54 protein-coding genes and 5 tRNA genes (1 of these 59 running past the window's edge) are annotated in these 57,671 nt (G+C 44.6%); 18 read left to right on the forward strand and 41 right to left on the reverse strand.

Going from position 1 to position 57,671, the window contains the following annotated elements:
* The first annotated feature begins 574 nt into the window (after positions 1–574).
* Together LX24_RS05385 and LX24_RS05390 are read left to right on the forward strand one after the other, a co-directional pair.
* Positions 575–648: transfer RNA gene (locus tag LX24_RS05385), tRNA-Gly, on the forward strand.
* A 7-nt stretch (positions 649–655) separates the two neighbouring features.
* Positions 656–732: transfer RNA gene (locus LX24_RS05390), tRNA-Arg, on the forward strand.
* Between the two features lie 173 nt (positions 733–905).
* On the opposite strand, the gene LX24_RS05395 is transcribed toward LX24_RS05390, so the two are convergent.
* The 5 genes from LX24_RS05395 to LX24_RS05415 all read right to left on the reverse strand — a co-directional run bounded on the left by LX24_RS05395 (position 906) and on the right by LX24_RS05415 (position 6,225).
* Positions 906–1,382 (reverse strand): metallophosphoesterase, encoded by a 477-nt coding sequence (locus LX24_RS05395; protein WP_166511127.1) that lies wholly within the window; start codon positions 1,380–1,382, stop codon positions 906–908.
* A gap of 94 nt (positions 1,383–1,476) precedes the next feature.
* Complete coding sequence (locus LX24_RS05400) at positions 1,477–2,133, reverse strand: XTP/dITP diphosphatase (RefSeq protein WP_166511128.1); 657 nt, start codon at positions 2,131–2,133, stop codon at positions 1,477–1,479.
* Between the two features lie 111 nt (positions 2,134–2,244).
* Positions 2,245–2,988, reverse strand: coding sequence for a ribonuclease PH (gene rph, locus LX24_RS05405; protein WP_166511129.1), 744 nt, complete (start codon positions 2,986–2,988; stop codon positions 2,245–2,247).
* 80 nt (positions 2,989–3,068) lie between these two features.
* Positions 3,069–3,896: an MBL fold metallo-hydrolase gene (locus tag LX24_RS05410; RefSeq protein WP_166511130.1), complete on the reverse strand. Its 828-nt coding sequence runs from the start codon at positions 3,894–3,896 to the stop codon at positions 3,069–3,071.
* A 298-nt stretch (positions 3,897–4,194) separates the two neighbouring features.
* Positions 4,195–6,225: an SH3 domain-containing protein gene (locus LX24_RS05415; protein ID WP_166511131.1), complete on the reverse strand. Its 2,031-nt coding sequence runs from the start codon at positions 6,223–6,225 to the stop codon at positions 4,195–4,197.
* Positions 6,226–6,525: 300 nt separating this feature from the next.
* Here LX24_RS05415 and LX24_RS05420 point away from each other — a divergent pair, with 300 nt between their 5' ends.
* A complete protein-coding gene (locus LX24_RS05420; protein WP_166511132.1) occupies positions 6,526–7,641 on the forward strand; it encodes a Gfo/Idh/MocA family protein in 1,116 nt (371 codons plus the stop codon).
* Between the two features lie 55 nt (positions 7,642–7,696).
* Here the strand turns inward: LX24_RS05420 and LX24_RS05425 are convergent, their stop codons facing one another.
* Positions 7,697–8,389, reverse strand: coding sequence for a GerMN domain-containing protein (locus tag LX24_RS05425; RefSeq protein ID WP_166511133.1), 693 nt, complete (start codon positions 8,387–8,389; stop codon positions 7,697–7,699).
* Between the two features lie 248 nt (positions 8,390–8,637).
* Here LX24_RS05425 and LX24_RS05430 point away from each other — a divergent pair, with 248 nt between their 5' ends.
* The gene (locus LX24_RS05430) at positions 8,638–9,642 is read left to right on the forward strand and encodes a L,D-transpeptidase family protein (RefSeq protein ID WP_243131627.1); all 1,005 of its coding nucleotides are present in this window, start codon (positions 8,638–8,640) and stop codon (positions 9,640–9,642) included.
* Positions 9,643–9,648: 6 nt separating this feature from the next.
* On the opposite strand, the gene LX24_RS05435 is transcribed toward LX24_RS05430, so the two are convergent.
* The 7 genes from LX24_RS05435 to LX24_RS05465 form a co-directional block, all read right to left on the reverse strand.
* Positions 9,649–11,010: an APC family permease gene (locus tag LX24_RS05435; RefSeq protein WP_166511134.1), complete on the reverse strand. Its 1,362-nt coding sequence runs from the start codon at positions 11,008–11,010 to the stop codon at positions 9,649–9,651.
* Position 11,011: 1 nt separating this feature from the next.
* Entirely contained in the window at positions 11,012–11,371 is a 360-nt protein-coding gene (locus LX24_RS05440; protein WP_166511135.1) for an SCP2 sterol-binding domain-containing protein, read from the reverse strand.
* A 34-nt stretch (positions 11,372–11,405) separates the two neighbouring features.
* A complete protein-coding gene (locus LX24_RS05445) occupies positions 11,406–12,323 on the reverse strand; it encodes a quinate 5-dehydrogenase (protein WP_166511136.1) in 918 nt (305 codons plus the stop codon).
* Positions 12,324–12,525: 202 nt separating this feature from the next.
* A complete protein-coding gene (locus LX24_RS05450; protein ID WP_166511137.1) occupies positions 12,526–12,744 on the reverse strand; it encodes a hypothetical protein in 219 nt (72 codons plus the stop codon).
* 77 nt (positions 12,745–12,821) lie between these two features.
* The gene (locus LX24_RS05455; RefSeq protein ID WP_166511138.1) at positions 12,822–13,217 is read right to left on the reverse strand and encodes a hypothetical protein; all 396 of its coding nucleotides are present in this window, start codon (positions 13,215–13,217) and stop codon (positions 12,822–12,824) included.
* 196 nt (positions 13,218–13,413) lie between these two features.
* A complete protein-coding gene (locus tag LX24_RS05460) occupies positions 13,414–14,028 on the reverse strand; it encodes a GNAT family N-acetyltransferase (RefSeq protein WP_243131628.1) in 615 nt (204 codons plus the stop codon).
* A gap of 1 nt (position 14,029) precedes the next feature.
* Positions 14,030–14,785 carry a CpaE/TadZ family protein gene (locus tag LX24_RS05465; RefSeq protein ID WP_166511139.1) on the reverse strand — a complete coding sequence of 252 codons (756 nt, stop codon included), beginning with the start codon at positions 14,783–14,785 and terminating at the stop codon, positions 14,030–14,032.
* Positions 14,786–15,048: 263 nt separating this feature from the next.
* Between LX24_RS05465 and hcp the strand changes: the two genes are divergently transcribed.
* The 6 genes from hcp (at position 15,049) to LX24_RS05495 (ending at position 19,609) form a co-directional block, all read left to right on the forward strand.
* The gene (gene hcp / locus LX24_RS05470) at positions 15,049–16,332 is read left to right on the forward strand and encodes a hydroxylamine reductase (protein ID WP_166511140.1); all 1,284 of its coding nucleotides are present in this window, start codon (positions 15,049–15,051) and stop codon (positions 16,330–16,332) included.
* Between the two features lie 301 nt (positions 16,333–16,633).
* Positions 16,634–17,065, forward strand: coding sequence for a spore coat associated protein CotJA (locus LX24_RS05475; protein WP_243131629.1), 432 nt, complete (start codon positions 16,634–16,636; stop codon positions 17,063–17,065).
* Between the two features lie 38 nt (positions 17,066–17,103).
* Positions 17,104–17,367, forward strand: coding sequence for a spore coat protein CotJB (locus LX24_RS05480; RefSeq protein ID WP_166511141.1), 264 nt, complete (start codon positions 17,104–17,106; stop codon positions 17,365–17,367).
* 21 nt (positions 17,368–17,388) lie between these two features.
* Positions 17,389–17,961 (forward strand): manganese catalase family protein, encoded by a 573-nt coding sequence (locus tag LX24_RS05485; protein WP_166511142.1) that lies wholly within the window; start codon positions 17,389–17,391, stop codon positions 17,959–17,961.
* Between the two features lie 369 nt (positions 17,962–18,330).
* Positions 18,331–18,756, forward strand: coding sequence for an EamA family transporter (locus LX24_RS05490; protein WP_166511143.1), 426 nt, complete (start codon positions 18,331–18,333; stop codon positions 18,754–18,756).
* A 250-nt stretch (positions 18,757–19,006) separates the two neighbouring features.
* Entirely contained in the window at positions 19,007–19,609 is a 603-nt protein-coding gene (locus LX24_RS05495) for a class I SAM-dependent methyltransferase (protein ID WP_166511279.1), read from the forward strand.
* A gap of 230 nt (positions 19,610–19,839) precedes the next feature.
* Here LX24_RS05495 and LX24_RS05500 read toward each other — a convergent pair.
* The 4 genes from LX24_RS05500 to LX24_RS05515 all read right to left on the reverse strand — a co-directional run bounded on the left by LX24_RS05500 (position 19,840) and on the right by LX24_RS05515 (position 22,964).
* Positions 19,840–19,914, reverse strand: a tRNA-Gly gene (locus LX24_RS05500).
* Between the two features lie 23 nt (positions 19,915–19,937).
* Positions 19,938–20,014 (reverse strand) — tRNA-Asp (locus LX24_RS05505).
* 257 nt (positions 20,015–20,271) lie between these two features.
* On the reverse strand, positions 20,272–22,533 hold the full coding sequence (locus tag LX24_RS05510; protein ID WP_166511144.1) for a heavy metal translocating P-type ATPase: 2,262 nt from the start codon (positions 22,531–22,533) through the stop codon (positions 20,272–20,274).
* A gap of 68 nt (positions 22,534–22,601) precedes the next feature.
* Complete coding sequence (locus LX24_RS05515; protein WP_166511145.1) at positions 22,602–22,964, reverse strand: ArsR/SmtB family transcription factor; 363 nt, start codon at positions 22,962–22,964, stop codon at positions 22,602–22,604.
* A 285-nt stretch (positions 22,965–23,249) separates the two neighbouring features.
* Here LX24_RS05515 and ybaK point away from each other — a divergent pair, with 285 nt between their 5' ends.
* The gene (gene ybaK, locus LX24_RS05520; RefSeq protein ID WP_166511146.1) at positions 23,250–23,732 is read left to right on the forward strand and encodes a Cys-tRNA(Pro) deacylase; all 483 of its coding nucleotides are present in this window, start codon (positions 23,250–23,252) and stop codon (positions 23,730–23,732) included.
* Between the two features lie 3 nt (positions 23,733–23,735).
* Here ybaK and LX24_RS05525 read toward each other — a convergent pair whose 3' ends face one another.
* The 5 genes from LX24_RS05525 to LX24_RS05545 form a co-directional block, all read right to left on the reverse strand.
* Positions 23,736–25,274 carry a HAMP domain-containing sensor histidine kinase gene (locus LX24_RS05525; RefSeq protein ID WP_166511147.1) on the reverse strand — a complete coding sequence of 513 codons (1,539 nt, stop codon included), beginning with the start codon at positions 25,272–25,274 and terminating at the stop codon, positions 23,736–23,738.
* 6 nt (positions 25,275–25,280) lie between these two features.
* Positions 25,281–25,958, reverse strand: a complete 678-nt coding sequence (locus LX24_RS05530; protein ID WP_207706537.1) for a response regulator transcription factor — start codon at positions 25,956–25,958, stop codon at positions 25,281–25,283.
* Positions 25,959–25,979: 21 nt separating this feature from the next.
* Entirely contained in the window at positions 25,980–27,128 is a 1,149-nt protein-coding gene (locus LX24_RS05535) for a trypsin-like peptidase domain-containing protein (RefSeq protein WP_166511149.1), read from the reverse strand.
* Between the two features lie 239 nt (positions 27,129–27,367).
* Complete coding sequence (locus tag LX24_RS05540) at positions 27,368–27,871, reverse strand: rubrerythrin family protein (protein ID WP_166511150.1); 504 nt, start codon at positions 27,869–27,871, stop codon at positions 27,368–27,370.
* A 31-nt stretch (positions 27,872–27,902) separates the two neighbouring features.
* Positions 27,903–28,322, reverse strand: coding sequence for a Fur family transcriptional regulator (locus LX24_RS05545; RefSeq protein ID WP_166511151.1), 420 nt, complete (start codon positions 28,320–28,322; stop codon positions 27,903–27,905).
* Positions 28,323–28,778: 456 nt separating this feature from the next.
* On the opposite strand from LX24_RS05545, the gene LX24_RS05550 reads away from it, so the two are divergent.
* Positions 28,779–29,564, forward strand: a complete 786-nt coding sequence (locus tag LX24_RS05550; protein WP_166511152.1) for an enoyl-CoA hydratase — start codon at positions 28,779–28,781, stop codon at positions 29,562–29,564.
* A gap of 76 nt (positions 29,565–29,640) precedes the next feature.
* On the opposite strand, the gene LX24_RS05555 is transcribed toward LX24_RS05550, so the two are convergent.
* From LX24_RS05555 to LX24_RS05595, 9 genes are all read right to left on the reverse strand, one after another.
* Entirely contained in the window at positions 29,641–30,057 is a 417-nt protein-coding gene (locus LX24_RS05555; RefSeq protein WP_166511153.1) for a Zn-ribbon domain-containing OB-fold protein, read from the reverse strand.
* A gap of 9 nt (positions 30,058–30,066) precedes the next feature.
* Positions 30,067–31,077, reverse strand: a complete 1,011-nt coding sequence (locus LX24_RS05560; RefSeq protein ID WP_243131630.1) for a hydroxymethylglutaryl-CoA synthase — start codon at positions 31,075–31,077, stop codon at positions 30,067–30,069.
* A complete protein-coding gene (locus LX24_RS05565; protein ID WP_166511154.1) occupies positions 31,077–32,255 on the reverse strand; it encodes a thiolase domain-containing protein in 1,179 nt (392 codons plus the stop codon). Before LX24_RS05565 ends, LX24_RS05560 begins: the two co-directional genes overlap by 1 nt.
* Before the next feature lie 35 nt (positions 32,256–32,290).
* A complete protein-coding gene (locus tag LX24_RS05570) occupies positions 32,291–33,445 on the reverse strand; it encodes an acyl-CoA dehydrogenase family protein (protein WP_166511155.1) in 1,155 nt (384 codons plus the stop codon).
* A 39-nt stretch (positions 33,446–33,484) separates the two neighbouring features.
* Complete coding sequence (locus LX24_RS05575; protein ID WP_166511156.1) at positions 33,485–34,264, reverse strand: enoyl-CoA hydratase-related protein; 780 nt, start codon at positions 34,262–34,264, stop codon at positions 33,485–33,487.
* A 15-nt stretch (positions 34,265–34,279) separates the two neighbouring features.
* Positions 34,280–35,473, reverse strand: coding sequence for a thiolase family protein (locus LX24_RS05580; RefSeq protein WP_243131631.1), 1,194 nt, complete (start codon positions 35,471–35,473; stop codon positions 34,280–34,282).
* 56 nt (positions 35,474–35,529) lie between these two features.
* Positions 35,530–36,399 carry a 3-hydroxyacyl-CoA dehydrogenase family protein gene (locus LX24_RS05585; protein WP_166511158.1) on the reverse strand — a complete coding sequence of 290 codons (870 nt, stop codon included), beginning with the start codon at positions 36,397–36,399 and terminating at the stop codon, positions 35,530–35,532.
* A gap of 51 nt (positions 36,400–36,450) precedes the next feature.
* Positions 36,451–38,289, reverse strand: coding sequence for an acyl-CoA dehydrogenase (locus tag LX24_RS05590; protein ID WP_166511159.1), 1,839 nt, complete (start codon positions 38,287–38,289; stop codon positions 36,451–36,453).
* A 275-nt stretch (positions 38,290–38,564) separates the two neighbouring features.
* Positions 38,565–40,205, reverse strand: coding sequence for a long-chain-fatty-acid--CoA ligase (locus LX24_RS05595; RefSeq protein ID WP_166511160.1), 1,641 nt, complete (start codon positions 40,203–40,205; stop codon positions 38,565–38,567).
* 331 nt (positions 40,206–40,536) lie between these two features.
* Here LX24_RS05595 and LX24_RS05600 point away from each other — a divergent pair, with 331 nt between their 5' ends.
* The 5 genes from LX24_RS05600 (at position 40,537) to LX24_RS05620 (ending at position 46,547) form a co-directional block, all read left to right on the forward strand.
* Positions 40,537–41,388, forward strand: a complete 852-nt coding sequence (locus LX24_RS05600; RefSeq protein ID WP_166511161.1) for a methyl-accepting chemotaxis protein — start codon at positions 40,537–40,539, stop codon at positions 41,386–41,388.
* A gap of 318 nt (positions 41,389–41,706) precedes the next feature.
* A complete protein-coding gene (locus LX24_RS05605; protein ID WP_166511162.1) occupies positions 41,707–42,579 on the forward strand; it encodes a 3-hydroxyacyl-CoA dehydrogenase family protein in 873 nt (290 codons plus the stop codon).
* A gap of 27 nt (positions 42,580–42,606) precedes the next feature.
* Positions 42,607–43,377 (forward strand): enoyl-CoA hydratase-related protein, encoded by a 771-nt coding sequence (locus LX24_RS05610; protein WP_166511163.1) that lies wholly within the window; start codon positions 42,607–42,609, stop codon positions 43,375–43,377.
* Between the two features lie 38 nt (positions 43,378–43,415).
* The gene (locus LX24_RS05615) at positions 43,416–45,239 is read left to right on the forward strand and encodes an acyl-CoA dehydrogenase family protein (RefSeq protein ID WP_166511164.1); all 1,824 of its coding nucleotides are present in this window, start codon (positions 43,416–43,418) and stop codon (positions 45,237–45,239) included.
* A 129-nt stretch (positions 45,240–45,368) separates the two neighbouring features.
* Positions 45,369–46,547, forward strand: a complete 1,179-nt coding sequence (locus LX24_RS05620; RefSeq protein WP_166511165.1) for a thiolase family protein — start codon at positions 45,369–45,371, stop codon at positions 46,545–46,547.
* 98 nt (positions 46,548–46,645) lie between these two features.
* On the opposite strand, the gene LX24_RS05625 is transcribed toward LX24_RS05620, so the two are convergent.
* The 5 genes from LX24_RS05625 to LX24_RS05645 all read right to left on the reverse strand — a co-directional run bounded on the left by LX24_RS05625 (position 46,646) and on the right by LX24_RS05645 (position 51,965).
* The gene (locus LX24_RS05625; protein WP_166511166.1) at positions 46,646–47,941 is read right to left on the reverse strand and encodes a DUF362 domain-containing protein; all 1,296 of its coding nucleotides are present in this window, start codon (positions 47,939–47,941) and stop codon (positions 46,646–46,648) included.
* Positions 47,942–47,971: 30 nt separating this feature from the next.
* Positions 47,972–48,391, reverse strand: a complete 420-nt coding sequence (locus LX24_RS05630) for a MaoC/PaaZ C-terminal domain-containing protein (protein ID WP_207706538.1) — start codon at positions 48,389–48,391, stop codon at positions 47,972–47,974.
* 1 nt (position 48,392) lies between these two features.
* On the reverse strand, positions 48,393–48,839 hold the full coding sequence (locus LX24_RS05635; RefSeq protein WP_166511167.1) for an FAS1-like dehydratase domain-containing protein: 447 nt from the start codon (positions 48,837–48,839) through the stop codon (positions 48,393–48,395).
* 327 nt (positions 48,840–49,166) lie between these two features.
* Positions 49,167–51,101, reverse strand: a complete 1,935-nt coding sequence (locus tag LX24_RS05640; protein ID WP_166511168.1) for a sigma 54-interacting transcriptional regulator — start codon at positions 51,099–51,101, stop codon at positions 49,167–49,169.
* A 327-nt stretch (positions 51,102–51,428) separates the two neighbouring features.
* Positions 51,429–51,965, reverse strand: coding sequence for a hypothetical protein (locus LX24_RS05645; protein WP_166511169.1), 537 nt, complete (start codon positions 51,963–51,965; stop codon positions 51,429–51,431).
* Positions 51,966–52,502: 537 nt separating this feature from the next.
* On the opposite strand from LX24_RS05645, the gene LX24_RS05650 reads away from it, so the two are divergent.
* The gene (locus LX24_RS05650; protein ID WP_166511170.1) at positions 52,503–54,116 is read left to right on the forward strand and encodes a thiamine pyrophosphate-binding protein; all 1,614 of its coding nucleotides are present in this window, start codon (positions 52,503–52,505) and stop codon (positions 54,114–54,116) included.
* A 104-nt stretch (positions 54,117–54,220) separates the two neighbouring features.
* On the opposite strand, the gene LX24_RS05655 is transcribed toward LX24_RS05650, so the two are convergent.
* The 5 genes from LX24_RS05655 to LX24_RS05675 form a co-directional block, all read right to left on the reverse strand.
* Positions 54,221–55,084 (reverse strand): AraC family transcriptional regulator, encoded by an 864-nt coding sequence (locus LX24_RS05655; RefSeq protein ID WP_166511171.1) that lies wholly within the window; start codon positions 55,082–55,084, stop codon positions 54,221–54,223.
* Positions 55,085–55,368: 284 nt separating this feature from the next.
* Positions 55,369–55,443: transfer RNA gene (locus tag LX24_RS05660), tRNA-Arg, on the reverse strand.
* Positions 55,444–55,631: 188 nt separating this feature from the next.
* Positions 55,632–56,465, reverse strand: coding sequence for an ABC transporter permease (locus tag LX24_RS05665; RefSeq protein ID WP_166511172.1), 834 nt, complete (start codon positions 56,463–56,465; stop codon positions 55,632–55,634).
* Positions 56,449–57,375 carry an ABC transporter ATP-binding protein gene (locus LX24_RS05670; RefSeq protein ID WP_341473554.1) on the reverse strand — a complete coding sequence of 309 codons (927 nt, stop codon included), beginning with the start codon at positions 57,373–57,375 and terminating at the stop codon, positions 56,449–56,451. The genes LX24_RS05665 and LX24_RS05670 overlap by 17 nt, the downstream gene beginning before the upstream one ends.
* 13 nt (positions 57,376–57,388) lie before the next feature.
* Positions 57,389–57,671, reverse strand: partial view of a zf-HC2 domain-containing protein gene (locus LX24_RS05675; RefSeq protein WP_166511173.1) — the 3' portion only. Its footprint extends 863 nt past the window's final position; 283 of the gene's 1,146 nt are visible here — the last part of the coding sequence; the start codon falls outside the window, past its right edge; the stop codon is at positions 57,389–57,391.

The following is a 57,671-nucleotide window of genomic DNA, read 5'->3' on the forward strand; positions in this document are numbered from 1 at the left end:
GTTTAGCAAATTTTAGCGGTATTAAAATAGAGGCAATCTGTTCTAATGTGCAAATAAGCGCCTGCTTCATGCGGAAATAATGCGCTTATTTACACCAATTACCCAAAAATGTAAATCCTTATCGCTAAAAGGTAATCCCAGTTGCCTGCTTAGTGCCCAAATCAAATCATGTAAGTCGTTTACTTTGTTAGCTAACTGACCAAGAAATTCAACCATAATTAATACCAACCTCTTTTTATAATTTTGTAAAAAAATACTTTTTCAATATAATTATGAAAAAACTAACATCCAGGCAGAAAAACCTACCTGACAGGTAATTTATAGTCAGTTAATTACATGAAATAATTACTATATTACCATAAATGTATCTTGCTGGATATCTAGAGTTCAGGTCATGCTTGATGATGGGGATTGACAATACAAGTGTATGTCTTAAATACTAAAGCACGCCAGGTAAGTTTAAAAAAACCTTGCTTTTTATAAAATTTTTACTTTGACTCTATGAGAATTTTTCTGTATAATAATATTGTTCGCTTCGGAAAAGTGATTAATCTAAATATCCTTTCGTTACCGGGCGGGTGTAGCTCAATGGTAGAGCCCTGGCCTTCCAAGCCAGTCGCGTGGGTTCGATTCCCATCACCCGCTCCAATTTTATCTCCCGGTAGCTCAGCTGGATAGAGCAACGGACTTCTAATCCGTGGGTCGGGGGTTCGAATCCCTCCCGGGAGGCCAAAAAGCCAGTATACGCAAAGGTTTGCGGGTGCTGGCTTTTTCTAAGTATCACCTAACGGGAGCAAAGTGACAGTAAAGTGACATGTGAATATTTGGATGTTAACAAAGCCAGGGTAATAAATAACCCTGGCTTTCGGCATTTACCCCGCCAATATGCGGGGCTTTATTACTAACTATGACATCGAGATAATCTGTCCTTTTACCCCGTTATCACTAATATCCAGTATGCCAAAACCGGCTTTTATGCCGTTCGGGGGCCGTGATGTGCTGCCGGGGTTAAATAACAGCAGGTTATTTTCCCAGGTATTGATCGGTACATGGGTATGACCGAATACCACCAATTGAGCACCTAACTCCTGGGCACGGTAATGCAACATTTGTAGGGTGCTTTTGACCCGGTAAAGGTGGCCGTGGGTTATAAAAATTTTAACTCCATTTAGGGTAATTAGTAGTTCTTCCGGCCCCTGGCCTGGCATATCGCAATTACCCGGTACCGCATAAACCGGTACTTTGATGATAGAACCTATATGTAATGCATCACTATATAAATCACCGGCGTGAATTAAAGCATCTATCTGTCCCATTCTAATGATTGCTTGTCTGGTCGCCTGTAATGAACCGTGTGTGTCACTTATAACACCAATGCGCATAACCACAACCTCCTTTTTGGTTAACCAAACCGCACCAACATTTGACCTGCTGTTTTACATCAAGTTTGGATGGTGTGGTTAACGGTTTATATATTTACCCTTGTGCCGCAGCAGCCAAAATTGCTTTAACCTTTTGCAGTGCGCGGCCCCGGTGGCTAATGGCATTTTTGGTGCTACTGTCCAACTCGGCAAATGTCCTGTTATACTCCGGCACTAAAAACAACGGATCATACCCGAACCCATTCTCTCCCCGGGGTGTCTCAATAATAACCCCTTCACAGGTACCTTGAGTGGTGGCCACTTGGCCGTCGGGGGTAGCCAGGGCCACTACACAGCAAAAGCGTGCTGTGCGTTTTTGTCGCGGCACGCCGTCCAGCAGTTGTAGGAGTTTAAGGTTATTGGCTGTATCATCATGTTCCTGTCCCGCAAAACGGGCCGAGTGTACTCCGGGAGCCCCGTCCAGGTAATCCACCACTAACCCGGAATCGTCGGCCAAGGTAATTCTTCCTACGGCAACGGCCACCTCTCTGGCTTTTTTTACTGCATTGGCCTCGAATGTATCGCCGTCCTCTACTACTTCAGGTACATTAGGGTGGCAAGCCAATGATACTACAGCAAAACCCGTTCCCGTCAGCAGTTGCTGTAATTCCCGCACTTTCCCCTCGTTACGGGTAGCTAAGACTATAGGATCGGACTTAAACTTTCTTATACTAACAATAATATCATGGTAGTCTGAAGTGTATATACTCATGTTATAATCTCCCTCAATGCTTTATCTTATGGAAGCAAGGCATAATGTCCTCCAACTCGGCTTTATAGGAGGTCTCTTTAGATATATTGAATAGCCGGCTTTCTATTATGTTTATGTACCTATTGTATCGGCTATTGCGCCTAGAATTTTCTTTTGATATTCCACCAATTGCTTGATTCCTTGCTCTGCCAAATCTAGAAGTTGACTGGTTTCTTCTCTGCTAAAGGCGGCTTCTTCCCCGGTGCCCTGGATTTCCACAAACTGGCCATTGCCAGTCATTACAATATTCATATCTACCTCGGCGGCAGAATCTTCGCTATAGCAGAGATCCAGCATCAGCTCACCGTTGACTCTACCTACACTGGTGGCAGCCACAAAATCCCGTAGCGGTATTTTTTCCAGTTGGCCTTTTTGTACCAAATAGTACAGGGCATCCGCCAGAGCCACAAATGCGCCGGTAATGGATGCCGTGCGGGTGCCCCCGTCGGCCTGTATTACATCACAGTCCACGGTGATCATATGTTCGCCAAGCGCTTCAAGGTCGGTAACTGACCGTAGCGCCCGGCCGATTAAACGTTGTATTTCCAGGCTCCGCCCGTTTTGTTTACCCCTAACGGCATCTCTGATCATGCGCTGGCTTGTGCTTCTGGGCAGCATGCCATATTCGGCGGTAACCCATCCTCCTTTACCCTCCAGTTTGCGCCAACTGGGCAGGCGCTCCTCCACCGTAGCAGTGCAAATTACTTTAGTGTCACCAACCTCAATTAAAACTGATCCTTCGGCGTACTTATTATAGTTGCGGGTGATTTTCACTGGTCTCAGGGTGTTATTTTTTCTACCGTCTATTCTATGCATATAAATTTGCTTAAACCTCCCTGTGATGGTGTTGAAAATAAAGAGACGGAAGATAAATATAAATATAAATCTTAGTTTGGCTAGTAACACTTAAAAACTGCATCCTGTTTGGCGGCTAATACCGGTCCATCAAAGGACTCCCGGGCTTCGGTCAACAATTCATCGATATCGTATTCCGGCCAAAAATGTGTAAGCACTAGCTTTTTTACCCCGGTTTGCCGGGCTAACTCTCCGGCCTGCCGGGCTGTCATGTGTTCACCGGCCAGAAATTCTGAGTCTTTATCCATTCCGCTGGCCTCGCAAAGTAAAAGACCTGCGTTGCGGGCCGCATTTATTATGCTACTTGTGGGGGCGGTGTCACCGGAATAAAAGACTGACTTTTCCCCATGCCGGATCAACACTGCATAGCCGGGCATTCCGTGCATTGTTGATACGAAATGCAAGGTAATTTTATTAAGCCGGGCTACCCTGGCCGAAATGCTGAATAAATCACAGGTAGAAGGTGGCGGCCCGGGTATGTTATCGATTTTTGCTCCGGGTAATTCCACGGATGGCAGTTCTGCAATATTTACCACACTGAAAGCATCGGTATAACCGGCAAGCTGCCGGTATATTTCCACTGGTTCCGGTGGAACAAAAAGTTTGATGGAGCTATTCATACGACCATCACGCCTGGCCCCTGAAATGGCGTGACGCAGGCAGTGTATGTCAGCGTAATGGTCAGGGTGGTAATGGGTGACCACTAATCCGGTCAACTGACGGTAATCAATATGTTTTGCCAACCGGGCAAAGCTACCATGACCGGAATCCAACATCAGTGCAACTGATCCTGCTTGCAGCAAATAACCCGAGCAGGCCTCTTCCGGGCGGGGATAGGGTGCCCAGCACCCCAGTACGGTTAATTGCATACAGTCCTCCGAATGTTCCTAATAATTGTCATCATTAGTGGTTTGCAATAAAAAAACCGGATATACGCATTGGGCTAGCCAAAATTGTTCAAATCCTGAAAACCGGGGTACAGCGCATAAATAAAAATGTACTTTAATCACCACCATATTGTACCACTTTTTTATTAAAAACGCGTCTTTTTGATTAATAAACTTTTAACCGCAAATAACATTAATAAGATAACATTTGAAAATAAGAAAGAAGCCGCTGCTTGCTTTTGCAAACAACGGCTATTATTGATATATTTTATATATTTTATTAATTATTTGGTGCAAAATAGTTGTTTAGTGCTATGGCCAGAGCCTCGGCTACTTTGGCCCGTACTATTTCCTGCCGTAACATTTGTTCCTCCTCGGGGTTGGACACAAAGGCTACTTCCGCCAGCGCTGCCGGTACGGGAGAAGTACGCAATACTACAAAGTTCGATTGCAGTACACCCAAACTACGCCTGCCCAAGGCCCGAAGCAATTCCGATTGAACAGCTCCGGCCAGGCGCCGGTTGTCCGCTTGATCCACCCCTGGGGGAAAGTCTCCGGTATCTCTTCGGTAATAAGTGCTGGTACCATTTTTATCCCTGCTGACATTGGCATTGATATGTATGCTTAAAAACACATCGGCACCTTCACGCTGAGCTATGGCAGTGCGCTGATATAAATCAACAGACCGATCATCGCTTCTGGTCAGTACCACCCGGGCTCCGTTTTCATTCAGTAATTGCGCTAGCTTTAAAGCAATGTCCAAGGTTACATCCTTTTCCTGCAGTCCAGTGGGCCCGATGGCACCAGGATCGCTTCCGCCGTGCCCCGGATCTATGGCAATGACGCGTCCCTGCAAAAATTCCCCTACTTTCGGTACGTAAATATCCAGGTCCAGTTGTCTGCGATCTTCGGAAAGCTTGTCCACACTAACCACTGCTTGGTTTAAATCAAATACAACCCGTACTACCGGTGGGTCTTCCGCGAACAATCCGATACGCATTTGGTTTACCGCTTTGGTATTAACCAGTGACTTGTCAGGTAAATCACCAATATTGGTATTTTTCAAATCAATAACCAGCCGTTGGGGATTGGCCAGCAAAAACATATCGTAGTTCAGTTCTCCGGCAGCCTTGATGGACACAAGGGTGTGATCATTTTTTTGGTTGATTTCAATTCTTTTTAGGTTAACCGGCGCGCCCGGATTATTAGCATCACTTTGGTCGGTATCCTCGGTTTCCACAGGTGGATCTCCCGGCGATGGAGAAGCCTCGGCCTGTTCTATATCAACCAGCCAACCGGCGATCCAGCCAACCACGCCTCCCTCCAAACTGACTTTATACCAGTCACCGGTACGATCCAAAACTCCTAAACGCTGACCACGGCTCACTTGGCCCACTACATTGTGCTGGATGCCCGGGCCACCTCGTACATTAATGTTCACATTGCTATTGTTAATAACCAGCTGCACGTTACTGTTATTGCCTGTACCGGTACCACCAGCATCAATACTGTTACCATTGCCATTGTCTGCATCCTTTATGGATACATCACCATTGCCGTCCTGTGTAGGGATAACAGGCGAGGACTTTGGAACTTCACTTACGGAAGCTAGCCAACCCGCAATCCACCCGGATTTGCCGTCAGTCAAGTTTATTTTTAACCACTGGCCGTTAACTTCATCGACGGTATATTTAGAACCTTTATTTACCTTGGCTACAATATCATTTGAAGTACCCGGTCCTGATCGAACATTAACAATATCGCCGGTTACCGTGGCCTGCTTTACTTTGGCTATTCCAGTTTGGTTTTCAGAGGGACCGCTTGTCTGGTTATTGCTCTGTCCCTTTGCCGGCGTTTGTTGAGATGCCGCTTGCTGTTCAGCGGATTGTTGCACTTGTACCAACCAACCGGCAATCCACCCTGTGCCGCCGTCAGGTAATTGTACTTTTAACCAATCGCCGGAAACTTTCAGTACCGGCAATTTAGTACCTGTATTAACCCGGTTTAAAACCTTGTGGCTTGTCCCGGGACCATTTCGGACATTTACTGAATTAGATTTAACCACGGCATAGCCTGTGGGTGTGTCAGCTTCCGTTTTAGCCTGCACCAGCCAACCGGCAATCCAGCCCTCCAAGCCGCCCACCTTGATCTTGTACCAGTCACCGCGCTTATCAATGGCTGTGAATTGTTCTCCCTTATGAACACTGCTTATAATATTTGTACTGGTGTCCGGACCGCCGCGTACATTGACGGTGCTGCCGGTCACCGTCAGTTTGGTGGCCGCAGAAGCCCCTGATAATAATAAAAACATTCCTGCCGTAAACAGGCATGACAAAACTAAACCCTTTTTAACTTTTTGTTTCCAGTTCCATCGTTTTCCCATGATATATTTCCTCATTTCCCAAAGATTCTCTGACATGCCTATTATTCTACAAAAAATTCAAAATACCTGTCTGATATGTTATTGGTAAAAAATATTAGAAAAAGCATAATTAGATAAATTAATGACGTTTTTAAATAACAAAATGTTCCCTTTTCAGTGGGGAAAATGGATAGTTTGTCTAATTCGGCTCATAATAAAAAATAATCTTTGAAACTGGAGGAATATACTATGGATAAGCTGAAAGTGGGGATTATTGGCACTGGCCTGGCTTTTTCGCGATTACATTATCCAGCTTACCAGGAGCTGTCCGATAAATATGAAATTGTGGCTCTTTGCGACCCCGAGCCTGATAAGACCCGCCCATGGGCAGAGCGACTGGGATTAAGCGGCGGTAGTGTTTATACCGACTATCGCCCCATGCTTTGGAGGGGCGACATCAATGTATTTGATATTATGGTGCCCATTGAACATAATTTTCGGGTTACCGAGGATGTAGCCCGGGCGATAGCCCGCCAGCCCGGCCGGGCCATCATTTGCGAAAAACCACTGGCCGCTAATTACGAACAGGCCAGAGCCCATGCGGAACTGCCCAGTCGCTACGGTGTACCCATTATGATTGCGGAGAACTACCGGTATAGTGAGGAAATTAACATTATCCGGGATTTGGTTAGACAGAAAAAAGTAGGTGAAATTGTTTATTTTATATATAACCGTGTGGTATGTTTTCCGGAGGAAATGCTAAAGAATCAATTTGCCCGGGAGGAGTGGCGCCAACATCCGGTATTTGCCGGGGGGGTAATCATGGACAGCGGAGTGCATGATGTTGCTGCTTTGCGCCATATATTCGGAGGTATTGATAAGCTGCATGCTTTTGGGGTGCCCCAGCGCGATGATTTCGCACCCTATGCGGTGGTTACTGTGAATATGTATTTTAAAAACGGTATAATAGGGAATTTCAGCTTTTACAGCGCGGGCAAGGAAATGCAGCGCCCCCTCATCGGCTTGCGCATATTTGGCACAGCCGGGATGATTTACCTTGAGGAAAGTGACTGTGGAACCATTAATGTAGCGTATAATGACGGCCGGGCGGAGCAAATCCATTACAGGCCGGGGCGTGGTTATTATAATGAATTGCTAAATCTTTACAATGCCATGAAAGGCCTGGAAACCATTTCCGTCACTCCGGAAATAGAATACGGGGACGCCAAGACGATTCTGGATATTCTGCGTTCCATTAAAAACGGAGGGGTTGTAGCAGTGGACAATACAGGTGACTATATTCCCCACTACCGCTCGTTTCAACAACCGGCTCAGTTTGAATATCATCAACTGAAATGGCACTAAAGCTATTGAATTATAAATGCGCCTTTGAATTATGCGGCGATCACCTATCAATATTTTATTGTACCGGGGTGCCGGCCCTGATGATTTCATCGTCTCTTGTTATGGGAACACTGACATCCAGGTGCCCGGCAATGGAATCAACCACTTGACCCTCGACTAATATTTGTACCCGGTTAATGCTGCTAAATTGGGTTAAGGTATTTACTATTGAATACACTGTGGCGTTTTCCGCCCCTGACCCTCCGCTGTGCTTGGCAACAAGTTCCCGGCTGAAATTTACTATACAGAGTCCATCTTTGATATTGATGTCCAGCAGGCGAGTACCGTCGGGTATTGTGGCCGCCAAGGATTGGCTTTGTGGCCCACGGCATAATTCATAAATAGCCTGCCGGGCAATACCAGGTATCTTTTTAACAGTTCGTTGCTCGGCCTGTAAATAACCATTATTATTGGCAAAATACAACACTATGGTGGTATTTGCCTCCTGGGTCAGCGCAGCAGGTGCAGCATGGTTTCCCGTAGTGGATGCGGGTGTTGCGCTACTTCCGGTGCCCTGACTGTCAGTAGCCGGCATGTGGTCTGAATCTGCTGTGGCTAAATTATCGCCTGAAGGGTCCTGTAATTCTTGTCCTTGCACCTGCTTTTCGTTATCATCTTGGATATTGTTCGCTTGACCGGCACAGCCTGACGAATACATGACCACCATGATCAGTGCCATGTAAATGAAAAATTTAATTGCCGCCTTCATCTTAAACCGTCCCCCTCCCAAAAGAGTTTGTCCATTTAATCTTATGGACCGAAATGCCGGTTTATGACAAAAATACATTGGAATATGTTTGGTATGGCAGGGGGAAAATAAATTCAAGTTTGACTTGTAAATCAAATAGGAAGCAAGAGATAGGACATATAAGTTAAGGCTTGAAATCGTCCATTAGCTTCTGCAGGTTGAAGCGGGAGCAGTGGAACCGTCCCCCTGCTTCCGTCTTGGAGGAGAAAATGGCAAGTATGATCAACATTGATTATTTTGCTTCTATGGGCAGGTTTAGCGTTATAAGTTTAATAATTATTATTATTGGGGCACTGATTATAGCCATAGCTTTGGGCACCGGTCAGGCCTGGGCTGCTTTGGGTACAGCGCCCGGTTGCCCTTATTACTCCCCGGAGCTGGAAATGCAGCGCGTTTTAAGGGCTATGGAACCGGTTCCCGCTGGTAGGGATGTGGCTCTATTGCAACAACGTTTAAAGGAATTGCAATATTATCGGGGACCCATTGACGGTGAGTATAAAGCAGCTACAGTGGAAGCAGTGAAAAAATTTCAATTGTCACGGGGGCTAGATCCCGATGGTGTGGTGGAGGAATTTGTCTGGCGGGAGTTGGATGAAGCACAGTCCGTAATAGGGACACAAAGTAAGACACCGCCACCCCCCGGTGAAGTAAGTATAGTTGTGGATACTTACCGGCGCAAGTTGACAGTGATGTCAGACGGTGAACCATATAAACAATACCCAGTGGCAACGGGTAAGTATGAAACCCCTACGCCCATAGGTAAGTTTAAAGTTTTGCGCAAGGCTATGAATTGGGGTACGGGGTTTGGCACCCGCTGGATCGGGCTGACGGTGCCCTGGGGTGTATATGGTATCCATGGCACCAATAAGCCTCACGCCATTGGCAGCTATGCCAGCCACGGCTGTATCCGGATGAACAATCATAACGTGGAGGAAATATACCCCTGGGTAAAGCCAGGTACTATGGTGACTATAATAGGAAACCCATTCAAGTATCAACCTAGCCAATACCGGACTATGCGCCGGGATGAGCGGGGCAGCGACGTTATGGAGGTGCAACTGCGTTTACAGAAACTGGGCTTTTATACCGGTCCCATCGATGGTATATGGGGTGGTGGTATGGAAAAGGCAGTGCTTGATTTTCGCCAAAGCCGTGGATTGTCCAAAGATAATTCGGTCAATGCCGAGGTATATCATCTATTAGGTCTGCAATAAGCGACACTAATCCCCATTTTGGTCTGTTTTGCGGACCGCGGGGCGCCTGCGCTTGCGGATGGTTGCTTTTTGGGCTTGGTACCTGCGCTTAAGCTCGGGGACCACTACGTTTACATACCAGGTGCAAAACAACAGGCCCAATCCGATATATAACAATACCAGGGGCGAGATGGCAAATATAGCCATAGCCAGGCCGGTGAACACTACAACACATGTACCTGGTATAATATAGCCGGCTGGAATACGATAGGGGCGGTCAGCGGCCGGGTTCTTTTTGCGCAGCATAATTACCGCCATCGCCGCCAGAACATAGATAACACACTCCATAGCTGCGGCCATGTTCACCAGTATCAAGTAACGATGCGTTACCAGAACTACAACGGAAATAGTCAGGCCAATGACGAATATAGTGAGTATAGCCACCCAAGGTGTTACAAAGCGTATACTTACCTTGCTGAATACCTTCGGTAGCGCATGCTCCCGGGCCGTGGCATAAATAAATCGGGATACGCTAATTAAACCGGCGTTAAAAGTGGTAATGGAAGCCGTTAGAGTGAGAGCCACCATCCAGGCCACCCCGGCATCACCCAATATACTGCGGGCAAAAATTAATTGGGGTATAGGCGAACCGTCAAGCACATCACGGGGTACCACTGCGGTCATGGCCACAGTAAAAAGGGAGTAAATAACGCTTAATAAACCTATGGCCAGGAGCATTCCCCTGGAAATCAACCTGTGGTGGGTAACTTCCTCGGCTAATGGAGTTACCCACTCAAACCCTATAAACAAAAAAACACCCACTGCCACAGCGTTAACCAGCCCGACCACGCCGCCTGTAGCCAGGGGGGTGTCGAGATGAAAATCTACTTTTACCAGGGCGATAAATGCCAATGCCACCAAAGATAGTATCAAGCCATAAGTAAGTATATCCTGAAAGCCTCCGGCGATTTTAATGCCGACCACATTTAGTGTGGTGACAACGGAAAACATGGCCAGTATCCAAACCAATGCGGGCACGGCCGGCCAGATTTCGCTTAATACCTGAGCCAGCACGTAACTTTCGGCTCCAATTACTCCCATAATGACTACCATATAAAGCATGGACACGGTAAGTGCCAGCCGGTCATTAAAAGCCTTGCTGAAATAAAGGCGGATACCTGCCGCTGAAGGGGTCATGCCATTTAATTCACTAAAACAAAGAGCCGCTGTCATACACAGCAGCCCACCGGTGAGGATAGCCAACCAAGCGGCATTGCCTGCCAGAAAGCTGGCCACTTGCACCGCCGCCACAAAAGTAGAGCTGGACAGCGTAAGGCCGGCGCTGGTGGCCACTATGGTACGCAGGGTAAGTACTTTTTTTAGCTGCAAATCACTCACCCCAGATCATTAATGAAATAAAATCCAGGCGTACAATATCATCCTCACTGCCCTTAATGACCAGGGTGCCGTTCATGTAAGGTTCAGTTGGAGTGATATCACCATAAAACAAATCGGCCAAAGTTTCGCTGTCCGATGTTACGACCAGATCGGCGTTTTGATTTTTCGGCCCGCCCTCGGTGATTGACAGCTCACCGTTTTGCAAAGTAAGGGTATGTTGAGACTTAATATCACTGGCTTCAATTAAAATGACCCGGTTCCAATCTTTGTTCATAATTTTAAGTTTTTTGTTTTTTTGGTACCCTTCGTTAAATGCCTGCAAACTGGCTGTAATTTCAGCGTGTGTAGCCATAATAACCTCCATAGCGTAAATAGGTTCAGGTTAATTAATTTGCCATTTCGATAATTCGGGGTTTAAAGTTCAATTTATTAATAATATCGCGGTATTCATCAGGGGTGATTTCTTCCCAAGATTTACCCAAAAGGGCCACCAGTACACCCTCGATTACATTAGTGCCGAAGGAACGGCCCTCGAACACTGGGGTAGTGGTCACCAAACAACTGGCACCGCTTTGCCGCAAAAGGTCAATATCTGCAGCGGTGGTGGTGTTGGTAATGATAATCTGCCCGTTAAGCTTGTCCGGTAAATAACGCTTGATAAAATGGAAATCGCCCGCGATTATCTCGGCATCATGGTAGTACTGTGCAAATTTCTGGGCTTTCTCTTCATCTCGTGATTCCTGTTTTTTACCGGTGGGATAAAGCATGTGAAAAGGTAATTTGGTCATTTCAGGCAGCAGCCTGGCGGCGGTTTCCTCCAGTTCCTGCACAGTTTTAATGGGATATGGAATACCCGCGGCAAAAATTAAATCACCAAAGGTAACATCACATTGAGCTTCTGCAAAGGCTTCAGCCATTCCGAACCGGTCTACTGCGCTGACCATGAGTACCCGGGTACCCTTTTTTATAAAGTTAGTGTTTTGTAGCAAATACGTAACAACTTCTCGCTCCAAAGTATTTTTCAAGCCGCTGCCGTCTACTACCGGGGTGATTTTTACGGCCTCCATTAGTTTTAAACCGTCTTTAAAGGCATATCTTTTATTGCCGGCGTAGACATATATATCAATTCCGCCCAGGCCGATGGCATCCACTTGTCCATCCAGTTGCTGCAATTTAGCCATAGCTTGCTCAAAGTTGCCGTCCATGCCCAAGCGGCTGATCTCAAACTGTTCGCCCAGCAATTCCACCTGCACCTGGTGATCCCGCCTGGATGAACCCAGGCTGACACTGACCACGCGTTTCAAACCCCAAGACCTCCAATCATCACTTTAATGTTTATTTTCCTTAGTTACCTTTATTTTTCTTTTAGTACCTTACCATTGTAACCAAAAAAATGAAAAAAAACAAGTTAAGCTGTTTTTGCTGACATATAATGCGCTATAAACAAGATACCCCCGGTTAGAGTAAATAACCGGGGGGGTTAATAATTTATACAAAGTTTTTATCTTACATGGAGTTATTGCCGAGAATATCGTTAGCATTTACCTGCTGAGCGTCCTCGAGCACATCCAGGGCATCATCAAGGGTGTTGATGTATCCGGATTCCAGCACATTTAACCACCTGGGCGTAAGTATGGGAACTTCTTGGTCACCGCGTATTTGGTTCACGGTTTGGGAAAAGTTATTTTGTTCAATCCAGGACAAATTATTTTGGTTATCCGACATTTCTACTAAACCCCCGTTTTGTATGTTGTTCGATTGGCAGCAAAATGTTCGGTAATATACAAAGCGTTCATTATTGTTTATATTTTGCCCCCGTTACTTTTAATTATTTCCTCTGCTTGCCCGGCGTAATCACCGGTGGTTACAACGGTAACCATAAAAACGCTCCCCCCCGCTACACCGTAATCGTGGTTGCCGTATCCACTAACTGAAGGGTCGGCGCCCAATAGTACTCTGGTATCGTTATCCACAAAACTATCGGTGCCGGCGGAATAAAGGGTGAGCCCGGTAATGGTTTCCGCCCGCCCCATCAGGGCATTATTTATTTCTTTATCATTGGTTGCACCGAACCGGCTTACCCGGTCCACCTGTACATTATTGTAGCCACTTTCCCTTAACTCTTTTGCCGCCAACTCGGCTGCGTCGCTATTAGGGAAATAAGCCAATAGCGCCCGTTCACTAGGTGCTAGTTGCATACTTGGCCCTCCTTTATTTAATCAACTTTGTTATCGAAATTAAGCATAGTTTTTGTGCACCGGGGGCCAGTAATTCTTTTTATTAGATATTTTCTAACGGTAAAAAGCGGCAACAAGTAATGTCAAAAAAAACGCTGCGTATCGCAGCTGCCATTGTGATTTTCTTTATTCAATTTATAAAAAAGCTTAACGCTTATTAAAGCATTATTTTGCTAAATGCCAGTTGTTCAAAAAGCATTAGATCATCACTTGTAACCTTCGAACCATAGCGGGCCATCAATACATTAGCCGGGTGTTCTAAAATATCGGGGTCGTCAGTCGGTTTGGCAACAAAGCCGACTTTTCCGAACAATCGATCTAGCATTTTCCGGTATTCCCAAATATCCAACTGGTTGCCTTGAATGTCCCAGTGCCGAAAATATTCGGTGGTTATCACAATGTTTTTTTCCATTAATCCGCTTCCGAAAGCAAATTTCAGCAATTCAGAAGCCACCCTTTGTTGTCTAAAACTATTGGCCACTTCAATGCCGCCCAGTTCCAGCACTGCGGGGTGTTTACGCCATCGGCTGTACTCATCGGGATAGTGGAAGGTGACATAGCCGATTATTGTTTGGTTAATACGAGTGATAAATACCATGCCCTCGGGTGAATCCGCAATAAAACCAAGGGCAATTTTTTGTTTTTCGGGCTGTCGAAAATTGTTTAATTCGTGGTGCATGGAATAACCAGTTAACTGTTCCTTAGCCAGTTTTTCAAACACCAGTGTGCCAAACATTGTTTCAACAGCTAAGGGTAAAACTATTTTAGACAAGTTAATCTTCACTCCATATTTTTTGGGCTATATTACCTATTTCCTCCGTAAAACGATTGCTGCGATCCATGGTAAAAATTCTGGCGTGACCTTTTTTCCCTGATAAATCCGGGTAATTTGGAAGTACTCCGTAAAGGGATATCCCCAGTGCACGGCTTATTTCCAGAGGATCCTCTTCCGCATAGGTGGGATAACGGTTCAGCACCAACCCGAACTGATCCGGATTGAATCCTTCATCCTGCAGCAGGCGTATAAAAGCCTCTGCATTGGGCAAAGAAAAACCAAAAGGTTCGGCCACCAAAAGTACCTTATTCATTCTGAGCAGTGCGTTAAACGTATAATCACGTACTTTTCCATTGGTATCAAATACCAGCACATCATAAGGTGTTGCCAGCAGACTGCGCATTATGACATCTATACCGTATAACAACAATGGGGAACTGTCTAAATTGTCCGCCGTGTTACTGGCCAGCACTGATAAACCATCAAATTTTTGTACATATGGCTCTATTTCATCCCGGGTATAATTAATGTTCCAGAAAGGTAAACTATCAAGCTTTTTGAATATATCCGTCAGCCATGTACCAATGTTCGGTGAACTGTTAAGGCCCAACTTTTCGGTAAGCTGTCCCTTTGTCAGATCTAAATCCACCAGCATTGTGCTGCGGCCCTGCAGATGAAAAAAACCGGCCAATTCTTTAGCTACGGAGGTTTTACCCGTACTGGCGGTACAACCATAAACTGCCACCGCTTTCATACTACCCCTCCCTTACACTAAAATTCACCGGATACCTACCTTTTTCCTTTAAAAATAACCTGGTTTTAAAAATATTTATTAATACTGTAGGGACAAGTTTTATTGGTCGTTGCGATTAAGTTGCGATTAAATTAATTGCTCTTGTGATAAATTTAAATTCCCGGGTGTGATCTAGCTCATATTGGAGGGCAGCGAAATTAGGTAAATTATTAATAGCAAACAACAGCAACGAAAAAAATTAAATCCAAGGGAGGAATATTTATATGTTTTGTTACCAATGTGAACAAACGGCAGGTGGAACCGGTTGCACCAAAGTGGGGGTTTGCGGTAAGAATGAGGATATCGCCAGTTTACAGGACGCCCTGATAATCGGGCTAAAAGGTGTGGCCGCTTATGCATACCACGCCAGGGAACTGGGCCTGCGCGATGAAAAGGTGGATGCCTTTATGCATAAAGCGCTGTTTACCACTCTTACCAACGTCAACTTTGATCTGGATGACCACGTAGCAAAAGTGCTTGAATTGGGAGAAATAAATCTGATGGCCATGGAAATGCTGGATAAGGCCAATGTGGGGCGATTTGGTTCCCCGGAACCCACCCAGGTGTTCACCGGCTTTAAACCCGGCCCGGCCGTTTTAATCACCGGCCATGACTTGTTAGATATGTATGAACTACTGGTGCAGGCGGAAGCGGCCGGGGTTAACGTATACACCCACGGCGAAATGCTGCCGGGACATGCTTATCCGGAACTGAAAAAGTTCAAAAATCTAGTAGGGCATTATGGCACCGCATGGCAAAATCAAAAGAAAGAATTTGAGGAGTTTCCGGGTGCTATTCTGGGCACCACCAACTGTGTGTTGCTGCCCAAGGAGTCCTACAAGGACCGCATGTTCACCTGCGGTGTTGCTAAACTGCCGGGAGTTACCCATATTGAAAACCGGGATTTCACTGCAGTAATTGAAAAGGCCAAATCCCTGGGTGCGCTGCCGGAAAAAGAAGGTGGCACACTGACAACCGGCTTCCACCACAATTTTGTGCTGTCCATTGCCGACAAAGTAGTGGAGGCTGTCAAAGCCGGTAAAATTCGCCACGTTTTCCTGGTGGGCGGCTGTGAAGGTGCCAAGGCTTCCCGTAGCTACTATACCGAATTGGTGAAACAAATACCCCAGGACTGCATAATAATTACCTTGGGTTGTGGCAAGTATCGTTTCAATTATCTGGATCTGGGTGACATTGACGGCATTCCGCGCCTGCTGGATATGGGTCAGTGCAACAATGCTTACTCGGCTATCCAGGTGGCGGTGGCGCTGGCCAAGGTATTTAACTGCGGTGTCAATGACCTGCCTCTGAGTCTGGTGCTGTCCTGGTTCGAGCAAAAAGCGGTATCCATATTGTTTACCCTGCTGCACCTGGGTATCAAGAATATCCGCATCGGCCCGTCGGCCCCGGCATTTTTGACACCTAATGTACTGGCCGTTATTCAGGAGAACTACAACCTTCAACTCATCACCACACCGGAGAACGATTTGGAAAAAATGCTTGCGTAAGAGTGTAAGTTAATTAAATAGTTAGTAACCTCAGAAAGTAAAATGGCCCAAAGGGGCTTATGTAAGAATCTCTAAATGAGGTGACTTTACAGGTGCAATATAATAAAAACATTTTGCGTCAGTAAGGGATGGCAGCTTGCCATTCCTTACTTTTTTTGTGCTTATTTTAGTATAATGATTGTTTTAATAATTTAAGTTAGTTAACTGTTTTAAATATTAGTATGTAACACATATGGCGGCTCCGGCATAATTTGGTTTTAAAGTACATTGCTTCCGAAAAAGTTACTTGGAGGTATACGCGTTGAAAAACAGAGAAGAAAAAAAACCGGATCAAGTAAAAACCGGGGCTAAAGAAAAAATCGATGCGGTAACATCAACTGGATTGGGCCCGAGCCCCGGGGGGCCTGGCGCTGCTGTCCCGCATGAACCGCTGCAGTCTGTTGACCCGATGTATGCACCCTTTGACCCTGTTCAGACCGGTGGCTTACCGCCTTATTCCGGCCAACCGGGCTTTAGTTCAGGTTATCATCCAGGTTATCCTCCTCACCCCGGTTACCCGGGTCACCCTGGTTGTCCTGATTGCCCGGGTAAGCCCGGTGCCCCAAGTTGCCCGGACATGGAACTGGCCAGGGCTTACTTTTGCATTCAAAGGTGGGGGAAAGTTAACACCCCTGCCCGGGCATTGGAAACGGGCACATTGTTTCCTGAATTATATAGACCCTATCCCCGCTAATAGAATTTAAAACATTTAAGTGGTGGAGGTGAATTATTATGGAGCAACGCAATCAGGTGAAGATGCTGTTGCAAATACAACAATTATCATTTGTAGCTACCGAACTGAATCTGTTTTTAGATACTCATCCCGATGACCAACAGGCGCTGGCCATGTTTAATCAAGTGCATAAAGATTTATTGCAAGCCGTACGTAACTATGAGCAAGTCTACGGTCCCTTGCTTAGCTTTGGGTATTCTCCGAACGTGCAAAATTACTGGAAATGGGTGGATAGCCCGTGGCCCTGGGAAATTAAGTATTAAATATAGAAAGGATATGTGAATATGTGGGTGTATGAAAAGAAATTACAAATACCCGTCCGGGTGAGTGCCCCTGATCCCCGGATGGCTAAATATATCATAACTCAATATGGCGGGCCGGAAGGGGAACTTTCCGCTTCCCTGCGCTACCTGAACATGCGCTACACCATGCCCACCGCCATGGCCAAGGGGGTACTTACCGACATAGGCACTGAAGAGCTGGCACATATGGAGATAGTTGCCACGCTGGTATATAAGCTCATTGAAGGTGCTCCCATCGAAGCCATAAAAGCTGCTGATTTAGGCAGTCATTACGCGGATCACGGGCGTGCTCTATACTGGGAAAATGCCGCCGGGGTCCCCTGGGTGGCTGCATATGTTTCCGCTACCGGTGACCCGGTGGCAGATTTGCATGAAAACCTGGCCGCCGAACAAAAGGCCAGGGCCGTGTATGAAAACCTGCTTCATTTAACCGACGACCCGCAGGTAAAAGACGTACTGCGCTGGTTGCGGGAGCGGGAAGTTGTACACTTCCAGCGTTTTGGCGAAACATTGATGCACGTTGAGGATTATATGAAGAAAAAGAAGGTTTTTTAACAAAGCAGTGGTTCGGTTCTCCTGCTTTTTCATACTTGATAAACTTTAGCGTACAGGGGTTGGTAGAGGAACCAGCCCCTAATTCTTTTTAAAACTTGCGCCTATTCTCCGTAATCAAACCCTCTATCACCTGCTCCTAATACTGCAACCGTAATATTTGTTACTTTCATAATAAGTCCTCTTCCATAGCGATTATTATATTTTTGATTTTAATCCAGTGATATTGGTCAGTCCGTTTTTATATGAATGTTCTGTCAGTAATTGGCTCTAATTTATTACTATATTTAAATTATAGAATAAATAGTCAAATATAATATATAGTGTTAAAATATATATAATTCAATGGATACTAATTCGAGGTAGCGAATCATGTTTATGTATGTCTTTTCAATTGTGCTTATAGTAACCTCAAATGTTATTTATAATGTATGTCAAAAATCCACGCCGGCAAATGCCAATCCGTTTTCAGCGTTGTTTGTTACATACTTGACTGCAACTTTTTTTACCATCTTATTGTTTATATTTAACAAAACTGATAAGTCATTTTATGAATCCTTTTCCAACTTAAACTGGACAAGTATTGCCCTTGGCGTTTCGATAGTTGGTCTGGAATTTGGATATTTAATGGCGTATAGAGCAGGTTGGCAAATAAGCCTGGGTTCGTTAGTTGCAAATATAGCTCTTGCCCTGGCCCTTATTCCAATAGGGGTATTTTTTTATAAAGAGGGCTTTGATATTAACAAAATCATAGGAGCTGCATTTTGTGTTATTGGACTAATACTTATTAATAAGTAGGGCTGTAGATTTGTTACCAAAAGTTGGATTGGTTTTTCGGGATACTAAAAGAAAATGGATATCGAAAGCATAGTTTTGTCGGCACAAAAATGTTAAATTTTATTATTTTGATTGAGCTAAGTGCGTTGTATTAAACTTGAATTAATATATAATATTGGTTAAAGGCGGTAATAAAGCTTTTAGGTCAATTATATAAAGATGCTGAATAGTCAAGATTGGGAATTATATTGGCAGGAGGTAAAATAAAATGATGATAGAGGAGCGTTACAAGAAAAGATATAAGGTTGGCGATACTCCTTGGGATATAGGCAAACCTGATTTTAACCTGATACAAACTGTAACTACGGCGGCCATAGGGCCTTGTAAAGCACTGGATATTGGTTGCGGAACTGGCTATAACTCTATATGGCTGGCCCAAAACAACTTTGATGTAGTAGGTGTTGACACTTCAGATATTGCAATACAGGTGGCCACAAAGGAAGCATCAAAAGCTAATGTTAAATGTACATTTATTGAAATTGACTTTTTTACTAACAGAATTGAAGGGATGCCATTTGGTTTTGCTTTCGATCGGGGCTGTTTCCATTCATTTCAATCCGATGAAGAAAGGAAGAAATTTGCGGAAAATGTAGCTAACCATTTAGACAAAGATGGACTGTGGTTAAGTCTTATAGGTAATGCTGATGAACGTCGTAATGTCCCTGGTCCACCACAGCGCACTGCCAGAGATATTGTTAATGCAGTAGAGCCGTATTTTGAAATACTGTCTCTTGTTTCCGGTCAATTTGGATCGAATCACCCAAAACCGCCCAGGGCCTGGGTTTGCTTAATGAGAAAAAGGTTTATTGCATAGATCCGACCGGCAACGGTTGTTGCCGGTTGGGTATAACACGTGTTTTCAAATTTGCAGATTTGTTTACTAAAAATAAATGTTGCCGTGACACAAAATACCCCCCCACGTATACTCAAATACACGTGGGGGGTATATGGTACTAGCTGATATTAGTTGCCTGGGTTTCAATTAGGGTGCCCTAATAAAAATACAATAAATAAGGTGTCCTGAACAAATTATAAAAAATAAAATGGAGCGGAAGACGGGATTCGAACCCGCGACCCTCGCCTTGGCAAGGCGATGCTCTACCACTGAGCTACTTCCGCATGTTAACTATTTATTAATTTATTGGCGGAGCTGACGGGAATCGAACCCGCGATCTTCGGCGTGACAGGCCGACATGTTAGACCGCTACACCACAGCTCCGCAATCGTTATTTAAGATACACCGCATCAGCGACAATTGACATTATACCTGCTTGTCTGTAATTTGTCAAGATTTCTTGAAAAAATTTTAACAAACAATTGGTATATTTATTAATATTGAAATTAGTATATAATTTGTAGGTGAGGTGGCATTCCAATAGTATTTCCTTAATATTACAAGTTTTGAGAAAGGATTGAAAAACCTGCTGCCCCAATGTATTTAAAGGGGAACAGGTTTTCCTAGTTTATACTGTTTTTTTACACCGCCATCTTATCTTCTCGCACTCGCATCAGACGCATGCCATTGGCAATTACGAGCATGGCTGCGCCGGTATCGGCGAAAACCGCCATCCACAGGTTGGTAAAACCCAAGAATGTGCCCGCTATAAACAATGCTTTCACCATCAGGGCAAAGGTGATATTCTGCTTAATTATCCCCAGGGTCCGGCGACCCAGTTTGATGGTGTAAGACAGATTGCTTAGATCATCTGCCATAAGGGCGATATCCGCCGTTTCCAGCGCAGTGTCGGTGCCCACACCACCCATGGCAATGCCAATATCGGCAGCGGCCAGTGCCGGGGTGTCGTTAACCCCGTCTCCCACCATAGCCACCCTGCCGTAACGAGACTGAAGTTCCTTGATGGTGGATAGTTTCTCCTGGGGCAGCAATTCCGCCTTGTACTCTAATCCACCCAGGTATTCAGCAATGGCGCTGGCGGTAGCAGTATTATCTCCGGTAAGCATGACCAGTTTTTTAATTCCGGTTGAACGTAAACCCTGCAGCGCAATCATGCTATCAGGGCGGACCCGGTCGGCAACAGCAATAATACCTATCAGTTGATCGGCAGTGCCCACCAGCATGGCTGTTTTACCCTGTCTTTGCAATGTGGCCAGTCGTTCCTGCACACCGGTTAAATCGGTTCCCAAAGACATGAATAATCTCGTATTACCAATATAATATTTTGTTCCATTAATCAAGGCTATGGCCCCCTGACCGGGAATAGATTGAAACTGTTCGCTTTGGTAGGCCTTTATTCTCTCTCTTTTAGCATAGCCAAGAATGGCTCGTGCTACGGGATGTTGGGAACGGTGTTCCACTGCTACGGCTATACCCAGCAAAAACTGTTTCTGATGGCCTGGCAATGCGATTACATCGGTAACCTCGGGGCAGCCCTTGGTAAGGGTACCTGTTTTATCAAAGGCCACGGCCTTTAAACCCCCCGCTCCTTCCAGATAAGCACCACCCTTAATTAGTACTCCCCGCCGTGCAGCGCTGCCGATGGCCGATATAATGGCCACCGGGGTGGATATTACCAGAGCGCAGGGGCAAGCGATCACAAGCATAATCAGTGCCCTTTCCAGCCACGGCAAGAAAGGCTGCCCCAGGAAAAGGGTGGGAATGGTAGCAATGGCCACCGCTGTAGCGATTACGGAAGGTGTGTAATATTTGGCGAATATATCCACAAATTGTTGAGAAGGGGCGCGTTGGGCCTGGGCTTCCTCCACCAGGTCGATTATCTTAGCCAGGGTAGTATCCTGTATCTTTTTGGTAACCTGTATTTCCAGTGTTCCCTCTTGATTAATGGTACCGGCATAAACATCCGCTCCGGGGGCCTTTTCCACAGGTAGCGATTCTCCGGTAATGGGAGCCTGGTTAACCTGGGAATTGCCCTTGATAACAGTCCCATCCATCGCAATGCGTTCCCCGGGCTTGACAATAATAATATCGCCCACAGCGATTTGTTCCACGGACAGCATGATTTCTCTTCCGTTACGCAAAACAAGCGCCTCCCGGGGAGAAAGTTTCATCAAATCACGTATGGATGACCGTGTTTTAGCCATGCTGTACGCCTGCAAAGTATTACCCAGGGAAAAGAGGAATACCACTGTAGCACCCTCAAACCACTCTCCTATAGCAACTGCCCCTATAACAGCCACACTCATCAGCACGTTCATGTCCATGCTTAACGCTTTGATAGAGTAAAAGGCGTTTTTAATTACAAAGTATCCGCCCGACAACATTGCTGCCAACAGTAACCCCGCGATCAGGCGGTCCGCCAGGTTAAATAGCGAGGCCGCCATTCCCCCGGCTAAAAACAAGCCGGATAACAATGTCAATAATAGTTTGGGATCATACCGGAGTTGTTGGTTAGTGGCCATTACTGCGTCATCAACAACGGGCTCCGCTGTGTAACCTGCCTCCTTGATGGCACGTATTATTTTCGGCACACTGGCGGTGTGGCGCACGTTTATTTTGGAAGCACCAAAATTAATCTCGGCCTCCTCTACCCCTGGCAAACCGGCAACTCTTTTTTCCAGTTTAGCGGCACAGTCGGCACAGTCCAAACCATAAAGAACAAAGACAGTCTTTTGTACATCATTTATATTTGACTTTGGATCATGTTTTGGCATATCATCCGGCTTGATCACTTTCATTGCTTGCTGCAATCCTTCCGGTGTCAGTTCTTCCATGATAGAGTCTTTTATACAACTGCAATTATGTCCGGGACATTGTGTCATATCTTAAACCTCCAGTTGCGTTAAAGGTATTTTATGTCATCTTGGCTGCATTTATTGGTATTGTGCTTTTACGCCGGGTAGTGATTGTGGTGTTTTAGCGCTACGTCGATAATAGTTTTCACGCATGAATCAGTTAAGTAATAAAACATCATTTTGCCCTGTTTTCTGCTCCTGGCCAGACCCATATTTTTGAGCAGCCGTAAGTGGTGGGAAGCAGCAGCTACACTGGAATCAATTATCTGGGCGATATCACAAACGCATAGTTCTTCCCGGGCTAAAGCATAGACTATTTTTATCCTGGTTTCATCAGCCAGCGCTTTAAATATTTGACTTAGCCCCTCAATGTTTGAAACTTCCTGCTTCATGCGGTGCACTTTTTCCTCGTCGTAACAAAATATGTCGCAAACCTGGTTTTGTTCTCCTTTGCCCATAATGTTTATCACCTCTGAAAATATAACTCATTAAAATAATTGTTTTAATATTATAATAAAGTAGCCGGTTGGGTTTGTAAAGGCAAAAATACAGCTACCGCTTGCCCAATTTAATAGAAAGAAGCACATTGTCAAATATATAGTATACTAAGGATAAGAATTATTTAACAACGCCAAACCCTAAACCTGGCTAGCCGGTCAAGATTGTTATAAAGACTTGCCCTTAATATGGTTTGAACCGAGGTTGACAAAGATATTAAGAAGAAAATAAGGAAGGATTATAAGATGGCTAAAAATAAAGTTTCCATGACACCCGCTATGCGCTTACTGCTTAAGGAAAAGGTAGAGTTCGAGGATTTCACTTATGCCTATGAAGACAAGGGCGGGACAGCCGTTTCTTCCCGAGAGTTAGGTGTTGATGAACATTACATAATTAAAACACTGGTTATGGAAGATGAGCATAAAAAACCACTGATTGTTTTAATGCACGGAGACCGGCAGGTTTCCACAAAAAAACTGGCCCGGCTGATTGGTGTTAAAAGTATATCACCCTGCTCGCCTGAAACAGCCAACAAACACACGGGGTACCTGGTAGGAGGGACTTCCCCGTTTGCCACTCGCCGGGCCATGCCTGTGTATATGGAACAAACCATTGCGGAACTGTCCAGGATTTATATCAACGGAGGGAAACGTGGTTATGTGGTTAGCCTTGATCCCCGGGAAGTAATGCGCATTTTAAAGCCAACCCTTGTGCAAGTAGGTATATAGGCTTTAATCACCAGGATGGGAAGACCGTTCATCCTTTTCGCCAAAATAAAGGGGCAGCAGCACAGTAAAAACACTACCTCCTTCCGGTCTGTTGGCGGCACTGATATGACCACCGTGCCAGTCAACGATCCAGCGGGCAATGGATAATCCCAACCCGGAACCTTCCTGTCCCCGGGTGCTTTCCCCGCGGAAAAAACGGTCGAAAATGCGGTTCTCTTCACCCGGTGCAAGGCCCGGTCCCTGGTCTGTAACAGCTATCTCCACCCAACCTTGTTGGATGTTGGAGGTAGCGAACTGTTCCGGGTGCCGCCGGGTGTGGTCGGAGTACCCGGACTTGATCCCGCTACCTAGTACTACCGGACCCTGCGGCAGTAAATTAACCGTTAGCCCCACTGTACTGCCGGGAGGCGAATATTTGAAGGCATTATCAAGTAAAATAAACATTAATTGACTGAAGTGGTCGCGGTTTGCCAATAGCCATGCTCCGGACGGGTATTGTTCTTCAAATACAAACTCTCTGTCACCGGCCAAAAAACGGGCTTTCCTAACCACTCCCTGCAGCAGTTCCATCAGACCGGCCGGTTCTTTTTCCGGCATAAAACCTGCATCGGCCCGGGCCAGTATCAACAGATCTTCCACCAGCCGGCTCAAGCGGCGGGCTTCATCGGTAATATCATTTAATGCTTCCGATACCAGGACCGGATCGGCATCCTGCATCTTGAGCAGCAGCTCGGCATTGCCACGGATAGTGGTCAGCGGAGTGCGCAGTTCGTGAGAGGCGTCCGAGACAAACCGGCGCTGCAGATCATAACTTTGTTGCAGGCGGTGGTACATGCTTTCCAATCGTTCAAACATGGCGTTCAGTGTCGCCACTAGACGACCCAGTTCGTCCGCCGGGCCGGCGTACTCGATGCGCCTGCCCAAGTCACTGTTACTCTCTATGGAAGCGGCAATGCCAGTAATTTTATCCAGTGGCCTTAAGGCTGTTCGAGCCAACAACCACCCCAGTAGTGCAGCCAGCAATATTGATGCCGTACCAACCAGAGCAATAAAAAAGCGCAACTGGTTCAGCAGTGCGTGTACTGTGGAAAGCGCTCTTCCAACCTGCAACAGTCCCACTAACTGCCCATCAATTACCAGCGGCACATTATACACTCGTATTTGCTGACCACCGGCCTGTACTGTTTCATAAAAACCCTCTCCCTGCAATGCGTTTTGCAGCGTATATTCACCCAGGGGCAGGTATTGTCCCCCCAGATTACCGGAGCGGGATACCACTCGCCCCCGGGTATCCACTATTTGCAGATAGGTATCAGGCGCTGCAAAAACATCTACATCGGGCAGCACCACTTCACGCAGTGAAAAGGGATTACCGGTAACTCTAATTGATTTGACAAGGGAAGCAGCTTTGGCGAAAATGCTCTCATCCACTTCTTTATATAAAGTATGTGAAGTGGCTAAAAGTAGTACCGTGGTTAATATGAAAAGGGCCAGCCCGAGAACCCCGGTATACAGTAGAGTGAGCTTGGTACGCAAATGCATCTGTAATCACTGCTCCCTTAAAGTATAACCCACACCCCGCACGGTATGAAGCAACTTGGGTGCTTGCGGTTGCTCCAGTTTTTGACGCAGGTTACCAATATAGACCTCCAACACATTGGATTCGCCGGAAAAATCATATCCCCAGATCTGTTCCATGATCTGGTCCCGTGTTAGTACCTGGCGGGGATGTTGCATAAAAAGTTTAAGTAGCTCAAACTCCCTGGTGGTCAGGGAAATCACCGTGTCACCCCGCCGGGCTTCCCTTTTCTCCAAATCCAAAGTTAAATCGGCAAAGCTAAGCACAAGCTCATTACCATGGCCTAGCCGGCGTACCCTGCGAAACAATGCCCGGACCCGGGCCAGCAACTCTTCCAATGCAAAGGGTTTCACCAGGTAATCATCGGCACCCACGTCCAACCCCCTCACACGGTCCGCCACTTCGTCCCGGGCGGTAAGCATTAAAATTGGCACATCGCTTTGCATCCGCAGTTTTCTGCATACCTCCCAGCCATCCAACCTGGGCATCATAATGTCCAGTATAACCAGGTCGGGTTTATATTGCTCGGCTTTATGCAGTCCTTCCTCGCCGTTATATGCAATAAATGTTTCATGTCCTTCAAAGGTAAGTACCCTTTGCATCATGCTGGTAATTTTTTTGTCATCATCTATAACCAGTATTTTCAAAACACCCACTCCTGTGCCATTTTACTTTTCCGCCAGGGTAACGGTAATGTTATGCCGGGAACCGTTTCTTTCCACAAGCAAAGTAACTTTATCTCCCACTTTGCATTTTTCAATAAATTTGGTTATGTCAGCAGCGTCAGTAATTTTTTGCTGGTTTATAGCTAAAACAACATCACCTTGTTTAAGTCCAGCTTTATCAGCCGGGGATCCGGCCACCACCCCGGACAGCAAGGCGCCCTGGGTGCTTTGCAATCCTAACCGTTCCGCCAGTTCAGCGTTTAAAGTCTGGATATACACCCCCATCCAGGGGCGGGAAACCTTACCATTTTCAATTAATGTGTTCAGCACTGATTTTACTGTATTGGCCGGGATGGCAAAACCAATCCCCTGGGCACTGGCGTTTACCGCAGTGTTAATGCCTATTACCTTTCCTTCCAGATTTAAAAGTGGCCCTCCGCTGTTGCCCGGGTTGATGGAGGCGTCGGTTTGCAGCAGATTTTTGTACTGCCTGCCCTCTACCTGCACTGGCCTGCCTTTGGCGCTGATGACACCTGCGGTAACGGTGTGATCTAGCCCGTATGGATTACCGATGGCGATAACCCATTCGCCTACCCGGGTATTGTCATCGTTACCCAGTTCCAAATAAGGAAGTTTACTATTCGCATTTATTTTGAGCACTGCCAAATCAAGTTGGGCATCTTCACCGACCAATTTCGCTGTTAGCGGTTTATCCCGACCGGAGAGATAAACGTTAATTTCAGTAGCCCCGCTGACCACATGCTCATTGGTTAGTATATAACCATCGTTACTGATAATAAAACCTGAGCCCATTCCCTGGCGAACATCCGGTTCCATTCTGTAAGGCCCTGGTGTGCCAAAAAATTCACGGAAGAAAGGATCGTTAAAAAAAGGATCAATCCTGGTATTGCTTTTTCTTACGGTTTCAATTTTTACTACCGCCGGGCTGGTTTTAGCCACTGTGTTTGCTATTATGTTTGTGCCCACCGGTGCCGCGGTGTTTATAGAATTTGTCGTGCCCGTAGCGGCCAGTGCAGAATTAAAACTATCCCTGGGTAAAGAAAAAAATAATCCTCCCAGCAGGGCAACCTCTAACACCAGAGCTGACAGAATGCCGATAACAGTAATCCGCAAAGATTTTTCTTTGATCATGATTTTCGCCCCCTCAAGTTGTTTTTGCTATTTTAATAATGACAGCCCTATATTAAATACACCTGAAGGGAAGATTAAAAATTTTTAATTTAAACATAGTTGCTACTTTATAAAAGCACCATAGCCATTGGACAATATCCTTTTCTATTGTATCAGTGAACCTTTATTTTATCTACAAAAAACAAAAACTGCCGGCGTTGGTATACCAGCAGTTTTGGTTTACTTATACAATTTATAACTTAATATGCTTTAAAGGATTTGGCCGGAGCATTACAGATGGGGCACCGCTCGGGTGGGTGATCTTCAGCAACATAGCCACATACCGGGCAGAGATGGAACGAGGCGGCTTGCATGTCTCCCTTTTCCTCCAATTCCTTAATAGCCTTTTGATAAAGTTGGGCATGCGCCTTTTCGGCCTCATTGGCTAAATGAAAGATTTTGGCGGCTGCAGTTTGCTCCTCTTGTTTAGCTGTTTCAATAAAATCGGGGTACATATTGCTATATTCATAGGTCTCACCTTCAATAGCCGCTTTTAGGTTATCCGATGTGGAACCGACTTTACCGGCTGTTTCCAGTTGCTTCAAAGCATGGATGGTTTCCGCCTCAGCTATGGCCCGAAATAGCCTGGCAATTTTTTCTTTGCCTTCTTTTTCCGCTTTTTGGGCAAAGGCTAGATACTTGCGGTTAGCCTGGGATTCCCCGGCAAAGGCCGCCATTAAATTATCCTGGGTTTTTGTAGACATTGGTATCCTCCTTATTTATTTTTATTACGTCTTACAATTCATTGTCATCGTTTTTGTTACTGCCGCATTGATCACATTCCCCGTAAAGATGTAAAGAAAAACTGTTAATCTTAAACGTGGCCACCTGTTTTGGAACAGGTAAATCCTCCATTGCCAGGGGTAGGTCATAGACCTTTTGGCACCGTTGGCAAAGAAAGTGGCAGTGTGGACGTGGATTGGGATCAAAGCGGCGCCGTTGCGGATCAATATTTATTTCCTGGATTTCGCCTGCCCTGGCCAATGCCTCCAGGGTATTATATACTGTTGCCGGAGATAGTGATGGATATTCCGGCTTTAGCTCTTTATATATTTCCTCTGCTGAAGGGTGACTGGTATTACCGTCCAGTAACTGCATAATTGCCATGCGCTGTGGTGTGGCCCTGAGACCAAGTTTCTTTAGTTTATTAATCATGGTTATCCCTCAATCATTAAAAGTTATTTGAACATTCAAGCTCTTCAATAAAAGGGTGCCGGTTCCGCTTAAGTATTCAGCATGCAGTGCTTTATTATACATATTATTTTATAATAAATTTAATATAATCTTTATTGTTTGTCAATAATTTAGCTATAAATTATTCTTATATTAGCAACACGCTAGTAAAAATTAAATCGTATTCGTTGCCACTGACAGAATAGATTACCAGTGCACCTAACAAAATTGTTCAATATAAAATAGCGCGGTGAAAGTGACTCAAAATTATTAATTAAAATTTAAAATATTCAAAAAAATTAAATTTAGATAGCAGGATTTTACCCCCCGGTGTTTAATCAAATATTAAAAAGTTCACAGGAGGTGAATAACTGCTTTGCCGGCATTGCCTGTTTGTCAGGCAATATTAGATAATGTTCGGCAGAACAGTCAAATATTATGCCATATCAGTATCTCCTTTTTGAGCAAAAGGGTAAAATAGGTTATATAAGTCTCAATCGTCCTGAAAAGCGTAACGCTCTCTCCAAAGGGTTATTGGAGGAGCTTACTGATTTGTTAACTGATATAGGGAACGAAAAAGCGGTGGATAAAAGAGTTAACGCAGTCATCGTCAAGGGCATTGGCAAAATTTTTTCTGCCGGGCATGATTTAAAGGAAGTTTACGAAAGCGATCCCCAGGAATTGTTGCAGCTTTTTCAAACTTGCTACAAAACCATGCAAGCCATTCGGGATATGCCTCAACCGGTAATTGCCCAGGTGCACGGCATAGCTACCGCTGCCGGGTGCCAGTTGGTTGCCGCGTGTGACCTGGCTGTAGCTTCCGAAGATGCCTTATTTGGCACGCCGGGGGTTAAAATTGGTCTTTTTTGCAGTACCCCGGCTGTTTTTTTAAGTAGGAATATTGGTCGCAAGAAAGCTATGGAAATGCTTTTAACGGGCGATTTAATGCCGGCCCGGGACGCTTTGATTTACGGGTTGGTGAATAAAGTGGTGCCACCAGGTGAGTTGGAAAGCGCCACTGAACAAATGGCGGCCACCATTGCCGGTTATAGCGCTTCTGCAGTGGCCGTTGGTAAAAAAGCCTTTTACCGGCAAATTAACATGGAGGACTTTGAAGCATTAAATTACGCCAGCGAAGTGATTACGTTAAACAGTACCACGAAGGACGCTCGGGAGGGCATTGGCGCTTTTATTGAAAAAAGACAACCTAAATGGGTGGATTAAGATAAATTGAATTGATTGATTAGCATTAAAAAAGCCCACGGTTTTTTACACCGTGGGTTTCTTACATAGCAAGTTACTATGCGGGGCTAAATTTAAAACCGTATCTAGTTACCCCTTCTTCTTCATATATTTTTCTAAATACAGCTCTAACCGGCATGCCAATGGTAATTCCCTCTTCGGGTGGATTAACCACCTGGGCTATTACCCGTGGGCCTTCTTCCAATTGGATAATGGCCACAGGATAACTGCCCTTGCAGCGGGCCTCTGCCGCAAATTCAGGCGGGGCACCGCCACCGGCGATTATAGTATATGAATATATTGTGCCTTTGCCGCTAAGCTGGACATTTTCAAAGGTTGTTCCTTGGAGACAGTATTTGCAGACTGCTTTGGGAGGAAAATTAATCCTACCACATGATTGGCAGCGCTGCCCGATTAACCTGTAGCGTTGAGGAACCGCCCTTTGGTACATGGGAATGGATATATGTGCGCCCATTTAATCACCTCAAATACTTCTTTTCAGTTTCAGGTATTGAACGTAGCTGATATATTTCTTATATTCCAGCGCTGCTTGCATGGGTTTGTTGGTTTGTGCCACCAAGGATTTTTCCAGTTTGAAACTAAGCGCTTGACTGCCTGAACCGGAACCATAGGAACAAACCAGTATATGATCACCGTTTGCGGCTACATCCAATACCCGGCATAAAGCCAGTAAAGGTGCACCGGCGCCGGTATCACCCAACTGGGCAAACACTTGTCCCCCTTTGGTTTGCTCTTCGGTGCAACCCATTTTTTTGGCCAGGGCGGCAGCAGTTTTAGCATCGCTTTGATGTAATATTACGTGGTTATAATCAGCCAGTTTTCGTCCTGTTTTTTCCATTAAACCGCTCACCGCGGCCTTGACCGTTTCATTATAATCTTGGGTAGCATAAGCTTTTACGCCAATATCCCGCATATCGGTCTCACCCGGTAAACGGTAGCGCAGTCCCATAGCTTCGGTAGAGTAACCGAATACCCCTTCATAGGCCAGGCCGGGTTCATCTTTAGCCAGCACAAAGGCACATGCACCGGCACCAAACCCGTTTTCCAAATCCACATGGGCTGCGGAGGTTGGTGCATCTGACACCACCACCAGCGCATATGGCTGATCGTTCTGATCCATAAGACCCAGTGCGGAAAGGATGGCCTGTGTGCCGGACATAGTGGAATTTGCATGCTGAGCAGATAAAACATTGTTAGATAATCCCAACGCCTCCACCATTGTACCCGCCATCTCTTTTTCTTGATATGGGAAATTAGTGGATGCCAGCGTTAAAACACCTACCCGGGAAATATCCAGACCGGCCAGCGCGTTGCGGGCTGCTTCCACAGCCATGGTGGTGACGTCTTCATCTATGTCCATGACTGTTTTTTCCTTCATGGCTGCAGAACAGCTGCCCAGGGCACTCAAAAATTCATCTCTTTTAATGCGCAAATACGGTAAGTAAACTCCGTAGGATATTATACTCTTACTCATCAGGCATCCCCCCTCTGGTAGATGAATACCGCGGCCGTTCCGCCGGAACCACCTACATTGTGGGATAAAGCGTACCTGGCATTTTTAATTTGCCTGCTGGGCTCTTTAGCTTCGTCACGAAGCTGCTTAAAAATCTCGCATGCCATGCCGCAGCCGGTAGCACCAATGGGGTGACCTTTGGCCTTCAGTCCACCGCTGGCGTTCACCGGCAGCTTGCCGTCAATCTGTGTATACCCTTCTTCCAACAGGTACTGGGCTTTTCCTTCTTCGGCAAAACCTAAATCCCCGTAAGCTAATATTTCCGCAATGGTAAAACAATCGTGCACCTCTGCAAAATCTATATCTTTGGGGCCGATACCTGCTTGCTTGTAGGCCTCTGCTGCAGCCTTACGTGTAGCCAGCAGTCTGGTCATACTATCCCTGTCATGAATGGCCAGGTAATCGCTGGCGGCCCCGAAGCCCTTGAGATAAACAGGTTTATCAGTAAATTCCCGGGCTATCTTGGCGTTGCATAACAGTACCACCGCAGCACCGTCGGTGGTGGGGCTGCAATCCCATACGTTGAATGGATAAGCTACGGGCACACCTTTCTTGGCTTGCTCTAAGGTAATTTCCTTGCGGAATTGTGCCTTGGGGTTGGCTACTGCGTTACGGTGGTTTTTCACTGCCACCATTGACAGGTGCTCCCTTTTAAGACCGTACTCGTGCATATACCTGGCAGCCATCAAGGCGTAAATCCCGGCAAATGTTGACCCGGCCAGGCGCTCAAATTCCGTATCCCCGGATACACCCAGCCAGTAACGGCCTTTGCTGGAAGAAACATCTCTCATTTTTTCCACGCCCCCCGCAATGGCTATATCAACCTTGCCCGAGGCCACCGCACACGCAGCATTAAATAGAGCATACCCGCCGGATCCACAGGCATTCTCAATTCTGACGGCGTTTACACGAGGCAAGCCAACGTGTCCCATGAGGAGTGGCGCCAGTTGCCCCAGTTGAAAACCGCTGCCTGAACTCAGACTGCCTATAAAAGCTGCGCCTATGCGCTGCTGGTCAATTCCCCGGTCCACACTTTGCAACATTTCCAGGTAAGCTTCAGCAAACAGTTCTTTAACACCCTTGTTGGGGAAATCACCATACCGGGTTTGCCCGGCGCCAATAATTGCTACACTTTCCACCCGGTTTCACCTTCTTTCTAACTAAAACAGCTTATTTATATTTCCATTTCTTTGAGCAGTCTGCCGGCTATAACCATGCGCTGGATTTCATTGGTACCTTCGTAGATACGGGTAAGCCTGGCATCCCGGTAAAAACGTTCCACTGGGAATTCTTTCATGTAGCCCATGCCGCCGTGTATTTGAACTGCTTTGTCCACTACCCTTCCCAAAGCTTCCGAGGCAAACAATTTTACCATGGGGCCTTCTTTGAATACCGGCATATTCTGGTCCACCATCCAGGCTACCTTGTAGGTCAGCGCACGGGCAGCTTCGGTATCAGTGGCCATTTCCGCCAGCATCCACTGGATAGCCTGGAAACTGGCAATAGGTTTGCCGAACTGCATCCTTTGCTGCGCATACTTAGCTGATAATTCAATTAGTTTGTCACAAGCCCCCACGCAGCGGGCACCCAGTGCCACCCGGCCTTTGCTTAAAATCCTCAGCGCACTTGAATAACCTTTGCCTATTGTTCCCAACACATTCTCTTTGGGTACTTTGCAGTCTTCAAAAATTACTTCCGAAGTATGTGAACCTCGGAGGCCCATTTTTCTCTCAATGGTGCCGATGGAAAAACCAGGTGCATCCCTATCTACAATAAAAGCCGTGTAGCCGCCCCGGGCTCCCTTTTCCTTGTCTGTTACGGCAATTACAGTAAATACCTGGGCTTCAGGAGCATTGGTTATAAAGTGTTTCATACCGTTCAGTATCCATTTGTCACCTTTTAATACAGCGGTGGTTTTCATATTGGACGCGTCCGACCCGGCGTCAGGCTCGGTGAGGCAAAAGGCTCCTATTTTATCACCGCTGGCCAAATCCGGCAGGTATTTTTTCTTCAATTCTTCACTGGCCAGTTCCACAATACCGGTGGTGCCAATGCCTGTGTGGGCTCCGATAAGGGTGGTGAAACTCATATTGGCCCGGCCCAACTCTTCCAGCAGCAGGCATTTATCCAGCATGGAAAGCCCAAGCCCGCCGTATTCTTCCGGTATACTCATTCCAAACAGCCCCATCTCTTTGGCCTGGTCGATCAGGTGTTGGGGAATACGATCTTCCTCCTCAATTTGCTGGGCACAGGGCTCAACTTCATTATCCACAAATTCGCGGATCGTGCGTTTCATATCTCTTATTTCATCAGACAGGCTAAAATCCACAGCCAGCCACCTCGCTTTCTATTAGTTAGTTCGTTAGAATTATCTTCCTTTGAATTCGGGCTTGCGTTTTTCTAAGAATGCTGAAGTTCCCTCAATACGATCCTCGGTAGAAAAGGCGATGGTCTGGGCAAACTTTTCAAACAACATACCCGAATGTATATCGGTGTTAGCACCTACGTTAATGGCTACTTTAGCCAGGCTGACTGCCATCGGCCCTTTGGCGATAATTTTTTGGGCCATTTCCTTGGCTACCGGCATTAAATCTTCGGGTTGCTCCACCACTTTGTTCACCAGACCGATTTCCTTGGCCTCCTGGGCGCTAATGATGTCACCGGTAAAAATTAATTCTTTGGCCTTGCCCATACCCACAATTCTTTGCAGGCGCTGGGTGCCGCCGGCTCCCGGGATAATGCCCAGATTAACCTCGGGCTGACCCAACTTGGAGCGACTGGTGGCAATTCTGATATCACAGGCCAGAGCCAGTTCGCACCCGCCCCCCAGAGCAAAACCGTCAATGGCGGCTATCACCGGCTTATCAAGACTTTCCACATCAAGTAAAGTCTCCTGGGCTTCGCTGGTTAAAACCTCCAATGTGTCGCGCTCTTTTAATGTGCGTATATCCGCTCCGGACGCAAATGCTTTACCTCCGGCACCGGTAATAATAATTACCCGCACGTCTTTATCAAAACGGCATTGTCGCGCGGCCTGGCGGATTTCCGCCCAGGTTTTGGGGTCAAGGGCATTGCGCACCTCCGGGCGGTTCAATGTCACTATGGCAATATGGCCGTCTTTCTCAACCAACAGGTTTTGATATTCCATATATTCCCTTCCTTTCTAACCAACCCATTCCCAGATGGCTGCGGCACCCTGGCCGTGTCCGACGCACATGCTTTCCACGGCATACTTGGCGTTATAATAGGGCATTTCATGCATTATGGTGGTGGCTATACGGGCACCGGTACATCCCAGGGGGTGACCCAGTGCAATGCCGCTTCCCCTTGGGTTAAGCAGCGGGTGGTTTCTGATACCCAGCTTTTCCACACAATATACTGCTTGAGAGGCAAAAGCTTCATTTATTTCCCACAGGTCAATTTGATCTATGGTCATACCGGCCTGCTTCAGTACCTTGGGAATGGCCACCGCCGGGCCTATGCCCATGATTTGCGGGTCAACTCCCACAACCGTATAGTTGACCAGTTTCATTTTCGGTTTTAAGCCCAGCTCTTTTATTTTTTCTTTGCTGGCCACCAGTACCGCAGCCGCGGCATCGTTGGTTTGGCTGGAGTTACCGGCGGTTACGGTAGCCTTTTCATCCTGTAAAAATACGGGCTTTAGCTTCGCTAAAGTTTCCAGGTTGGTATCCGGTCTGATACCCTGATCCCGGTCAACCACCATTTTTTGGGTACCTCCGTCATCAGTAGGCACATCGGCTTCTATGGGCAAAATTTCATCTTTAAATAATCCCTCTACAGTAGCTTTATGGGCTTTGGCGTGACTTTCCACGGCAAACTGGTCTTGTTTTTCTCTGCTGATATTGAACTTGCGAGCCACCATCTCAGCGGTATAGCCCATGGAACTCATATTAGGGTCTGTAAATTCACCCAGGCGGGGGTTGGGATCAGCACCCGTGCCCATGGGAACATGGGTCATGTGCTGCACACCACCGGCAATAATCAAATCAGCCCATCCCATGGCGATGTTGGAAACTGCAAAGGCTATAGACTGTAATCCTGAAGCACAAAAACGGTCTATTGTGCAGCCCGGCACACTATAGGGCATACCGGCCATGATGGTTGCGTAACGACCTATATTAGCGCCCATATCCTTCATGAGAGCAGTACCACCGAAAAAAACATCATCCACTTGCTCTCTTTTTTTACCTGTTATCCCCGCCCGTTCCAGCACGGCATTAATAACTTTGGCCGCTAAGTCATCGGCCCTTATATTGAAAAACCATGATTTTTTGCCCGCCTTAGCTATAGCTGTGCGCACTCCTTCAACAATATAAACCTCTCTCACTGCATTCATCCCTTCCTGGCAGGTAGTCAGTTGTTGGTTTAAACAAAAGATTTACAGCCACGATATTATTTGCAATACTCGTAAAATCCCTTTCCAGTTTTGCGGCCCCACTCTTTCTTGACAAACTTCTCCACTATAATCGGAGATGGTTTATATTTGGGATCACCGGTTTCTTGATAACGCTCCATACTGACATAATAAGATAAATCTATGCCGGTGAGGTCAAGAAGTCTGAAGGGTCCCATCGGGTGACCAAGGGCATTTACCACTGCGGTATCAATGTCCTCGGGACTGGCCACTCCCATGTCGTGAATATACAGAGCTTCGGTTCTGATAGCCTGAAGAATCCGGTTGACCAAAAAGCCGTAAATTTCTTTATGCAGCAGAACAGGAATTTTACCCATCTTCTTACATACACCCATGACGATTTCCACTGTATCGTCGGAGACATGTGCCCCCTTGACCACTTCCACAAGTTTCATAACCAGAGCCGGATTGAAAAAGTGCATATTGCAAACTTTATCAGGACGGCCGGTGGCATCACAAATTTTGGAACTGACGATGTAAGAGCTGTTGGTAGCTAAAATAGTATGGGCGGGGCAAATTCTATCCAGGTCGGCAAATATTTGGCGTTTTATCGCCAATTTTTCAATGGCAGCCTCGATAACCAGATCCGCATCCTTGGCTGCTTCGGTTAAATCGGTGGTAAAGGATATTCTTGCCCTGGCTGCTTTAGCCGCATCTTCAGTAAGCTTGCCCTTGGCTACTCGCTCCGGGAGGTAAGTATCAGCAAAGTTTTCCGCCTTTTGTAATATTTCTGCATTAATATCGGTACATACCACTTTATATCCGGCCATAGCCGCGGAGAGGGATATTTGGTGTCCCATATTTCCTGCTCCGATTACGCAAATGTTCTTAACATCAAAACTTGCCATTTTTGTACACCCCTTTATGATTTAATTCTATATGTGGTAATGAATTTTTATTTAACTAATATACAGCGCCTCTTCAGGACATACAATGGGTGATTGGTCAGCATTCCTAATAAGTTGGGCTTGCATTACCACATTGGGCAGAATGTTATTGGCAAAATACCTGGCGGCAGCAATTTTCCCGGCATAATAATTATAATCGTGGTGTTCGGTGCCCAATTCAGTTATCTTGCGTGCTGCAACCAATGCTTGTTCCAAAATGGCTTCCCCGGAGAATAATTGGGCGCAGCAAGTAAGTACTTTAGGCGCATAAAGGGGTATCAATGCTCCCTTTTCATCTTTATTGGCATAGTAAGAAGCATATATCTCTTTGATTGTAGCTACACTTTGATATGCCTTTTCCAGATTGTTAAATTCAGTTGAAAAACCTTCGGTGCCTTTATGCTTTTCAATAAAATCTTTCCGGTCCTGCAACCAGTTCTCAAAGGGTTGGCCGTCCTGCATGCGCATCTTTCTGCCCACCAGGTCCATGGCATGGATAAATGAGGTGCCTTCCCAGATGGAAAGTATCTTCACGTCCCGGGCGTACTGAGATACCGGGTATTCTTCCGTATAGCCAACTCCACCGTAGACTTGAATAGCCTGCCCCACCATGGCCCAGGCGGTCTCGCTGGAGTATGTCTTGATCAGCGGGGTAAGGATTTCGGCTAATCCCTTGCACCTGGCGGCTTTTTCTTTATCGCTGCTGTGTTCGGCAATATCTAAATAGTAAAACCCTTTGAATATCATGGCCCGGATTGCCTCTACCTGGGCCTTCATTTCCAACAGCATTCTTTTTACATCTTCATGTTTGATAATCGGAACCCGGCCTATCTTGGGATTAGTAAAGGGGCGACCCTGAATCCGTTCGGTGGCATAACGCCCGGCAAAATAAAATGCAGCGGCCATTTGGGCTAAAGCGTTGTGTCCCGTACCGATACGTGATTCATTCATCATATTGAACATCATAGCCAGACCTTTGGATACCCCATTGCTGTCCGGCGGGCTGCCCACCAGTATGCCCCGGCAATTATCATTCTCACCAAAGCTAAGCATGGTAGTGGCTGATGCTTTGAGTCCCATTTTATGCTCCACCGCTATGCAGGTAACATCATTGGGTTCCCCCAGGCTGCCGTCATCGTTAACCCAAATTTTGGGCACAATGTAAAGACCCAGGCCTTTGGAACCGGGTGCACCACCTTCGGGACGGGCCAGTACCATGTGAATAATATTATCGCTTAAATCAACCTCGCCGCCGGTGATAAACATTTTGGTGCCTTTAATTTTATATATCCTGGGATCATCAGTGGGATAAGCCCTGGTAGTGGAATCACCTACATCAGAACCGGCGTTGGGTTCGGTTAGGCACATGGTACCACTCCACTCACCACTCAGCATTTTATCAATAAATAATTCCCGGTCCTTGTCTGTACCGAACCGGTGAATTAAGTTAGCCGCACCAGTGGTTAGTTTAATATAGGAAGCCAGGGCCGGAGAAGCGGCCATAATCATTTCATTATAAGCCCGGTACAAGGTTAAAGGCATAATGGTATCCGAAGCCAATGATTCATTGGCAGTGCCCCAGCCATTTTCCTGCAAGAATTTATATGCTTCAACATAGGATGGGGGGACACTGACTTTACCGTTATCAAACTTGACGCCAATTTCGTCTCCTTCCTTATTAATGGGAAAAACAACTTCTTTGGCGATTTTGTAGACTTCATTTAAAATAAAGTCCACATCGTCCGACTCATAGTTATCCTTAAACCTGTCCAGATTAAATACTTCTTCCATGTCCAGCCATTCATTTAAAATGAATTTCAGATCCCGGACATCGTATACAAACTCTGCCATAAATACCCTCCTATTTAAAAACAGGTTATAAAAAACAATGGTAGTATTAACTTATCAGAGCAAAAAGTGTGCCAATATTTCGAACTTCAATATATTCAGTAATTGGGAAGTATCCTTAATATTTTCAATTTAATTGAGCGCTCCAAGGTTTCAATATGTTACGCAACAGTTGCTTAATAAAACATCCTACCCAATAAAAAGAAACCACCGCTTAGCGGTGGGATACCCGGAGAAATGTCAATGACATTGTGAAATTTTAATTAAATAATCATTATTTATATTTTACCTAACTTCTGGTGTTCCTCTTCCACTAACTTTCGTTTAAGCATTTTCCCTACAGTGGATTTGGGTAACTCTTTTCTGAACTCAATGAGCTTGGGTACTTTATAAGGAGCTAATCTTTCTTTGCAGAAGGCAATTATTTCTTCCTCTGTGGCACTTTGCCCATCTTTTAGTACTATATATGCTTTAACTGTTTCGCCACGGTACTCATGTGGAACACCGGCCACAACTACCTCCAGAATCTTCTGGTTTTGATAGAGTACTTCTTCAACTTCACGGGGGTAAATGTTATAGCCGCCGGCTATGATTACATCCTTTTTCCTGTCCACGATATAAAAATAACCGTCTTCATCCATCCTGGCCATATCGCCGGTATACAACCATCCATTCCTCAGTGCATTTGCTGTATCGTCGGGGCGGTTCCAGTAGCCTTTCATTACTTGTGGACCTTTGACAATCAGTTCACCGACTTCACCGATGGGGAGCACCTTGGTACCAGTTTCTACGTCTACCACCGCAGCATGGGTACCGGGATAAGGGATGCCGATACTGCCTTTTCTGTACTTCAAATCAAAGGGGGGACAACTGATAACTGTCGGCGAGGCTTCGGAAAGCCCGTAACCATCATTGATGATTGAACCTGTACCCTCAAGTTTGGATCTCATAATCGCCATTATTTCATCGGGAATAGGAGCCGCTCCATTTTTATATAACTTGACTTTGCCATATTCATTAAAATCTTTGGTCTCGGGGCTATTTAACAAAGCGGTGTACATGGTTGGCACAGCATTGAAAAAGGTGGGCTCATATTCACTGATTATTTTAACTACCTCAGCGGGCACAAATTTGGCCACCGGAATCATTGTAGTTCCCGCTGCTATACAAATATTCATACAGGAAGTCATGCCGGCAACATGGAAGAAAGGTAAAAGACCGATGATTCTTTCTTTCCATGAACCACCGGAAAAAAAGTGGTCGGACTGTGAGATGTTTGCATAAAGGTTGTAATGAGTTAACATAGCCGCCTTAGGCGCACCGGTGGTACCACCGGTATACTGGAACAAAGCCACATCCTCTACGGGATCGATTTCCACCTTGGGCGGCTCGGGGCGTTCCACGGCATATAAATCGGGTAACCATGCGGTATCTTTGGGAACTGTGTCCGGTTTACCACCAAGGCTGGTGAGAATAACCTTTTCCAGACAGGTATCGCCTATGATGCTTCTAATCTTGGGATAATGGTCGGCCAGTGCAATGATCATTTTTGATCCCGAGTCGTTGACCTGGTGTTCTATTTCCCTTTCCACATACATGGGGTTGGTGTTCACAACAATGCCGCCTAAAGTTAATATGGCGTAATAAGAAGTCACAAAATCCGGGCTGTTGGGCAGCATCAATGAAACCCGGTCTCCTTTACGCAGGCCCATATCATGCAATGCGGAAGCAACTCTTTTTACACGTTGTCCCAATTCGGCGTAAGTAATTTTTTTACCATAAAAAATAATTGCAACATTATTCGGGTAATTTTTTACGGAATTATCGAGCGCTTCAGGTAGCGATTTGGCCTCTATCTTAATTTCCCAGTTTACTCCCCCGGCTTCATAGATCTTTAAATATGGCTTTGGAAAATCCAAAATTCGTTTCCTCCTCTCAATAAAAACAATTATATCTTAATTTATGACAATTTAAAATTTTTGCAAATCCTATGCCATTTAGATGAAAATAATATTTTAACATAAATTTGCCCGAATTTATTATTCAACCTGTTTCTTATATAAACAAACAATGTTTCAATTATTAACTTTAATACTCGGAAGCTTTTGCATATATTATTAAACTCCAAAAACATGCTAAACTATTCCAAGACTTGCATTAATAATAATAAAATATTCTTGCTTGCTTTTTGCATGTTTTTATATATAAATAGACTTTATGAATTATAATATATGCGAGGTGTTATCACTTATGAAAGATAATGAATGCAAAATGACGGATGAACAACTACTGGAGCTGGTGGCGGAAATATCATCTTTATTTCATCAACTTATACCAGTGAGTAATACCATCACATTAACTGACAGGGAAAAATTTACTCACCAGTTTATGGGCGAAGAAGCGAAAAAGCATACAGTCTATTTGGTGGGAAAACCTTTTCCCAGTCACGGCTTTATACCCAAAGCAATCAAGTCGGGCATGTTACAAAGAGGAATTGTGGCTAAAGGTGAATACGGGGTAGCTTTTAAAAATCAAACCATACCGGTTAAAAATCACGATGGTAACATAATCGGAACGGTAACCCTGGCGCTAAGTCTAAAAAATCAAAATGATCTAAAGGAAGCAACCGATAGCATATCATCATCAGCCGAACAGCTTGCAGCCGCAACGGAAGAGATAGCATCCGCAGCCAATTCTTTGTCAAGCAGTGTTTCAGAGGTATTGGGGCAAACCGGGGAGATAATGAAACTAATTGAACAGACAAATAGTATTTTGGATTTTGTTAACAACGTAGCAACAAATTCCAAGCTTTTAGGGTTGAATGCCGCCATAGAGGCGGCAAGGGCCGGTGATTCCGGAAGGGGTTTTGCGGTTGTAGCCGATGAAATTCGAAAGATGGCTGAAAACAGTGCTAAATCAGTCAACGAAACAAAAAAAATCATTTCTTCCATTAATGAAAAGATCAATCATCTTTTTCACGTAACTCAAGAGTTATCAGGGATAGCTCAAACACAGGCAGCAACCACCGAAGAAATTTCCGCTTCCATTCAAAATTTGGCTCAGGTTTCTCAAACCGTACGGAAAATCTCTGATATTATATAGCAGCTTTTTAACCGCACTGCCTTGTGTCATACGAATAGATTCTTGCTAGAATATGGATAGCTCTCGTATGTATTTTAGAAAAAATCAAATTACAACATTGTGTGTTTCACAATGCAACCATATACCATCGATACAAGCCATACGTTTTGCCTCAAGATTTTTAAGTAATGAGCATTAAAGGGCTAAATAGGTTATCCTGAAAGAAGTATAAAAACTATGAATGGATTATTGGCATTAATCTTGCAATATTGTGAAAATTAGCAGTTCTATTCGAATATCTATAAATAAATGATCAATAGAGTAAAGGAGAGTGTAAAAATGACAGTAGCAGGAATTAATAAAATTTGCGTGGTTGGCGCGGGAAACATGGGACACCAGATTGCACTTTGCTGTGCCGTAGCCGGTTATCAAGTAAAATGTACCGATATTAATGATGAAATTTTAAAAAAGGCTGAAAATTTTGCCGATACTTACCTGCCACAGCGGGTAGCCAAGGGTAAGATGACCGAGGAAGTTGCCAAGCAAGCCCGGGCCAATATTTCCTTTACCAATGATATTAAAGAAGCGGCAAAAGATGCTGATGTGGTGATAGAAGCCGTTATTGAAAATCTGGAGCTAAAATTAAAAATTTTTGCCCAACTGGATGAAATCTGCCCGCCGCACACCATCTTAGCCACCAACAGTTCATTTATTGTCAGTTCTAAAATTGCTCCGGCCACCAAGCGCCCGGATAAAGTTTGCAATATGCACTTCTTTAACCCTGCTATGGTTATGAAACTGGTGGAAGTGGTTAAAGGCCCCCATACATCGGAAGAAACAGCTCAGAAAATTTTTGATTTAGCTAAAGACATCGGTAAAATCCCTGTAATGTTGAAAAAAGAAATCTATGGATTCTTGGTCAACCGCATTGTGCAAGCTATCAACCGGGAAGCTATGTATCTCTATGATATGGGCATTGCCTCTTACCAGGATATTGATACTGCCGTGGTAAACGCGCTGGGACACCCCATGGGCCCGTTCCGCATGATGGACCTTACCGGTATCGACCTGGCCTACTATATTGGTATGGAGCGCTATCAAGAAAGCGGAGACCCGGCTGCCAAACCGTCCCCCATCATTGTTGAAAAATTTATCAAAAAAGAATGGGGACAAAAGACCGGTAAAGGGTTCTATGATTATACCAAGAAATAAAGTAGCCTGTCTTAAGGAGGAGTATACGTGGAATACACCAAACTTAATGTGACCAGGGAAGATGGCTATGTTGTAGCTGCAATAAACAACCCCCCTGCCAACGCTTTGGGACAACCTGTGTTGCATGATATCAACGATTTACTGGATGCTTGTCTGAACGAAGCTGGTGTTAGAGCCATTGTTATTACCGGCACAGGCAAATTGTTCTCCGCCGGTGCTGATATTAAAGAATTCAGTGGTATTCAGTCGGGTGACAGACCCAAGATTAGCGGGCATGACGTATTCCTCAAAATAGAGAATTATCCCAAGCCTGTTATTGCCGCTATGCAAGGAAGCGCCTTCGGCGGCGGTAACGAACTGGCCATGAGCTGCCACTTGAGAATTTTGGCTGATTCGGCCAAAGTAGGTTTGCCCGAAGTGAACTTGGGTATTATTCCCGGTTGGGGTGGAACCCAGCGTTTACCAAGGCTGATTGGCAAAACCAGAGCATTGGAAGTAATGTTAACCGGCACCCCCTTGACCGCCGAGCAGGCATTAAATTACGGGTTGGTGAACAAGGTAGTACCCGCTGAACAAGTACTGGATGAAGCTAAAAAGCTAGCTGCTAAATTGGCCAAAGGAGCACCCCTGGCCATTAGAGAAATATTAAAGGCAGTAACCCAGGGTTTAAATACCACCATCGAAGAGGGGATAAAAATAGAACAAGCCGGTTCCAAAGTGGTATTTGCCAGTGAAGATGCCAAAGAAGGCGGCAAGGCTTTCTTTGAAAAGAGACCGCCCAATTTTAAAGGTAAATAAACCAATCCAATATTAACCTTAATAAAGGAGAGCTATATATGTCCAGTAACTTTATTTATTCAAACCGCGAGCATAAATTTCTCTTGAAGGAATGGCTTGATACTAAAAAAATATTAAACTTGGAAGCCTTCAAGGAATTCTACGAGATGGATGACATCGATATGATATTGGACGAGGCCCTGAAGGTAGCCAAGGAAGTAGTTGCCCCTACCAATATTGATGGAGACAGAATTGGAGCCAAACTGGAAAACGGCAAAGTGACTACACCCCCTTCATACCATAAGTTGTACCAGTTCATGCAAGAAAACGGCTATGGCAATACCAGATACGACCCTGAGGAAGAAGGTAAATTACCACAAGTTCTGCAAACTGTATTGGATGAGTTCTTTAATGCGGCAAACCCGTCCTTCCATCCTTATATAGGTTTGGCCGGTGGATCTTCCAACTTGATTAATACCTTTGGCACAGAAGAAGACAAGAAACGGTTTTTACCCAAAATGTTTACCGGTGAGTGGACTGGTACCATGTGCTTAACCGAGCCTTGCTGTGGTTCCGACGTGGGCGATATTACCACCAAGGCATATGCCACTGATGACCCCCGGGTATATAAAATTAAAGGTACCAAGTGTTTTATTACCGCTGGCGACCATGATCTCACCGAAAATATTATTCACTTGCTGCTGGCCAAATGTGAAGGTGCGGCACCCGGTACCAAAGGCATCTCCCTGTTTATTGTGCCCAAAATTTGGGTTAATGAAGACGGCAGCCTGGGAGAACCCAACGACGTTACCACTGTAGCACTGGAGCACAAAATGGGTATTAAAGGTTCCGCAACAGCTATGCTCAGTTTCGGTGATGAAGGTAATTGCCGTGGTATTTTGCTGGGTAACCCGCCGGATGAGAACGGTAAAGCTCAAGGAATGGCCCAAATGTTTATAATGATGAATGGCGCCAGACAAAGTACCGGTCTCACAGCCATGTCCATTGCACAAGCAGCTTATAACTATTCACTGCAGTATGCCAAAGAACGGATTCAAGGTAAAGCCATAAGCAACCCCAAGGCCGGGCGCACAAGAATTATCGATCATGAAGACGTTCGGAGAATGCTGTTATTCCAAAAATCAGTAACAGAAGCTTGCCGGGCCATGATTATGAAGACGGCTTATTATCTGGACCTTGAACGTAATGGAGACATCCCGGAAGATAAGGAAAAGGCTAAGAGAAGAATTGAAGTTAATACCCCGCTGGTTAAGGCTTATGCATCCGACATGGTATGGCAAACCACTGCCGAGGCCATTCAGATACACGGCGGTTACGGATTCACCGAGGAATACCCGGTGGCACAGTGCGCCAGGGATTCAAAAATACTCTCCATTTGGGAAGGCACCAACTTTATCCAATCGCTGGACCTGGTCTTTAGAAAATGGACCTTGGATAAAGGAAAGATATTTGCCGAGTGGTTTAATGATGTAGTGGAATCCATTGAAAACAATAAAGAGCTTAACGGATTTAACAGAGAATATGAAATAATGAATAAAGCAGCGGGTGTTTATAGGGAAATCCAGGGCACCATTGCCTCCTATATGAACACAAATTTAAGGGCCATCCCTTTGTTTACCACCAGAATTCTCCACGCCACCTCCATGCTGTGGGGTGGGGCATTGCTACTTGAACAAGCTGCAATAGCTTCTAAGAGAATGGAGGAACTCGGGGCGGATCATTTTGATTACCCGTTCTACCAGGGCAAAGTACAAACGGCTAAGTTCTATATCAGAAATATCGTACCTGAAATATTTAAGATTGCTGAAATTATTAAAGACTGTGATACATCCGCCATCGACATCCTGGAAGAAGGTCTGTAGAAACATAGCCGGGTTCTAAATTAAGGGGGAACTGTTTCTTGGAGACTTGGATTCAGTTCCCCAAATTTTATTGGCTATTAAGAAATGAGAATATAATAGATAATTGTATTTATTATGGAGGGTCTTTTAATGAGAGAATGTGTAATCATTGATGGATTAAGAACAGCAAACGCCAGAGCGCATAAGGATAAAGGCTGGTTCAGAAATAAAACACCGGATGAATTGCTCACTGCTGTTTATGATGCGTTATTTGCCAGAAATCCCCAAGTGAAGCCGGAAGACGTGGAAGCAGTTTTTGTAGGTTCAGCTGCCCAGGTCGGCATGCAAAATGATATCGGCAGAACCTCCTGGCTGGCCGGCGGATTTCCTGAATCCGTACCAACGAACACTATTTGCCAACAATGCCCCTCCGGTATGGCGGCCATTGAACATGCCGCCAGGGCTATCATGTGCGGTGAAGGTGACATATATATTGCCGCCGGTGTTGAGGACATGTATCATGTACCAATGGGATATGCCATGGAATTCCCGCCTCGGATGCTGCAAAGGTACAAGCGTTCCGATATCCCCATGGGCGTTACGGCAGAAAAGGTAGCTGAACTTTGGAATATATCCAAGGAAGATATGATGCAAATGGCATACTACAGCCATAAAAACGCCGCCGCTGCCAGAGATTCCGGCAAATTCAGCCGCGAGATTGTTCCTGTAGAAGGTGAAAAGGAAGACGGAACCAAATTTATGGTGGACCGGGATCAGTGGATAAGAGATAATATCTCCATTGAAGCCATGGCAGCTATGAAATCTCCCTTTAAAGAAAATGGCGTTATATCTGCAGCTTTATCATCGCCCCTGACAGCTGGCGCCTGCGCTCTTATTCTCATGGAACGTCAAAAGGCCGATGAACTGGGCCTGGACTACCATCTCAAATATAAAGCGGGGGCAATGGCTGGCTGTGACCCCACTGTAATGGGTATTGGACCTATCTACGCTGTAAGAAAAATTTTTGAACGCACCGGTTTAACTGCTGATGATATAGATGTAGTGGAAATCAATGAAGCCTTTGCCAGCCAGTCTTTGGCTTGCCTCAGGGATTTGGGGCTTGAACAAAACGCACCCTTTAAAAAGACTAATCTTTGGGGTGGCGCACTGGCATTGGGACACCCCCTGGGAGAGTCCGGAGCCAGGATCGTTATTACATTAAATAATATTATGAAGTATGAAAAACCCGATGCCAAGTATGGTTTGGCTACCCTGTGCGGTGGATTTGGCAATGCCAATGCTTCGCTCTGGGAAAGGGTCGAGAAATAGATAATATTATAATTTGATTTAGCAAGATTGGTTAACTAAAAAACGCGTGCTAAAAACAATTTTTTCAGCACGCGTTTTTTAATTTTTGATAAAAGTGGTTATTGCTTAACAAACAACCCCATATCAAACTCTTTTTTGTCCATGTAGCGATTATATATATAGTGGCGATATTTAATATAATTATCGTAATCGCATTCTATTCCCTCTTCCTTTAACAACCGTTGAAACTCGTTTAAATCCGGAGGGCAACCCTTGATTACAATGGCTTTGTTGATATTGGGGTTATCTTTATTGCGCTGGTACGCACAATGGCCAAATAAAATTGTTTTATCAAAACCAGGAGCAGCCACTTGTCTTTTACCACTGATGAATTCAACGTTGGGAAAAGGTTCGCCCTTAAATGCTGATTGGAATAAAATTAATACCGGGTTAAATGTTTTAGAACAGGCAGTGCACAGAGAACTGTCGTACTTTCTAATGGCCAAACCCGAAAAACCACGCTTCTTAAAGCCAATGGGCATGGTATCGTCCTCTGTCCATTCCCAACTGTAATCCAAAAATTCAGCATGGTCTGCTACTGATTCTCCACGGGTTTCAATGCTATCTAAATCAAGGGTGCCCCCGTTGCGCCGGGCATAAAACTTGAGATGCTCCACGTCAAAAGCATTATAACCAAGCAGGGCGGCGCCAACTACATCGCATGCCAGTATATCCTTCGAGGCTACTAAAATATCCCTGCGAAATGCCTTACCGGAGTGCCCCGGCCCTTTTTCCAGGGCGAATATGCCATCTATAAGCGTAAGGGCCACCGGCAGCTTTTCCACAATCCGCGGAAACATGTGCTCCAGTTCCTCATCCCGGGCATGGCATTTTTTCTTTGACTTCCTGTCAACGCATCCTTTAAGGTTTTTTATACCCAGGGAAATTTTACACTGGTTATGTGTTTTGAGCACGGGCACGTTAATAATCTTGTCTGCTTCTAAAGCGCTGCGGGCAATGGAAAGTTTAACCCCGTCCAAATCCACCTCTTCAAATTTATCCTTATTCAGATCAACCAGCTTTACTCCATATTTTTGCTGCAGTTCTTCGTAACCAAGCACATCATATATTTTTTCCGTCATTGACCCGGTAACCGCAAGAGAACCTTCTCCTATGGTTAAATTGGTATACCCTTTCTCATATAGTATTTTTACCAGGGCAGACATAACCGCGGTTGTAGTAACCACCCCGAAGGGTGGATAGGGCAGATCAAAATCCCAGGCCACTAAATTAGGCTTGATCAAAATTTTATCATTTTTGTTGAAATCTTTCAGCCCGTCACATAGTTCAAGCGCTTCTTTGACTGATTTGTAAGTATCATCATGTTTGACTATAGAAACCACCGGTTTGCTCATCTTATCTCTCTCCCTTAATTCATGATATAATTAACAATTTTTTGATGGCAACACTGCTTCAAAAAGCCCGGTAACCTTAACCTGACCGTTTTGATCACAGGCTTGTACTTCACCGGCGATCAAATTATGCTCTTTTTTAGCCGTAACTTTACCCGTTATTGTAATGATATCACCAGGTTTGGTGGGTTTAACAAAACGAACTTTAAACCTTTTTAAATACCTGTTGGGAAGCCAGTCAGTTATGGCCTGGCCAACAAAACCCATGATTAGCATGCCGTGAGCAATTACACCACCCAGTCCCGCCTTTTTTCCAACAGCATCAACATAATGAAGAGGGTTGAAATCACCGGAGGCTCCGGCATATTTAACCAGTTGAATTTCATCTACTGTTTTAGACAAACCGGGCATTTCATCACCTATATTGATATCTTCAAAAAAAGGAGCTGTCATTTTAACCAGCCTTTCTCTCAATAATGGTTTTGCGACATTTCAGGACTAAATCGCCATTTTGGTTAACATAGTTTGTAACCAGTATAAAAAGATTCATATTCTTCTTTTTATGATAGCTGGCCAATGATGTGGTTCCGACAATTTCATCACCCGGATTAATTTCTCCGAAATACTCGTATTCTTGTTCCCCATGAAGCACCATAACCGGGTTGATATTAAGTAAAGAGCACATTTTATGAAAATCACAACCGCCCCAGAGATCAATAACAGTCCCGAATGTAGGGGGCGTTATTACATCCCGGTATCCTTGCCTTTGAGCTTCAACCGGATCATAATAAATGGGGTTTTCATCCCCTATGGCTTTGGCAAACTCCTTTATTTTTCCCCTTTCCACTGTCAAAGAAAAGGGGGGAAACTGTATGCCCACCATCTTGTTCCCATCACTCATTGGCCTTTTCCTCACTTTCAGTTTCAGACGATATAAACCAACTGAATATTTCATAATTTATCTCAATAAGTTTATTAAAATTTATGACAACTCACCATAGTTAAAAACTGCAAACTTTATGCCATTTATAAAACAAAAAGATTTTTACAATATTATATTTTTTAGGTTTCTAATATGAACAAAACTGTTTCAAATATTAACCAGGCTGATTACCAGCAGAACGCAGTTGCTTTTTTCACGACTAATCCGTTTATTGGTAATCATAAAAAATGCACGACAAACATGAAGTTCGCGTGCGTAATGAATATATTTTATAGGATGGGATTATCATTTACTGCCGCCAAAAATAGCTCCATCCACATCCTTTAGTTTTCTCCATAAAGTTGTGCGGCTTGTACCGGTAATTTGAGAAATCTCCTTAATACTGGCGCCGGTGGATAGTAGATATTCGATAATTTCCCTTTCCATATCTTCCATTTTTCCTATCTTTATGTTAATGGTGTTTTCATCGCCTGAGGGAGCAGCATAAGATTTTTTGATCTTTTCGTTAATCAACTTGGTTATTAACTCTGCCACATCTCGGTCCTTTTCAATTAAGAGGACATATTTCTGCATCACGTTTTGTAATTCTCTGATGTTACCCGGCCAGTCATATTTTTTTAATTTTTCTAAAGCTGCTGGAGTTAAAGGTGGTACAATTTTTTTCTCCTGCAAGCTAAACTCATTTATCATATGTTTAGCTAGTATTTCTATATCCTCTTTTCTCTTGCGCAAAGGGGGTATATCAAGGTTAAGCACTTCCAGGCGATGATATAGGTCACTGCGGAACTTGCCTTCTTTAACGGCTACGATCAGTTCATGGTTAGTGGCCGCAATTATCCTGACATCTACCGGGAGTACCCTGTCGCTGCCCAACCTCATAATCTCCCTTTCCTGTATAACACGCAATAATCGTGCTTGTACAGGCAGGGTCATCTCACCAATTTCATCTAAGAAAATGGTACCACCATGTGCCATTTCAAATAATCCAATCTTGCCGCCTTTCTTGGCACCGGTAAAAGCCCCTTCCTCATAACCAAACAATTCACTCTCCAGCAGGTTTTCCGGTAATGCGGCGCAGTTCACTGCTACAAAGGGCCCTTTTTGTCGTTCGCTTTCATTATGTATGCTCTGAGCAAATAATTCCTTACCGGTGCCGCTTTCCCCGCAAATTAGCACGGTAGCATTTGCCGCGGCATACTTTTTGGCCCTGTTGATAGTATCCATGATAGCGTCGCTGGTGCCAATAATATCGTCAAAGGTATGCTTGGCAAAAAGACCCTTCTTAAACAACTGACGCCTTAAGTTTTGTTCCAATACTTGAATCTTATCGGAGTCCTGAAACATTGTTACAATGCCTTTTCTTTTGCTACCCAGGTAAATGGGCATACTGATAATGGAAAAATGTTTACGCCCTACCTCTTTAAAAATCTCTTTATCACCTATATCTCCATTGGATATTACTCCCAGAACTGCGGGTTCTCTTATATTACTTACGTGCCGTCCTAAGATAGTACGGGCATTCACATCCAACAGATTTTCTGCTGCCTTATTGATAAAGGTAAGACGTTTATGTTCATCAACAATTAAAATGCCGTCATTTGATGTTTCCAATACCGCCTGATATCTTTTTAAGCGCTCCTGTTCCCGGCGAATTCCTTGTACCAACTCTGCAGCCTGTTTGATAGAGCCATAGATGGCATCATAACCCGATTGGACCAGTACCGCATTGGCACCGGATTTTTTGGCCATATCATAAACACATAAACCGGTGCTTACAACGGCGTCATAATCTAAACCCAATATTTTATTGACCTGTTCATCCATTTCATTTATATTGGTATACGGGTAACAATCAACTTCTATACCCAGTATCTCTACAATGGTCTTAAATTTCAGGCTAAAATCTTTGGTCTTATGGCCTAAAAATGCAATTTTTCGCCCCATGCCCTTGGCTACGTACAATGCTTCCAATATGTCGAAAGATGTTACTTCTATTAATACAACGGGCAAAGAAACAGCTTTTCTAATTTTTTTACCTGTTACCCCCCGACTGATGATTACCTCTACCCCTTCTTGTTCAAATTGGTGGGCCAGGGATACCCCTTCCTCCAAAACACCTTCCCTGACCTCCAAATCAAGGTTCATTTCTTTGGCAATTGCAGTCATCAGTTCGGACATTTCCGGGTAAGTTGAAACCACCCCTATCTTGATTTCTTTCATTGTTTAAAATATACCTCCCCTATTTGTGCAAATAGGCTAATCATGATCAATAAAAAAGTTTAATTGAATTTATTATTATATATTTTCGAAACATACTTACTATTTAGTTTATCATTGCTTAGCTATTTAAACAACATCCAACAATTTATCATGCCGGGTAAAAGCTTGTTAGCTTACACTCATGAAAAGGAACGCAGTGACCCTTGACGGTGATGTCGCCTTTCGTTAATCTCATTTGTACTATATAAAAAATAAGGAGTTATTGTTTAATAACAACAACTCCTATCATCTATTAGAACATTTAAAAATAGAACATCTAAAAAATAATTAATGAGAGCTGTGCTGTGTACTGCTTGCAGACGCGCCCATGAAGATTTGAACGACTTTCGGAATAGCAGCTACCCCTAGTACTAGTGCGGTACCGCCAATCAATTGGATAGCAACCCACTCCGTAATTTGGGGTCCCGGAGGGACTTTAGCTGCAACAGCTGTAATAATAAAAAGCATAAAAGCATGTGAGTTAAATACCCAGGGCAGAACATCCATTAATAAGACGATTAAAAATACAAATATTAAAATATAGATTAACTGCGCCGTAAAAAGACCAATTACGGGACCTAATGCTTTTATAAAGGCCACGATCAAAGGATATTGCAAGATACCAAAACAAGAGCCGATAATAACATTGGGTATTTGCTTATTGTCCCTATGAACAAGGAAAAAAAGTACCATACAAGCAAATGCGGGCCAAGTTGCTAAATGATTCAGGTGCAAAGCCAATTCTCCAATGGCTATTATAACAAGAAGTGTGATACTAAAAATAACCTTGGTTTTTGGAAAAAAAGGAGCTTTTTGTTGAGTCACAGTTTTTTCCCCTTTCGAAATTATTATTAGTTCATAATAAAATAATTGAGAGTTGTTAAGTTCCACGAGTAGAATGATTTAGACTTTCTTTAATATATACCACCTGCCTTATTTGTTTTTTCATTGCCACAATTTAAAATTTTTCAAAAATATAATTTTAAAATTATGCAAAACTTATGCCATTAACCCATGTTGCTATTTTGCCTAAAAAATAAAGTTATACTTCATAAAATGGCCCCTTTGGAGAGTTTGTGCCAATTGTTTGATAGAGCGTTACTGTATCACTTCCATTAAAGTTTATAAAGGGAACAACCAAGGTTTCATAATGTAACCTTTAATTTTTGCCCGAAAAGGATAAATAAACAAAAACTGGAATGGGGTAAGCAACTCTTACAAAACAATAAACCGGCAAAACCGGTTATATATTGGTGACTATGTTTTGCAATCAGGTGAAATAATAGGTTTGTTATTAAAGGTTTATGTTTGGGGTAAAAAAAGCCATTTATGCTGAATAGATAATCTTTGGAGGTACTACATATGCCAAGAAACGTCGCCGCAACTATACTCGAACAGCTTGCTGCATGGGGCGTGAAAAAAATTTACGGGTTTATTGGAGATAGTATATTTTACCTTTTCAATGCCCTGGCAAGCCGGTCTGATATTGATTTTTACCAAGTACGTCACGAGGAAACAGCCGCTTTCATGGCTTCGGCTCATGCCAAGCTAACGGGTGAATTGGGGGTGTGTATAGCAGATGGTGGTCCCGGTACTTTGCATCTATTAAATGGCCTGGCTGACGCCTATTCGGACCGAGTTCCAGTGCTGGCGATCACCGGGCAGGTTGCGCGCAAAGACATTGGGACCAACGCCAAACAGTACATAGATCAACAATCATTATTTAGACCCATTAGCTCTTATACCTCACTCTTGTGCGACCAAGCTAAAATAACGGATGTATTAGGAAAGGCTTATCGTTGTGCAGTTACCGGTCGATCTGTAGCCCATGTTAGCGTGCCTATGGATGTGTTGCCCTTAGCCTGTGATGCTCAAATTGTACCTGATGCTCCTTACTTAAATACGCATCCGGTGTCATCAACTCAAGTTATTGACGGCGCCGTGGCTATGATGGAACAGGCCATCCGCCCGGTGATTCTTATTGGCGAAGGAGGGCGTCCGGCAGGGGCTTTGCTGGCAGAACTGTCCGCACGTTGGGGGGCCGCTGTAATTACTACCCTGCAAGCCACAGGAGCCGTTGACTGTACACAGCCGTTATATGTTGGCGGGCTGGGGCATGCCGGCAGCCCAGCAGCGGCTAAAATTTTGAGCCAGGCTGATGTGTGCCTGATAGCCGGAGCTAACTGGTGGCCTCAAAAGTATGTGTCCCACAATATTTCCATTATACAAATATCCCAAAACCCATCCGATATCGGTGCAACCACACCGGTGTCCTATGGCGTCGTTGGCGATATTGAATTGATATTGAAACATATTTTAAAGAAAGCCCATTTAAGCTCCAATCAAGAGTGGATAAAAAATATTAGTCAGGAAAATGCAAACTGGCTTGATCGACTTGAACAGGAAGTTAACGCACCTGTTTCCCCGATTCATCCGGCTGCTGTGGTCAGGGCTGTGCAAAATGCGGTTACGAGTGACACCATAGTATGCCTGGATACCGGTGATCATACTGTATGGTTTGGCCGGATTTTCCGGCCTGATCGGCAGCGTGTTTTACTCTCCGGTAAATGGCGTTCCATGGGTTTTGGGTTACCCGCAGCTTTGGCAGCTAAGATTAATCATCCTGCTCAAAAGGTAATTGCTCTGGTGGGTGACGGAGGTCTGGCCATGAATATGGCGGACTTTGTTACCGCTGTTAAATACAATCTGGGGATCACGGTGATTGTTATGAATAACTGTTCCCTTTCAATGGAAAAAAATAAAATGTTGGCCGGCGGCCTTAATCCGAAAGGAACATCATTATTGAACCCGGATTTTGCAAAATTTGCTGAGTGCTGTGGTGGGAAAGGTTATAAAGTAGAACATGCAGATAAATTGAATGACGTACTGCAGGTAGCAATAAATAGTGATATACCGGCTATAGTGGATGTGCAAGTAGCTAGCCTGGCAGTTCCGGGAACAGCTTTACCATCATAAGCACCCAGCTGGTGATCTTTCATATATGGCGCTAACTACCATTGGCTAGATTCAACCACATTGGCTCCTTTTACATATCTGCAGGTAGCTACCTTGCAATTTCATTATTTCTTTCGAACAGGAATCCAAACTTCACTATATGCGTAATCTTTTTTATGTTCATCCATTTTGGTAAAAGAAAAAGTAGGGGCATTGATTAATTCGTAATTGGAAGAAGGAAGCCATTCTGAATATATTTTTGCCATTGTTTCTTGTAACGTAGAAGGAAATGGTCCTTCATTTGGAAATATTGCCCAGGTGCAGGCTTCGACTGGCACTTTTTCTAATAGATTACTTACTTGTCTTTTAGTCGTTAAAACACCTATCAAGTGAGTTAAATATCCTTCTTCCTTTAAGAAATTAGCGTCGGCATCATAAGAAGCATTGACAATTTCATAAGGCTCTATATTTTGAAGAGAATGCATTTCTTCTTTTTGTTTGTCCGTTATGCTTTCTGCAAGTTTTACAATCTCGTTATTAATACCTTCAAATTGCATAGGGACACGTCTACTTATACCGGCTAAATTAAACGCTGGTTTGTCTTCAATTCTAAATTCCATAGCAATTCCCCCCTTGACGGTTATTACGAATGAAAGTTTTGGAAATGATTTACTTATACCTTTTTTTATTACATCTGAGGGTAAAAAACCACTCCATTTTTTAAATGCTCGTGTGAAGCCGTCTATTGACTGATAACCATATTTATAAGCAACATTCGTTACTTTCTCTCCATTTAATAAATCCTTGTTTGCTTCCGACAGCTTTCTGTTTTTGATATATTCACTAAGCGTCAACCCTGAAAGATAAAAAAATATCTTTTTAAAGTGATAGTCAGAAACCCCGGTATATTCAGAAACTATTTCAAGAGATAGATCGCCGGTTAAATGATCTTCAATATAGTCAATCACACTATTTAATTCGTTTAACATTATCTTCCCCCTTTTCATATTTACATAATACCAAAGCTATTTTAAAGATGCTCGACTTTTTTAACACAAAAAATATCGAATCTTAGAAATAGAAAAAGCCGAAGGTTTAATTCGGCTAAATGGAAGTTGGTCTGACAATTGGTTCGGACTTGTCTGACGCTTAAGGAAAATAAAGGGTTTTTCGGGTCATTTTATTATTAGATTTTATTCCGTCCTGATAAATAAAAACCCCTATAAACCCAGTGTTTTCAAGGGCTACAGGGGTTTTTATTTAAATCTTTTACTGGTGCGCCTGACAGGAATCGAACCTGTGCTTTCGGCTCCGGAGGCCGACGCTCTATCCTCTGAGCTACAGGCGCATGCCTTAAAATTGCTACGTAGATTATTGTATCACAAATTTTGAATAATGCAAGGTTAAAAACCGGTATTTAGTATATTTTACGGTAACAACGTTTTTATCCTTTTTTATTATTCACTTTAAAAAGGTTGAAACACATGTACTCATATTCATTGCGGCACCGGCACAAATACCAGTATACCTTACCCCTTATATATCCCTTTTGCCAAACAAATATACCGCCAAACCTATAAAGAATATTACATACAGCACAGCATAAACCACCATCCACACGCTGGGCTCGGCCATGCTGCCAAAGGGCCCCATCTGTTGAAAAGCCTGCAAGGGGTTGGTGGCCGTGTTTAAGAGTACATGTACTATTTTGCGGTATAGCGCATCCACGGGCATAATTAAACTGGCCAGTATACCGGTTTGCTGCAAGGAAGCGTTGTTCATAAACCAACCTATTTGCTCCACCATGCCGCCGATGACGGCCAGAGCATATAACATAAACATTACCACACCGTTAACAATGGTGGGCAGAATCGTTGATCCGCAAAAGGTCACAGCCAATAAAACTATGGGCTGCAATGTAAAAAGAGCCAGTGCTAACCACTGCCCGTTTAACACAAGACCTGTCTTGAGGTTTATAATTAAGGAAATAATCCCAAAGAACAGCGCAGCGTACAACGCTAGAAACAAGCCGGTACCCAGAAATTTGCCCAGTGCTATTTCATAGCGCTGCACCGGCTTGGGAATAATGGTCTGGATAATTCCACTTTCAATTTCCGATGATATGGTGCCCGCGGCTGAAAAGATGGCTAAAAAGGATACTATGAATCCGCCAAAATAAAGGCCGAAAGACAGCAATTGCGGGTAAATCATTTGCTCCAGAACGGGACTGGGGTGACTGGTAAAATCTTTGGCGACAAAATGCACCCCGACCCCATACAGTCCCAGGAAAGCGGCAGCTAAAACAAGCGAGATTAATACTACTTTGCGACCAAGAGCTTCGCGAAATGTTATTTTAATAATGGCCAGCATTATTATCACCTTCCCGCACCATACTAATAAACATTTCTTCCAATGAAGAACGTTTGCGGTTTAATTCATACAAACTGCCGCCACATTGGATGACGACTTCGGCCAGTAAAGGTATGTCTTCTTCCCGGCTCACCGAAGCAATAACAGTATCGCCTTCAATAGTAAAGGAACTGGCAATGCTGGATAGTGCATTCCTAATCTGTTCATTCATCCCCTTAAATCGCATTTCCACAATAATCTCAGCCGATCTAAGTTCATCCAAGTTTCCCTGCCGAATAACCGTACCCTTACTAATAAAGGCGACTGTATCGCAAATCATTTCCACCTCACTAAGCAGGTGGCTGTTTAGAAATATGGTTTTACCGCTTGCCCGCAGATCCACTAATATATTGCGAACATCACGGCGTCCCAGGGGGTCCAGTGCCGATGTGGGCTCATCTAGAAACAGCAACTCGGGATCGGGCAAAAGCGCACAAGCCAACCCGGCCCTCTGCTGCATGCCTTTGCTATAGGTACATATTTTTTGATTTTCCCGCCCGGTTAGCCCAACTTTATTAATGACCCGGGGTATGTGGCGCTTTTTATCCGCATTGCTCATACCGTATAGCGAGGCATGGAATTCCAGCAACTGCCTACAAGTAAGCCAATCATGGTAGCGAAAGTTTTCAGGTAAAAAGCCTATTTTTCTTCGTATTTTTTTGTCACCCAGAGGCTTGCCCAACAGCCGTGCTTCTCCTGAAGTGGGGAAAAGTAAACCCATTAAAATTTTAACCAGTGTACTTTTTCCGGCACCGTTAGGGCCTAAAAATCCGAAGATTTGCCCCCGGGAAACCCGGAGGCAAATATCGGTACAGCCAACTTTTTTTCCATAATGTTTGGTTAATTTGACAGTTTCTATGGCCAGATCCAATTACCATCCCACCTTATTTCATTTGCCCAGCCAGTGTTAAAGCAGAATTCTCATCCAAGTCGGTACCCGAAAGGGCATATACTACACCGTTATTCTGCCAAACCAAATAGCTCATGCCCGTCATATGCTCGGAGTTATCCGAGCGGTTGCTGCCATCCATGAAAACACCTGGATTTCCATTGACGACAACATCCCTGGAGGTGCCGTCCATATCAGGAATCAATACTGTATGCTGCCAATCATCCACCGCCAGTAGTTGTTTGCGCAAATGATCAGGTAAAGCAGGAACATTTAAA

Origin of the sequence: Desulfallas thermosapovorans DSM 6562 (assembly GCF_008124625.1) — a bacterium.
GTDB classification, from domain to species: domain Bacteria; phylum Bacillota; class Desulfotomaculia; order Desulfotomaculales; family Desulfallaceae; genus Sporotomaculum; species Sporotomaculum thermosapovorans.

Excerpts from the sequence above, each read along its gene's own strand:
- LX24_RS05395 (WP_166511127.1), bottom strand. The coding sequence starts at position 1,382 with ATGCGCATTGGTGTTATAAGTGACACACACGGTTCATTACAGGCGACC.
- LX24_RS05400 (WP_166511128.1), bottom strand. The coding sequence starts at position 2,133 with ATGAGTATATACACTTCAGACTACCATGATATTATTGTTAGTATAAGA.
- rph (WP_166511129.1), bottom strand. The coding sequence starts at position 2,988 with ATGCATAGAATAGACGGTAGAAAAAATAACACCCTGAGACCAGTGAAA.
- LX24_RS05410 (WP_166511130.1), bottom strand. The coding sequence starts at position 3,896 with ATGCAATTAACCGTACTGGGGTGCTGGGCACCCTATCCCCGCCCGGAA.
- LX24_RS05415 (WP_166511131.1), bottom strand. The coding sequence starts at position 6,225 with ATGTTTTTATTATTATCAGGGGCTTCTGCGGCCACCAAACTGACGGTG.
- LX24_RS05420 (WP_166511132.1), top strand. The coding sequence starts at position 6,526 with ATGGATAAGCTGAAAGTGGGGATTATTGGCACTGGCCTGGCTTTTTCG.
- LX24_RS05425 (WP_166511133.1), bottom strand. The coding sequence starts at position 8,389 with ATGAAGGCGGCAATTAAATTTTTCATTTACATGGCACTGATCATGGTG.
- LX24_RS05430 (WP_243131627.1), top strand. The coding sequence starts at position 8,638 with ATGGCAAGTATGATCAACATTGATTATTTTGCTTCTATGGGCAGGTTT.
- LX24_RS05440 (WP_166511135.1), bottom strand. The coding sequence starts at position 11,371 with ATGGCTACACACGCTGAAATTACAGCCAGTTTGCAGGCATTTAACGAA.
- LX24_RS05450 (WP_166511137.1), bottom strand. The coding sequence starts at position 12,744 with ATGTCGGATAACCAAAATAATTTGTCCTGGATTGAACAAAATAACTTT.
- LX24_RS05455 (WP_166511138.1), bottom strand. The coding sequence starts at position 13,217 with ATGCAACTAGCACCTAGTGAACGGGCGCTATTGGCTTATTTCCCTAAT.
- LX24_RS05465 (WP_166511139.1), bottom strand. The coding sequence starts at position 14,785 with ATGAAAGCGGTGGCAGTTTATGGTTGTACCGCCAGTACGGGTAAAACC.
- hcp (WP_166511140.1), top strand. The coding sequence starts at position 15,049 with ATGTTTTGTTACCAATGTGAACAAACGGCAGGTGGAACCGGTTGCACC.
- LX24_RS05480 (WP_166511141.1), top strand. The coding sequence starts at position 17,104 with ATGGAGCAACGCAATCAGGTGAAGATGCTGTTGCAAATACAACAATTA.
- LX24_RS05485 (WP_166511142.1), top strand. The coding sequence starts at position 17,389 with ATGTGGGTGTATGAAAAGAAATTACAAATACCCGTCCGGGTGAGTGCC.
- LX24_RS05490 (WP_166511143.1), top strand. The coding sequence starts at position 18,331 with ATGTTTATGTATGTCTTTTCAATTGTGCTTATAGTAACCTCAAATGTT.
- LX24_RS05495 (WP_166511279.1), top strand. The coding sequence starts at position 19,007 with ATGATAGAGGAGCGTTACAAGAAAAGATATAAGGTTGGCGATACTCCT.
- LX24_RS05510 (WP_166511144.1), bottom strand. The coding sequence starts at position 22,533 with ATGACACAATGTCCCGGACATAATTGCAGTTGTATAAAAGACTCTATC.
- LX24_RS05515 (WP_166511145.1), bottom strand. The coding sequence starts at position 22,964 with ATGGGCAAAGGAGAACAAAACCAGGTTTGCGACATATTTTGTTACGAC.
- ybaK (WP_166511146.1), top strand. The coding sequence starts at position 23,250 with ATGGCTAAAAATAAAGTTTCCATGACACCCGCTATGCGCTTACTGCTT.
- LX24_RS05525 (WP_166511147.1), bottom strand. The coding sequence starts at position 25,274 with ATGCATTTGCGTACCAAGCTCACTCTACTGTATACCGGGGTTCTCGGG.
- LX24_RS05535 (WP_166511149.1), bottom strand. The coding sequence starts at position 27,128 with ATGATCAAAGAAAAATCTTTGCGGATTACTGTTATCGGCATTCTGTCA.
- LX24_RS05540 (WP_166511150.1), bottom strand. The coding sequence starts at position 27,871 with ATGTCTACAAAAACCCAGGATAATTTAATGGCGGCCTTTGCCGGGGAA.
- LX24_RS05545 (WP_166511151.1), bottom strand. The coding sequence starts at position 28,322 with ATGATTAATAAACTAAAGAAACTTGGTCTCAGGGCCACACCACAGCGC.
- LX24_RS05550 (WP_166511152.1), top strand. The coding sequence starts at position 28,779 with ATGCCATATCAGTATCTCCTTTTTGAGCAAAAGGGTAAAATAGGTTAT.
- LX24_RS05555 (WP_166511153.1), bottom strand. The coding sequence starts at position 30,057 with ATGGGCGCACATATATCCATTCCCATGTACCAAAGGGCGGTTCCTCAA.
- LX24_RS05560 (WP_243131630.1), bottom strand. The coding sequence starts at position 31,077 with ATGAGTAAGAGTATAATATCCTACGGAGTTTACTTACCGTATTTGCGC.
- LX24_RS05575 (WP_166511156.1), bottom strand. The coding sequence starts at position 34,264 with ATGGAATATCAAAACCTGTTGGTTGAGAAAGACGGCCATATTGCCATA.
- LX24_RS05580 (WP_243131631.1), bottom strand. The coding sequence starts at position 35,473 with ATGAATGCAGTGAGAGAGGTTTATATTGTTGAAGGAGTGCGCACAGCT.
- LX24_RS05585 (WP_166511158.1), bottom strand. The coding sequence starts at position 36,399 with ATGGCAAGTTTTGATGTTAAGAACATTTGCGTAATCGGAGCAGGAAAT.
- LX24_RS05590 (WP_166511159.1), bottom strand. The coding sequence starts at position 38,289 with ATGGCAGAGTTTGTATACGATGTCCGGGATCTGAAATTCATTTTAAAT.
- LX24_RS05600 (WP_166511161.1), top strand. The coding sequence starts at position 40,537 with ATGAAAGATAATGAATGCAAAATGACGGATGAACAACTACTGGAGCTG.
- LX24_RS05605 (WP_166511162.1), top strand. The coding sequence starts at position 41,707 with ATGACAGTAGCAGGAATTAATAAAATTTGCGTGGTTGGCGCGGGAAAC.
- LX24_RS05615 (WP_166511164.1), top strand. The coding sequence starts at position 43,416 with ATGTCCAGTAACTTTATTTATTCAAACCGCGAGCATAAATTTCTCTTG.
- LX24_RS05620 (WP_166511165.1), top strand. The coding sequence starts at position 45,369 with ATGAGAGAATGTGTAATCATTGATGGATTAAGAACAGCAAACGCCAGA.
- LX24_RS05625 (WP_166511166.1), bottom strand. The coding sequence starts at position 47,941 with ATGAGCAAACCGGTGGTTTCTATAGTCAAACATGATGATACTTACAAA.
- LX24_RS05630 (WP_207706538.1), bottom strand. The coding sequence starts at position 48,391 with ATGACAGCTCCTTTTTTTGAAGATATCAATATAGGTGATGAAATGCCC.
- LX24_RS05635 (WP_166511167.1), bottom strand. The coding sequence starts at position 48,839 with ATGAGTGATGGGAACAAGATGGTGGGCATACAGTTTCCCCCCTTTTCT.
- LX24_RS05640 (WP_166511168.1), bottom strand. The coding sequence starts at position 51,101 with ATGAAAGAAATCAAGATAGGGGTGGTTTCAACTTACCCGGAAATGTCC.
- LX24_RS05650 (WP_166511170.1), top strand. The coding sequence starts at position 52,503 with ATGCCAAGAAACGTCGCCGCAACTATACTCGAACAGCTTGCTGCATGG.
- LX24_RS05655 (WP_166511171.1), bottom strand. The coding sequence starts at position 55,084 with ATGTTAAACGAATTAAATAGTGTGATTGACTATATTGAAGATCATTTA.
- LX24_RS05665 (WP_166511172.1), bottom strand. The coding sequence starts at position 56,465 with ATGCTGGCCATTATTAAAATAACATTTCGCGAAGCTCTTGGTCGCAAA.